Source organism: Acidiphilium sp. MT5 (genome assembly GCF_054767495.1).
This window is the reverse complement of sequence record NZ_BAABMR010000005.1, coordinates 115344-171909: the sequence shown is the minus strand read 5'-3', so window position 1 is coordinate 171909 and position 56566 is coordinate 115344. Positions and strand designations below refer to the sequence as shown.

At 61.4% G+C, this 56566-nt stretch carries 54 protein-coding genes (2 of these 54 only partly in view); 26 read left to right on the top strand and 28 right to left on the bottom strand.

All coding sequences use genetic code 11. The annotated features are described in order from the left end of the window. The 14 genes from ACYUCQ_RS07565 to ACYUCQ_RS07500 all read right to left on the bottom strand — a co-directional run. Positions 1-287: the 5' portion of a F0F1 ATP synthase subunit B family protein gene (locus ACYUCQ_RS07565; protein ID WP_460253908.1), read on the bottom strand. It extends 232 nt beyond the left edge of the window; 287 of the gene's 519 nt are visible here — the first part of the coding sequence; it begins with the start codon at positions 285-287; the stop codon falls past the left edge of the window. 12 nt (positions 288-299) lie between these two features. Then, positions 300-872 (bottom strand): F0F1 ATP synthase subunit B family protein, encoded by a 573-nt coding sequence (locus ACYUCQ_RS07560; protein ID WP_460253907.1) that lies wholly within the window; start codon positions 870-872, stop codon positions 300-302. A gap of 10 nt (positions 873-882) precedes the next feature. Beyond that, positions 883-1110, bottom strand: coding sequence for an ATP synthase subunit C family protein (locus ACYUCQ_RS07555; protein ID WP_460253959.1), 228 nt, complete (start codon positions 1108-1110; stop codon positions 883-885). Positions 1111-1172: 62 nt separating this feature from the next. Further along, the gene (locus ACYUCQ_RS07550; protein WP_460253906.1) at positions 1173-1928 is read right to left on the bottom strand and encodes a F0F1 ATP synthase subunit A; all 756 of its coding nucleotides are present in this window, start codon (positions 1926-1928) and stop codon (positions 1173-1175) included. Between the two features lie 15 nt (positions 1929-1943). Then, positions 1944-2291: an AtpZ/AtpI family protein gene (locus ACYUCQ_RS07545; protein WP_460253905.1), complete on the bottom strand. Its 348-nt coding sequence runs from the start codon at positions 2289-2291 to the stop codon at positions 1944-1946. A gap of 128 nt (positions 2292-2419) precedes the next feature. Continuing rightward, positions 2420-5923: a chromosome segregation SMC family protein gene (locus ACYUCQ_RS07540; RefSeq protein ID WP_460253904.1), complete on the bottom strand. Its 3504-nt coding sequence runs from the start codon at positions 5921-5923 to the stop codon at positions 2420-2422. A gap of 7 nt (positions 5924-5930) precedes the next feature. After that, positions 5931-6566: a thioredoxin domain-containing protein gene (locus ACYUCQ_RS07535; RefSeq protein WP_460253903.1), complete on the bottom strand. Its 636-nt coding sequence runs from the start codon at positions 6564-6566 to the stop codon at positions 5931-5933. Positions 6567-6779: 213 nt separating this feature from the next. Next, positions 6780-6968, bottom strand: coding sequence for a YqaE/Pmp3 family membrane protein (locus ACYUCQ_RS07530; protein WP_460253958.1), 189 nt, complete (start codon positions 6966-6968; stop codon positions 6780-6782). Positions 6969-6994: 26 nt separating this feature from the next. Next, positions 6995-8194 (bottom strand): molybdopterin molybdotransferase MoeA, encoded by a 1200-nt coding sequence (locus ACYUCQ_RS07525; protein ID WP_460253902.1) that lies wholly within the window; start codon positions 8192-8194, stop codon positions 6995-6997. Further along, positions 8191-8691 (bottom strand): cyclic pyranopterin monophosphate synthase MoaC, encoded by a 501-nt coding sequence (gene moaC, locus ACYUCQ_RS07520; protein ID WP_460253901.1) that lies wholly within the window; start codon positions 8689-8691, stop codon positions 8191-8193. The genes ACYUCQ_RS07525 and moaC overlap by 4 nt, the downstream gene beginning before the upstream one ends. Further along, positions 8688-9494, bottom strand: coding sequence for an indole-3-glycerol phosphate synthase TrpC (gene trpC, locus ACYUCQ_RS07515; protein WP_460253900.1), 807 nt, complete (start codon positions 9492-9494; stop codon positions 8688-8690). The genes moaC and trpC overlap by 4 nt, the downstream gene beginning before the upstream one ends. Beyond that, on the bottom strand, positions 9491-11131 hold the full coding sequence (locus tag ACYUCQ_RS07510; RefSeq protein ID WP_460253899.1) for a bifunctional anthranilate synthase component II/anthranilate phosphoribosyltransferase: 1641 nt from the start codon (positions 11129-11131) through the stop codon (positions 9491-9493). Before ACYUCQ_RS07510 ends, trpC begins: the two co-directional genes overlap by 4 nt. Beyond that, positions 11128-12642 carry an anthranilate synthase component I gene (gene trpE / locus ACYUCQ_RS07505; RefSeq protein ID WP_460253898.1) on the bottom strand — a complete coding sequence of 505 codons (1515 nt, stop codon included), beginning with the start codon at positions 12640-12642 and terminating at the stop codon, positions 11128-11130. Before trpE ends, ACYUCQ_RS07510 begins: the two co-directional genes overlap by 4 nt. Before the next feature lie 35 nt (positions 12643-12677). Continuing rightward, the gene (locus ACYUCQ_RS07500) at positions 12678-14564 is read right to left on the bottom strand and encodes a peptidylprolyl isomerase (RefSeq protein WP_460253897.1); all 1887 of its coding nucleotides are present in this window, start codon (positions 14562-14564) and stop codon (positions 12678-12680) included. Positions 14565-14724: 160 nt separating this feature from the next. Between ACYUCQ_RS07500 and tpiA the strand changes: the two genes are divergently transcribed. The 4 genes from tpiA (at position 14725) to kdsA (ending at position 18520) form a co-directional block, all read left to right on the top strand. Continuing rightward, the gene (tpiA, locus tag ACYUCQ_RS07495) at positions 14725-15465 is read left to right on the top strand and encodes a triose-phosphate isomerase (RefSeq protein WP_460253896.1); all 741 of its coding nucleotides are present in this window, start codon (positions 14725-14727) and stop codon (positions 15463-15465) included. An 88-nt stretch (positions 15466-15553) separates the two neighbouring features. Beyond that, positions 15554-15961: a preprotein translocase subunit SecG gene (secG, locus tag ACYUCQ_RS07490; protein WP_460253895.1), complete on the top strand. Its 408-nt coding sequence runs from the start codon at positions 15554-15556 to the stop codon at positions 15959-15961. A gap of 76 nt (positions 15962-16037) precedes the next feature. After that, complete coding sequence (locus tag ACYUCQ_RS07485) at positions 16038-17669, top strand: CTP synthase (RefSeq protein WP_460253894.1); 1632 nt, start codon at positions 16038-16040, stop codon at positions 17667-17669. Then, complete coding sequence (gene kdsA, locus ACYUCQ_RS07480) at positions 17666-18520, top strand: 3-deoxy-8-phosphooctulonate synthase (protein ID WP_460253893.1); 855 nt, start codon at positions 17666-17668, stop codon at positions 18518-18520. Before ACYUCQ_RS07485 ends, kdsA begins: the two co-directional genes overlap by 4 nt. Before the next feature lie 100 nt (positions 18521-18620). Here the strand turns inward: kdsA and ACYUCQ_RS07475 are convergent, their stop codons facing one another. After that, entirely contained in the window at positions 18621-18956 is a 336-nt protein-coding gene (locus ACYUCQ_RS07475) for a hypothetical protein (RefSeq protein WP_460253892.1), read from the bottom strand. Between the two features lie 245 nt (positions 18957-19201). On the opposite strand from ACYUCQ_RS07475, the gene ACYUCQ_RS07470 reads away from it, so the two are divergent. Further along, positions 19202-19894, top strand: coding sequence for a Crp/Fnr family transcriptional regulator (locus ACYUCQ_RS07470; protein WP_460253891.1), 693 nt, complete (start codon positions 19202-19204; stop codon positions 19892-19894). Positions 19895-19914: 20 nt separating this feature from the next. On the opposite strand, the gene ACYUCQ_RS07465 is transcribed toward ACYUCQ_RS07470, so the two are convergent. From ACYUCQ_RS07465 to queC, 4 genes are all read right to left on the bottom strand, one after another. Beyond that, positions 19915-20436, bottom strand: coding sequence for a cupredoxin domain-containing protein (locus ACYUCQ_RS07465; protein WP_460253890.1), 522 nt, complete (start codon positions 20434-20436; stop codon positions 19915-19917). A gap of 29 nt (positions 20437-20465) precedes the next feature. Further along, entirely contained in the window at positions 20466-21260 is a 795-nt protein-coding gene (locus tag ACYUCQ_RS07460; RefSeq protein WP_460253889.1) for an arginyltransferase, read from the bottom strand. A gap of 106 nt (positions 21261-21366) precedes the next feature. Then, positions 21367-22779: an NAD(P)H-dependent flavin oxidoreductase gene (locus ACYUCQ_RS07455; RefSeq protein ID WP_460253888.1), complete on the bottom strand. Its 1413-nt coding sequence runs from the start codon at positions 22777-22779 to the stop codon at positions 21367-21369. A 113-nt stretch (positions 22780-22892) separates the two neighbouring features. Next, positions 22893-23633 (bottom strand): 7-cyano-7-deazaguanine synthase QueC, encoded by a 741-nt coding sequence (queC, locus tag ACYUCQ_RS07450; protein WP_460253887.1) that lies wholly within the window; start codon positions 23631-23633, stop codon positions 22893-22895. An 84-nt stretch (positions 23634-23717) separates the two neighbouring features. Here queC and ACYUCQ_RS07445 point away from each other — a divergent pair, with 84 nt between their 5' ends. From ACYUCQ_RS07445 to ACYUCQ_RS07390, 12 genes are all read left to right on the top strand, one after another. Then, positions 23718-24497: a HesA/MoeB/ThiF family protein gene (locus tag ACYUCQ_RS07445; protein WP_460253886.1), complete on the top strand. Its 780-nt coding sequence runs from the start codon at positions 23718-23720 to the stop codon at positions 24495-24497. Further along, on the top strand, positions 24490-25038 hold the full coding sequence (locus ACYUCQ_RS07440; RefSeq protein WP_460253885.1) for an SH3 domain-containing protein: 549 nt from the start codon (positions 24490-24492) through the stop codon (positions 25036-25038). The genes ACYUCQ_RS07445 and ACYUCQ_RS07440 overlap by 8 nt, the downstream gene beginning before the upstream one ends. Before the next feature lie 107 nt (positions 25039-25145). Continuing rightward, positions 25146-25697: a GcrA family cell cycle regulator gene (locus ACYUCQ_RS07435; RefSeq protein ID WP_460253884.1), complete on the top strand. Its 552-nt coding sequence runs from the start codon at positions 25146-25148 to the stop codon at positions 25695-25697. A gap of 145 nt (positions 25698-25842) precedes the next feature. Beyond that, on the top strand, positions 25843-26520 hold the full coding sequence (locus ACYUCQ_RS07430; RefSeq protein ID WP_460253883.1) for a class I SAM-dependent methyltransferase: 678 nt from the start codon (positions 25843-25845) through the stop codon (positions 26518-26520). 219 nt (positions 26521-26739) lie between these two features. After that, positions 26740-27633, top strand: coding sequence for a cytochrome c oxidase subunit II (gene coxB / locus ACYUCQ_RS07425; protein WP_460253882.1), 894 nt, complete (start codon positions 26740-26742; stop codon positions 27631-27633). Positions 27634-27673: 40 nt separating this feature from the next. Beyond that, positions 27674-29284 (top strand): cytochrome c oxidase subunit I, encoded by a 1611-nt coding sequence (gene ctaD / locus ACYUCQ_RS07420; protein WP_460253881.1) that lies wholly within the window; start codon positions 27674-27676, stop codon positions 29282-29284. A 46-nt stretch (positions 29285-29330) separates the two neighbouring features. After that, entirely contained in the window at positions 29331-30284 is a 954-nt protein-coding gene (gene cyoE, locus ACYUCQ_RS07415; protein WP_460253957.1) for a heme o synthase, read from the top strand. A 1-nt stretch (position 30285) separates the two neighbouring features. Continuing rightward, positions 30286-30456: a hypothetical protein gene (locus ACYUCQ_RS07410; RefSeq protein ID WP_460253880.1), complete on the top strand. Its 171-nt coding sequence runs from the start codon at positions 30286-30288 to the stop codon at positions 30454-30456. 39 nt (positions 30457-30495) lie between these two features. Next, entirely contained in the window at positions 30496-31347 is an 852-nt protein-coding gene (locus ACYUCQ_RS07405) for a cytochrome c oxidase subunit 3 (RefSeq protein ID WP_460253879.1), read from the top strand. A 3-nt stretch (positions 31348-31350) separates the two neighbouring features. Then, a complete protein-coding gene (locus ACYUCQ_RS07400) occupies positions 31351-32067 on the top strand; it encodes an SURF1 family protein (protein ID WP_460253878.1) in 717 nt (238 codons plus the stop codon). Then, complete coding sequence (locus tag ACYUCQ_RS07395) at positions 32064-33569, top strand: carboxypeptidase M32 (protein WP_460253877.1); 1506 nt, start codon at positions 32064-32066, stop codon at positions 33567-33569. Before ACYUCQ_RS07400 ends, ACYUCQ_RS07395 begins: the two co-directional genes overlap by 4 nt. Before the next feature lie 6 nt (positions 33570-33575). After that, entirely contained in the window at positions 33576-34475 is a 900-nt protein-coding gene (locus ACYUCQ_RS07390) for a LysR family transcriptional regulator (protein ID WP_460253876.1), read from the top strand. 31 nt (positions 34476-34506) lie between these two features. On the opposite strand, the gene ACYUCQ_RS07385 is transcribed toward ACYUCQ_RS07390, so the two are convergent. Further along, the gene (locus tag ACYUCQ_RS07385; RefSeq protein WP_460253875.1) at positions 34507-35163 is read right to left on the bottom strand and encodes an ATP-dependent Clp protease proteolytic subunit; all 657 of its coding nucleotides are present in this window, start codon (positions 35161-35163) and stop codon (positions 34507-34509) included. A gap of 273 nt (positions 35164-35436) precedes the next feature. On the opposite strand from ACYUCQ_RS07385, the gene ACYUCQ_RS07380 reads away from it, so the two are divergent. The 8 genes from ACYUCQ_RS07380 (at position 35437) to ACYUCQ_RS07345 (ending at position 43287) form a co-directional block, all read left to right on the top strand. Next, entirely contained in the window at positions 35437-36576 is a 1140-nt protein-coding gene (locus ACYUCQ_RS07380) for a Re/Si-specific NAD(P)(+) transhydrogenase subunit alpha (protein ID WP_460253956.1), read from the top strand. A gap of 12 nt (positions 36577-36588) precedes the next feature. Beyond that, positions 36589-36984 carry an NAD(P) transhydrogenase subunit alpha part 2 gene (locus ACYUCQ_RS07375; protein ID WP_460253874.1) on the top strand — a complete coding sequence of 132 codons (396 nt, stop codon included), beginning with the start codon at positions 36589-36591 and terminating at the stop codon, positions 36982-36984. A gap of 15 nt (positions 36985-36999) precedes the next feature. Then, positions 37000-38415, top strand: coding sequence for an NAD(P)(+) transhydrogenase (Re/Si-specific) subunit beta (locus ACYUCQ_RS07370; RefSeq protein ID WP_460253873.1), 1416 nt, complete (start codon positions 37000-37002; stop codon positions 38413-38415). A gap of 25 nt (positions 38416-38440) precedes the next feature. Next, positions 38441-39106, top strand: a complete 666-nt coding sequence (locus tag ACYUCQ_RS07365; protein ID WP_460253872.1) for a cupin domain-containing protein — start codon at positions 38441-38443, stop codon at positions 39104-39106. 7 nt (positions 39107-39113) lie between these two features. Further along, entirely contained in the window at positions 39114-40187 is a 1074-nt protein-coding gene (locus tag ACYUCQ_RS07360; protein ID WP_460253871.1) for a flavin monoamine oxidase family protein, read from the top strand. A 79-nt stretch (positions 40188-40266) separates the two neighbouring features. Beyond that, positions 40267-41115, top strand: coding sequence for an N-acetylmuramoyl-L-alanine amidase family protein (locus ACYUCQ_RS07355; RefSeq protein WP_460253870.1), 849 nt, complete (start codon positions 40267-40269; stop codon positions 41113-41115). 9 nt (positions 41116-41124) lie between these two features. After that, positions 41125-41373 (top strand): hypothetical protein, encoded by a 249-nt coding sequence (locus ACYUCQ_RS07350; protein WP_460253869.1) that lies wholly within the window; start codon positions 41125-41127, stop codon positions 41371-41373. A 3-nt stretch (positions 41374-41376) separates the two neighbouring features. Then, complete coding sequence (locus ACYUCQ_RS07345) at positions 41377-43287, top strand: peptidoglycan D,D-transpeptidase FtsI family protein (protein ID WP_460253868.1); 1911 nt, start codon at positions 41377-41379, stop codon at positions 43285-43287. A 1-nt stretch (position 43288) separates the two neighbouring features. On the opposite strand, the gene hpnE is transcribed toward ACYUCQ_RS07345, so the two are convergent. The 8 genes from hpnE to tsaE form a co-directional block, all read right to left on the bottom strand. Next, positions 43289-44542, bottom strand: coding sequence for a hydroxysqualene dehydroxylase HpnE (gene hpnE, locus ACYUCQ_RS07340; RefSeq protein ID WP_460253867.1), 1254 nt, complete (start codon positions 44540-44542; stop codon positions 43289-43291). Continuing rightward, a complete protein-coding gene (hpnD, locus tag ACYUCQ_RS07335) occupies positions 44539-45417 on the bottom strand; it encodes a presqualene diphosphate synthase HpnD (RefSeq protein WP_460253866.1) in 879 nt (292 codons plus the stop codon). Before hpnD ends, hpnE begins: the two co-directional genes overlap by 4 nt. Next, positions 45414-46256: a squalene synthase HpnC gene (gene hpnC, locus ACYUCQ_RS07330; RefSeq protein ID WP_460253865.1), complete on the bottom strand. Its 843-nt coding sequence runs from the start codon at positions 46254-46256 to the stop codon at positions 45414-45416. The genes hpnD and hpnC overlap by 4 nt, the downstream gene beginning before the upstream one ends. Beyond that, positions 46256-47395, bottom strand: coding sequence for a glycosyltransferase (locus tag ACYUCQ_RS07325; RefSeq protein WP_460253864.1), 1140 nt, complete (start codon positions 47393-47395; stop codon positions 46256-46258). Before ACYUCQ_RS07325 ends, hpnC begins: the two co-directional genes overlap by 1 nt. A gap of 6 nt (positions 47396-47401) precedes the next feature. Next, positions 47402-48448 (bottom strand): hopanoid-associated sugar epimerase, encoded by a 1047-nt coding sequence (hpnA, locus tag ACYUCQ_RS07320; protein WP_460253863.1) that lies wholly within the window; start codon positions 48446-48448, stop codon positions 47402-47404. Between the two features lie 88 nt (positions 48449-48536). Continuing rightward, positions 48537-52028, bottom strand: coding sequence for a double-strand break repair helicase AddA (gene addA / locus ACYUCQ_RS07315; RefSeq protein ID WP_460253862.1), 3492 nt, complete (start codon positions 52026-52028; stop codon positions 48537-48539). Beyond that, positions 52025-55048, bottom strand: a complete 3024-nt coding sequence (addB, locus tag ACYUCQ_RS07310; protein ID WP_460253861.1) for a double-strand break repair protein AddB — start codon at positions 55046-55048, stop codon at positions 52025-52027. Before addB ends, addA begins: the two co-directional genes overlap by 4 nt. Beyond that, positions 55045-55515 carry a tRNA (adenosine(37)-N6)-threonylcarbamoyltransferase complex ATPase subunit type 1 TsaE gene (tsaE, locus tag ACYUCQ_RS07305; protein WP_460253860.1) on the bottom strand — a complete coding sequence of 157 codons (471 nt, stop codon included), beginning with the start codon at positions 55513-55515 and terminating at the stop codon, positions 55045-55047. Before tsaE ends, addB begins: the two co-directional genes overlap by 4 nt. Before the next feature lie 116 nt (positions 55516-55631). Here tsaE and ACYUCQ_RS07300 point away from each other — a divergent pair, with 116 nt between their 5' ends. Next, positions 55632-56566, top strand: partial view of an NAD(P)/FAD-dependent oxidoreductase gene (locus ACYUCQ_RS07300; protein WP_460253859.1) — the 5' portion only. Its footprint extends 79 nt past the window's final position; only the first 935 of its 1014 coding nucleotides appear in the window; the start codon lies at positions 55632-55634; its stop codon lies beyond the right edge, outside the window.

The following is a 56566-nucleotide window of genomic DNA, read 5'->3' as shown; positions in this document are numbered from 1 at the left end:
GCGGCCATATGTTCGGCCTCATGCGCAGCGGCAGCTATCATGGCCTGCGCACGAGCCTCGGCCTCGGCGCGGCGGCGCTCTGCGTCCTTCAGCATCGCCTCCGCCTCGGTGCGCAAATTGGCCGCCTCCTGCAACGCAGCCGCGATCGCAGCGCTACGTTGATCGAGCATGCTGACAATGGCACCGATAATTTTGCGCCCGAAAACGACCGCGAAAATGACCACCGCGACGGTGACCCAGAACGCGCCCTTTTCCCAAAAAACGCCGTGAAAATCAGCATATTCCATTGCGCCGTCCCTTTATCCCTGCGCCTGCGCGAGTGCGCGACCCAGCAATGCGCGATCCGCAGGCGCACCGGTCAGCCGTTGCACCAGCGCGTTGGCAACATCCTCGGCAACAGAGGGTAAGCTTGCCATCGCTGCCGCCCGCGATTGCTCGATGGCGGCTTCCGATTGCGCGATTTGAGCCATTAATCGTGCATTCTGCGCGTCGGCATGCGCCCGCGCCTCGGCTTTCGCCTTGGCGACGGCCTCGGCAATTGTTGCTTGGCTCGCATCGCGCGCGGCCTTGATCGCCCGGTTCAACGCTTCCACGGCTTGTTCAGCAGCGTCACGCGCTTGCTTCGCCACCGCCAAATCCGTCTCGATTCGCTTGGCCCGATCTTCCAGAACTTGACCAACGCGCGGCAACGCCCAGCGTGACAAGGCCAAATAGAGGATGACCAAAATCACCGCCATCCACACCAACTGCGAGGTGGTGAGTGGATTGGCGAAATCGAGCTGCGGCATTTTATTGGCCGCGTAGCCGCGCACCGGCAAAGTCAGGAGCAAAAGCCCCAGCGTTGTCGGGCTGGAAAGGAGGCGCACTTTCATCCGCAACGACTTAGGCGAACAAGATCAAGAACGCGATGATCAGTGCGAACAACGCAATCGCCTCGGTCAAGGCAAAGCCCAGCAACACATCGCGGAACAGCCGATCACGCGCCGCCGGGTTGCGGCCCGAGGCCGAGACGAAGGCACCAAACAAATTGCCAATACCCACGCCCGAACCAGCAACGCCAATGGTCGCAAGGCCAGCACCAATGTCACGCGCAAGCAGGGCAGTATCGATAACCATGGAGAGTTCCTTTCAAGAGAAAACAGAGCAAGATAACGAAAAAACGCGCCAAAACCTCAGTGCAAGTAAATCGCGTCGTGGAGATACAAGCATGTCAGGATCGCAAACACATAGGCCTGCAAGGCTGCCACCAATAATTCCAACCCGGTGATGGCAATATTGAACCCAAGCGGCACAATCGCGGCAACAATCCCGGCCGCGCCGAAGCTGCCGGCCAGCATCAGCATGAACCCGGCAAAAACCTCCCAAATCACATGGCCTGCCGTAATGTTGGCGAATAGTCGGACCGAATGTGAAATCGGGCGAGACAAATACGAGATCACCTCAATCGGGATCAGCAGCGGCAGCAGCCAAACCGGCATGCCAGGCGGCGCGAAAAGTTTGAAAAACTTCAAACCATGATACCAAAAACCGACCGCCGTGGTGAGCACGAACACGAACAGCGCGAGCGAGGCGGTGACCGCAATTTGGCTGGTAAACGCATAGAAATAGGGAAACAACCCCAGCAAATTACCAACCAAAATAAAGGAAAACAGGGTGAACACGAAGGGGAAGAATTTCTTGCCTTCCGGACCTGCCGTGTCGATCACCATGTGATGAACAAATTCATAGGTCATTTCAGCGATGTTCTGCATCCGGCCCGGCACTACCGCCGCTTGCCGCAAAGCCATCGCGAAGGTGAACAGAATCAACAGGACCGCAACCACCATCATTTGGTTCGAATTGGCAAAGCCGGTCATATGTCCCATCGCGCCCATACCCGGCATCAAATGAAACTGCCCTAGCGCGTCAATTTTAGCCAATCCCGCCACCTGCAATCCTTCCCTTTACTCTTTTCCAGACTGATCTTGACGCGACGTTCCCGCCGATCTGATCACATTCACGATCCCTGCCGCCGCGCCAATCGGCACGAAAATAATCATCAGTAACGGCTTGGTTCCGAATAACCGGTCCAGCCCGTAGCCAATTGCCACCGCAATCGCCATAGCCGCAACCATCTCAGACCCCATCCGCATCGCCAAGCTGAACGGATTAGGCCCAGAACTCTGGCCAGACCCTTGATGCCCTTGCGGATCATCATCCTGCTTAACGCCGGCACGAAGCCGCGCAGCCTCTAGTCGCTGGTCAAAGGAATCACCCGCGCGATCATCACGCTTCCGATGGTCCTGATCCATGCGCCCTCAATTGCTGCACAACCGCCGCGGCCGTTTGCTACCGAGCGCTGCGTGCGAAGTCAATGCGCTCACGCACTCGCGATGAAATTATATGCGCCGAAATCAATATGATTCGATCAAAAAGCGCCCTATTCCGCCGCAATCGATGCCCGTGGCGCGTCCGCCAGCTCAATCGCCGCCGTCAGGTCAACCGAGAGCAAACGCGAAATGCCGCGTTCCTGCATCGTCACGCCATAGAGCCGATCCATCCGCGCCATGGTCAAATGATGATGGGTGACCACCAAAAACCGCGTGCCGGTTTCGCGTTCCACATCGCGCAGCAACAAGCAAAACCGTTCGACATTGGCGTCGTCCAACGGCGCGTCCACCTCATCAAGCACCGCAACTGGCGCCGGGTTGCAGCGAAACGCCGCAAAAATCAGCGATAAAGCGGTCAGCGCCTGCTCGCCGCCCGACAGCAACGACAAGGTGGCTGGCCGCTTGCCCGGCGGTTCGGCGAAAATCTCAAGTCCCGCTTCCAGCGCGTCTTCCGAGCCAACCAGCGACAGATGCGCGCGCCCGCCACCAAACATCCGCTGGAACAACGCCTGAAAATGCCGATCGATTTCCACGAATTTTTCGCGGAGGCGCTCGCGCCCTTCGCGGTTCAAATGCCCAATCGAGCCGCGCAGCTTGGCAATAGCCTCAGCGATTTCGCCCCGTTCCCGATCAATCCGGTCAATTTCGGTCTCGATTTCCAAAGCATCTTGCTCGGCACGTAAATTCACCGGCCCCATATCCTCGCGCTCACGGCTCAGCCGCTCAAAACGCCGCCGGGCGCGCTCAGCCGATTCGGGACTCGGGTCGATCACCACCGGCAAAGCAGGGTTAGCCCCAAGCCGACCGATAATCCGCTCCTCAACGCTGCCCCACGCGTGATCCGCTTCGGTGGCACGGGCCAACGCCGCATTCAGCCGCTCGGCACCGGCAGCTTCCGCCGCTGCCGCCGCTGCCGCCTGCGCTTGCCGATCGCGCGCGGTCCGTTCCGCCGCGGCTAGGTCTGACGCAGCCTCTGCATGCGCGGCGCGTGCTTGGGTAAGAGCGGCCTCGGCGTCTGTGCGCGCTTCTGCGCCGGACTGGGCTTGGGCCAAATGATCGCGCTGCTGCATGGCTTCTCGCAGGCGCGCCTGCAAATCAACCATGCGTGCCGCCGCATCGCGGGCGCGCTCGGCCCATTGCGGTGCCTCATTGGCGAGTTGCGCATGACGCAACCGAGCGCGTTCCGCCTCATCACGGGCCTGCGTCAACGCGTTGCGCGCTGATTGTTCTGCAACGCGCGCCGCACTGGCCGCCGCGCGCGCCTGATCAAGGGCCGCACGCAATGGCTCGCTCGCCCCCGTCGCGCTCAGCGCCACTTGGGCCGCCTGCAAGGCTGCCTCAGCTTCGGCGCTCTCTTGGGAAAAACGCTCCCGCGTCTCGCTCAACGGCGCAACGCGGGCCGCCAAACGTTCGGCTTCCGCCTCGATCCGATTGGCCTGGGCGAGTTTGGTGGTGGCATCACTGCGCGCCCGATCAACGCGCTGTTCCGCTTCCCGGCGCGCCATACGGGCAGCGGCTTCCTCATCACGCGCCGTTCGCTCTTGCACGCTGGCGGCCTCGCGCGCGGCCTTGGCCGATTCTGCGGCTTGCGCACACGCAGCATGGTCGCGCTTGAGTTTCGCCAGCCGGTTCCGTTGCGCCAGCCGAGTTGCGACGTCGCTCGGCGCGCCGGCGCGCATCGTGTAGCCATCCCAGCGCCATAAGGCTCCATCGCGCCCCACCAAAATCTCGCCCGGCTGCAGCATTTCTTGGAGCGAAGCGCCGTCAGCCCCCTCGGGGAGCAGCAAAATATGATCGAATGCGCGGGCAAGGGCAGGGGGCGCGGATACATACCGGCTCAGCGTCTCCAGCCCACCCTCACGCGGTTTATGGAGCGGCAAAGCCCGCCAAAAACGCGGCGCCTGCGGATCAAGCCCGGCTGATAATTCTGCGGGCAAGGCTGCGCCCAAAGCCGTCTCCAACCCTTCGGCGACGTTGATTTGGTCGAGCACCGGCGCGCTGTCTCGGCCAAATTTTTGCGCCAACATCGCGACCAACCCATCACGCTCGGCGGTGATGCGCGAGAGTGCGGCCTCGGCCTCGGTCGCGGCGCGGCGCGCCGCATCGAATTGCTGCGAGGCCGCTTCGCGCGCCGCTTCACTGGCCTCGGCGCGTTGGCGCGCTGCGTCCAGCGCTACTTCGGCGGCTTCCCGCGTCGCCTCGGCAGCAACCGCGTGATCGCGTGCCGCTTGCAATTGTTCAGCCGGGATCAGCGTGGCGAGCGCTTGTTCATGCGCCCGGACCGCGTCACGGGCGCGGCTGGCAGCGCGGTTCGCCCGCTCCTGTGCGGCATTGAACGCAAGCTGTGCGGCATCCGCCGCCGCCTTATGCCCGGCCAGATTGGCCGCCGCCGCCTCGACGCTCGATTCCGCATCCGACAACGCGGGCAGTGACGCCGCCAACGCCGCCTCAGCCGCGGCAATCGCCGCCGGCGCGTCGTGCAAACGCTGATCCAACAGCGCGATCTCACTGCGCAACCGCTGGATCGCGGCATCAGCATCCTGACCAATCCGCTGGGCGTGCTCCAAATCGCGCTCGATTTGGGTCATCCGCTGGCCGATCTCAGCCTGGGCCGCCGCCGCCGCCCGCATGCTTGCCTCGGCCTGCTCGGCGCCAATCCGTGCCCGTTCGAGGGCGGTTCGATGTTCGGCTTCACGCGTGCGGAGCGGGGCTAGTGCCGCATCGGCACCCTCCGCCGCCTGCGCCGCTTCGCGCGCCTGCTGGCGCAACGCGGCGTCATCGGTCCGGGCCTGCTGCACCGCCTCATGCGCCTTGGCACGGTTGGCTTCCGCCAAAGCCCGTTCAATGGCGGTGGATTCCAGTTCGGCATCGCGAATGGCGCCCGATAGGATGCGATAGCGCGCCGCCTGCCGTGCCTGCTTGCGCAGCGCCTCCAGCCGAATTTCCGATTCGCCGCGTAACTCCTCGGCCCGCGCCAAATTTTGCTCGGCGGCGCGTAGTTTCAGCTCCGCCTCGTGCCGGCGTGCATGCAAACCGGCGACGCCAGCCGCCTCTTCCAAAATCCCGCGCCGATCCTCAGGTCGGGCCTCAATCAACGCGCTCACCCGGCTCTGACTGATAATGCCGGCACTGCGCGCCCCGGACCCTAAATCGGCGAACATCGTCGCCACGTCGCGCGCCCGCAATTCCCGCCCGTTCAGCCGGTATGTGCTGCCCGATCCACGCTCGATCCGCCGGGAGACCTCGATCGAATCCGCATCCTGAAACGGCGCCGGTGCGGTGCCCGCCGCATCGGCCAAACCGAGTGTCACCTCCGCGAGATTACGCGCCGGGCGTGTGGCCGTGCCCGCGAAAATCACGTCATCCATCTCGCCGCCCCGCAGCGATTTCGCACTCGCCTCGCCCATCGCCCAGCGTAACGCATCCACGATATTGGATTTACCGCAGCCATTCGGCCCGATAATCCCGGTCAGACCGGGCAGAATCTCCAGCATCGCCGGTTCGGCGAAACTTTTGAAACCAGCGATCCGCAGATGCGATAGGCGCGCGGTCAATGCAGCCCTATGCCTCCCCGATCAGTGAAGAAAATTGTTGAAAATCAACGGCGCCCGTATGTTTTTTGCCTTTTTGGGGAAAGTTTTTGCCCCTGAATATGAAAGTGGGTGTTCCATCAACCTTATAGACTTTTTCAGCATGCTTGCGTTCACCAATGATGAATTTCTGCAACGGCACACTAGACACCGCCGCGTTGAAGCTGGCCCGATCCATGCCGGCGAGGGCCGCGAATTTGAACAAGGCGTCCTGATACTCCGGCAGTGTCTTCAGTTTGGGATCATAGGCCCACTCATATTGGTGGGAAAACAACATATCATTGAACGCCACATAGCGGCTCTCTGGGAGCGACCGGGCCACGGCAGCGGCCATAACCGATACACTATCGAGCGGAAAATCTCTAAAAACATAATATAATTTTCCAGTTTTTACATAAGCGGCAATGATTTTCGGGAGAGCATGAGTGGCAAATTCCGCGCAATGCGGGCAACCCATCGAAAAATATTCAATGATTTTCAATTTGGCATGCGGATTACCGATGGCTCGGATACCGAACGGGTTAATCGTGTCGGCGGCGCGGCCAAGTGTTGGCGCGAGTGCAGCAGCACCGACTAGAGCTAGTGTGTTACGGCGCGAAATCAGCATGTGGACCCCTATATATTGTGATATCGTTACACCATACGGTGACGGGACCGCAATCGGCGATCCCGTCTTACGCCGATTATAGCCGCCGATTGTGACGACGGCGAGGCATCACCTCGTCACCCTTGCGCGATAATGCTTGGGCAGCGTGTCGTGATTGGTCAGTTTCTAAGGTGGATGGGCCATGAGTTCTCGCGCCGGAACGCCAGCGAGGCGTTACTGGCCGAGGGCGCGGCTGATTTTTTGGTCGGTTTTGTATTGGCTGAGTGCGTAGACCGACCAGATGGCGGCGGGGATCCAGCCGATCAGGGTGATTTGCAGGATCAGGCAGATGATCCCGGCGATTGGGCGGCCAATGGTGAAAAATTGCAGCCAGGGGAGCAGCAGGGCGAGGAGCAGGCGCATGGCGATCAAGTTCCGATTAAGAGGCGTTATAGGCCATTATGGCGCAAATTGATGATATCGACCAGAGCCCCGGCCTCGCTCGCGGGGGCGTGGGGCGCGCGGAGCAAAAGGGCGTCGGCATTGGTGAGGCGGCGCAGCATGGCGGAATCTTGGGCGGCGAATGGGGTGACTTGCCAGGTCCCATCTGCGTCGCGGGCGAGGGTGGCGCGCAGATGATCGGCACGGCGGTCATTGGCGGGGAGCGAAACGGTGCAGCGAGCCGGTTCGCGCACGGGCGGATCACCGGGTAGGCCGGAGAGATATTGGATGGCGGGGCCTGCGAACAGCAGGGCGCAAACCAGGGCGGAGACCGGGTTGCCGGGCAGCCCGAGCACGGGCAGGGTGCCGAGCTGGCCGAACATCAAGGGTTTGCCGGGGCGCATCGCAATGGTCCAGAAATTTTGCACCAGCCCTTCATCGGCCAGGGCATCGCGCACCAGGTCATGGGCGCCGACGCTGGCACCGCCGGTGGTGAGCAGGAGGTCCGCATGGCCAGCGCTGGCGGCGGCTTGCGCGATGGCTTCGCGGTTATCGGCAGCGATCGGCAGGATCAGCGGTGTGGCACCATGGTTGTGGATGAAGGCAGCGAGGGCATGGGCGTTGGAGCTGATGATGCCGCCGGGTGGGATTGGGGTGCCGGGGAGTGCAATTTCATCGCCGGTGGCGAGGATGGCGATGATGGGCTTGCGATGCACGCTGAGCCAAGGGTGATTGGCAGCGGCGGCGAGGCCGATGGCGCGCGGGGTGAGGCGGATGCCGGGTGCCAGCAAATCATCATCCAGGGCAAAATCCTGGCCCTGGCGGCGGATATTCTGACCCGGTTTGGCATCCGCGTGAAAGCGGACTTGATTGCCGGTGATCTCGGCATTTTCCTGGATGATCACACAATCAGCCCCTGCGGGCAGGACGCTACCGGTATAGAGCCTGATCGTCTCGCCGGGCCGGAGCGCGCCTGCGAACGGGTGGCCCGCTGGCGCCTCGCCAATGATTTCGAGCGTTTTGCCGGCATCGGCGGCGCGGAGCGCGAACCCATCCATCGCGGAGAGATCATGCGGTGGTTGGTTAAGACGGGCGCGGATTGGCGCGGCGAGCACCCGGCCTGACGCCGCACTGAGCGGCACGATTTCGGGATGGGTGGGTCGCAGCGCAGCGAGGGTGCGCGCGCGGGCTTCCTCAATGGAGATCATGGCGCGGAAAACTCGCCGGATTTGCCGCCGGATTTATGGGTCACGCGCAGATCATCGATCCGCATCGCGCGATCCACCGCCTTGACCATGTCATAGAGGGTGAGGGCGGCAACCGAGGCGGCGGTGAGGGCTTCCATCTCTACGCCCGTTGGGCCGGTGGTGCGGACCATGGCCGCGATCTGCACCCCCGGCAGCGCAGGATCGGGCATCAGATCGATGGTGACGGCGGAAAGGGCGAGCGGGTGGCAAAGCGGGATCAAGTCGGCGGTGCGTTTGGCCGCCATGATCCCGGCGATGCGGGCCGTGGCCAGCACATCGCCTTTTTTCGCGGTGCCGGCCAGAATCAGCGCCAGCGTGCCGGGTTGCATGATGATGCGGCAGGCGGCACGCGCCTCGCGCATGGTTGCGGGTTTCGCGCCGACATCGACCATGCGGGCGGCACCCGTTTCATCGATATGGGTCAGGTTTGGATGGGTGAGGCTGGGTGTTTCGCTCATGGAGCGAGGCCAAGCAGGGCTTGCGTCGCTTCCTTGATATCAGGCTGGCGCATCAGGCTTTCGCCGACCAGCACTCCTTGGACACCGGCGGCTTGCAGCCGTTGGATATCGGCATAGGAGCGGATACCGCTTTCGCCCACCACAAAGCGTTCGGGCGGAATTTGCGGGGCCAGGCGTTCGGACAGTCCGATATCGGTGACCATAGTTTTCAGATCGCGATTATTAATCCCGATTAATCGCGCTTGCAGGCCCAATGCGCGGTCAAGCTCGGATTGGTCGTGGATTTCGACCAGCACATTCATATCAAGCCCGGTCGCGAGTTCCTCGAAGCGGCGGGCCTCGTCATCGGTCAGGGCGGCCATGATCAGCAGGATGCAGTCAGCGCCGATGGCGCGACTTTCGTAGATTTGCCACTCGGTGAGGATAAAATCCTTGCGCAAAATTGGCAGATCGACTGCATCGCGCGCATCTTGCAGATGGGTGTTGGTACCTTGGAAATAACTGGTGTCGGTTAGCACCGAGAGGCAGGCCGCGCCGGCGTCGCGATACGCGCGGGCAATGGCGGCAGGATCGAAATCAGCGCGGATCAGCCCCGCCGAGGGTGAGGCTTTTTTGATTTCGGCGATCAGGCCGGTGCGTCCCGCCGCTGCGGCATCCATCAAGGCGCGGGCGAAGCCGCGCGGGCGCGGGGCATCGGCAACGCGGGCTTTCAGCTCCTCAAGCGGTTGGCTCGCGCTGCGCTGGGCGATTTCGGCGCGGGTATTGGCGCAGATGCGGGCGAGGATGTCGGTCGATGCGCTCATCGGGCGGGTTCCGAAAAATTGGGTTTGGTCAGCGCGCCGGCACTGGCGCGGCGCAGCCGATCAAGGGCGGCGCGGGCGGCACCTTGATCGATGCTGCTCGCGGCCATACGCGCGGCATCGCGAAAATCCTCGGTGCGCCCAGCAACGATCAGCGCTGCAGCGGCGTTGAGGATCACGGCGTCGCGATAGGCGCTGTGTTCACCATCGAGCAACGCGCTGAGTTTGCCGGCGTTATGGGTGGCATCGCCGCCGATCAGCGCGGTGAGCGGGGCGCGGGTGAGACCAGCTTGCTCGGGGGTGATGGTGAAGCTGGTAATGGCGCCGTTATCGAGGGCGGTGATCTCGCTCGGCCCGGCCAAAGTGAGTTCGTCCAGCCCTTGGCCATGCACGATCATGGCACGCAGCGTGCCGGTTTGGGCAAGGGTTTCGGCCATCGGGCGGGCCCAGCTCGGATCGTAAACGCCAATCAGCTGTCGGCGCACCGAGGCTGGATTGGCGAGCGGGCCGAGCAGATTGAAAATCGTGCGGGTGCCCAGCGCGATGCGGGCGGCGGCGGCGTGGCGCAACCCGGCATGATGGCGCGGCGCGTAGAGAAAAACGCAGCCTGCCTCGGCGAGAATCGCCGAGAGGCGTTCAAACGGGGGTTCAGCCACAACGCCTAAGGCGGTGAGCACATCCGCTGCACCAGCGCGCGAGGACAAAGCCCGATTGCCATGTTTGGCAACCGGCACATCAAGGCCCGCCAGCACGAAGGTGACGGCGGTGGAGATGTTGAGAGTGCCAACCCCATCGCCGCCAGTGCCACAAACATCGATGGCATCGGGCGGCGCCGCGATCGCGCGCATGCGTTCGCGCATGGCCCGCACCGCGCCGGTAAGTTCGGCGGTGGTTTCGCCGCGCACGCGCATCGCGAGCAGCATGCCGGCAATTTGTGCATCGTTGGATTTACCATCGATGATCGCGCCGAACGCCGCTTCGGCGAGTTCTTCACTCAGCTTGTCGCCGCGCGCCAGGCGATCCAGCACTGGCTTCAAATCGGCCAAGATTTCGATATTGCCCTGATTGCGGCCCCGCACGAGGGCCAGGAAGTTGCGCAGCAGCGTGTGGCCATGGGCGGTAGCGATGCTTTCGGGGTGAAATTGCACACCGAAAATCGGCAAATCGCGATGGCGCAGCCCCATGATCAGGCCGTCTTCGGTGAAGGCGGTGGGGATCAGCGCGGCAGGTAGGGTCTCGCGCTCAACGATCAGTGAATGATAGCGGGTCGCCTCGAACCCATCCGGCACGCCGGCGAACAGATCGCTGCCTTGATGGCGGATGGCCGCCATTTTGCCGTGCATCGGTTGCGGCGCGCGGATCACCTTGCCGCCGAACGCCTGGCCGATCGCTTGATGACCCAGACAGACACCAAGGATCGGGATTTTGCCGGCGGCAGCGCCGATCAGGTCAAGGCAAATACCGGCCTCATTGGGCGTGCAGGGGCCAGGCGAGAGCACAATGGCTTCCGGGCGGAGCGCAAGGACTTCTTCAGGCGTGATTTTATCATTGCGCCGAACCAGGCAATCAACACCGAGATCGCCGAAAAAATGCACGAGATTGAAGGTAAAACTGTCATAATTATCAATAATCAGGATCATGGCGTGCTCCGGTTCGCGCTGACATATTGGGCCACGTCTTCAGCGGCACGAAACAAAGCGCGGGCTTTTTGCAGGCTTTCGGCATATTCGGCGTCAGGGTCAGAATCGGCAACGATGCCGACGCCCGATTGCACATAGAGCGTTTGATCTTTGATCAGGGCGGTGCGCAAGGCAATGCACGTATCCATTGTGCCGTTGGCGGCGAAATAGCCGATGCAGCCGCCATATAAGCCCCGGCGCGAAGGTTCAAATTCCTCGATGATCTCCATGGCCCGAACTTTGGGCGCGCCGGAGAGCGTGCCGGCGGGAAAACCCGCGATTAGCGCATCGAGCGCGTCGGCATCGTCGCGGATTTTGCCCTCGACGGTCGAGGAAATATGCATCACATGGGAAAACCGCTCAATCGCGAAGCTCTCCGTCACGGTGACCGAGCCGATTTTAGCAACCCGGCCAACATCGTTGCGCGCGAGATCAAGCAACATCAAATGCTCGGCGCGCTCTTTGGGGTCTTCGAGCAACTCCGTTTCCAAGGCTTCGTCTTCGGCGCGGTCAGCACCGCGTTTGCGGGTGCCCGCGAGCGGGCGGATGGTGATGGTGCCATCGCGCAACCGCACCAGGATTTCCGGACTGGAGCCAACCGCTTGATAATGGCCGAAATCAAGGAAAAACAGAAAGGGCGCCGGGTTGATCCGCCGCAAACTGCGGTAAAAAGCAAAGGGTGGCGCGGTATAGTCCAGGGCGAAACGCTGGCTGGCCACCACCTGAAAAATATCGCCCGCCGCGATATAGTCACGCCCGCGCTGCACCATCGATTTAAATTCTTGCTCGGTCATGTTCGAGCGTGGCGGGCCTGCGGCTTCTGTCGAGCCGAGCAAATGCGGGGTTGGTTGATCAAGCGCCGCTTGGGCAGCGTCGATCCGGGCGAGGGCTGACTGATAGGCGTGTTGGGCGGATAGGCCGGGGCGCTGCCAAGCGGGTGCGGCGAGCGTGATCTCATCCTTCACCGAATCGAAAATCGCAAACAGCCCCGGGCGCATCAGCACCGCATCGGGAATGCCCAGCGTATCGGGGTTGGTGGCCGGAAGCTCTTCCATCAGCCGGACCATGTCATAGCCCAGATACCCGACCAGCCCGCCGGTCATTGGCGGAAGATGTTCAGGCAAGGTCAGCCGGGTTTCCGCGATCAGAGCGCGCAGACTGGTGAACGCATCGCGCGGGTCAGCCACGAACGCGCCGGGATCGCTCGCCGCATCGCGATTGATGCTGACCGCTCCTGCCTCGCAGCGCCAGACCAAGTCGGGTGCGAAGGCGATGACCGAGTAGCGTCCGCGCACCGCACCGCCTTCGACGCTTTCAAGCAGGAGCGAAAAGGGTTTGCCGTGAGCGAGGCGCAGAAACGCCGCGACCGGGGTGATCAGATCGGCAGCCAGAACCCGCCAGACCAACGCGCCAGGGCCGGCGGTGTAGGTCGTGACGAAGGCGCTTTGTTGATCGGCGGTGGCGGCGTCCATTGTGGCTCCGGAGGGTGTTGCATCGGGTAACGGGGTTAAGAGCTGATCTGATGAACGATTTTATCGTTGATTTTGACGTGATCGCGTTGGCGCAGGCCGGTGGCAAAGCTCTGTAGAATGGCCGTTTGCATGCTGTTATCAAGCACTTTGGCGAGTTGGGTGTGTAAATTTTTGGCGGCTTGCCCGGTAGGCGGCGTGATCGCCGTGACCGTGGCGACCACAAAGCCAATGCGGGTCTCGATCATGGTTGGCTGGCCTTGCTTGAGCGCAAACAAAATCGGCAATAGGCGCTTGGGCAGAGGTTTGGGCAGTTTGCTGCGACCAAACGGCCCTACCACCGTCATCGGCAAGCCCGCCGCACTGGCGGCTTGGGCGAGCGTTTGACCAGATTTAACTGCCGTGACCAATTGGGTCGCCGCGATATTTTGCGCATGCTCAAGCTGATGCGCGGTCCAGTCGGCAAGCACAGTGGCCTTTACGCTGTCATAGGGCTTGAGCTGCGGCGGCGTGATTTTATTCACGCTGAGAATGAAATCATTATCGCCGGGCGTTTTATGGAACGACGGAGCCGCCCCTTGCGGGGTGGTGAAGGCGGCGTTGATCACGGCCTGGCGTAAGGGGGGCGGACCGGGGATGTTGACCGGGCTGCCATCCGGCTGCCGGCCTTGGGCATCAAGCGTGAGTGTCGTCAGGGTCAGGTGCAGATCAGCCGGCATTTTATCGAGCGGGGTGTTGCCAGCCAGTGCGTCTTGCAATTTCGGCATGATCGCGTCGATCTTCGCGCGGGCGGCGCGCAATTGCAGCGCGGCTTTGATCTGATCCGCAACCTGGGCGAGCGGGATGGCACCGGCTTGCGTCGCCTTGGTGACTTTAAAGATATAGGTGCCAATCGCGCCTTTGATCGGGCCGGTGACAATATCGGGGCTGGCCGCGAAAACCGCTTTGGACAAACGCCCGGAGGGCAGGGAGTCAGGCTGTGCATCTTTAAACGTGACGGCGGTTGCTGTGGCCGCGTTTGCGGCTGCTTTCATTGCAGCCCAGTTTTTGCCACCGCGCCAAGCGCTGGCAAGGGCCTTGGCGCTCTCTGCCGATTCGGCGGTGATGATCTCGACGGTACGCTTGGCTGGCGTCTGATAGCGGGCAATGTCGGATTGATATTGAGCAGCAATCGCGGATTGGCTGATCGTGAGGGTCGGCGCCAGCAGGCTCGGGGCCAGCACGGCGACCTGAATGGTGCGCTGTTCGGGCGTCGAAAAACGGTCCGGATGGTTGCGCCAGAATCGGCGTAGCACCGCCAATGAAGGGGGGTTTGGCGCGGTTGCGGCGGCAAAGGGCAGCTCGACATAAGCCGCACTGCGCGATTGACCGAGGAAATTCGAGAGTTGATTGACCAGCGGCTGGGGCGCAACCGCACCGGCAGCAACCGCTTGCACCACTTGATCGGCATCGATGCTGCTGGCGAGCTCGGTCATGAATTGATCGGGCGTGATATGGTTTTGCGCGAGCACCTGATTGAAGGTGGTTTTGCTGAATTTGCCATCGGTGCCTTGGAAGGCGGCGATGGCAAAAATCTCTTTGCGCAGCGCATTCGGCGCGGCGGCAACCCCGAGGCGATTGACTTCGCGCGCCATGGTGGCGCGGTCAATCGCTTGGCCCACCGCTTGACCGGCAAAAATCCGCCGCAGCGTCGCTGACGGCGCTTTGCCACCCGATTGGGCGGCGTAGCGGTTGATGGCGTTCTGATAGGCGGTCTGTATGGGCGCGAGCGGCACGGCATTGCCCGCGACGGTTGCGACTGCCGTGCTGGAGCCAATCAAGGTCACTACATTGGCGATTCCCCAGAACACGAACACGATGATGAGGATTCCGAAGAAAATCCGGACAATCCAGTTATCGAGCAATTGGCGTATCGTGGAGAGCATGCGTTGTTCCTGATCGACTGAAGGCGCTCCGTTTACCACGAGCGCGCCCGATTGCCAGCCTCCGGTCCGATTGCCAGCCTTCGGTCCGATTGCCAGCCTCCCGATTGCCAGTTTGGGGGATGAGTGGTTTATCGGTGGGATCATCGCAGCGGGAGCAAAAATGCGTCAGTTGATTGCGGGCAATTGGAAAATGAATGGCACGTTCGGCGCGTTGGCGGCGTATGCGGGCGGGTTGAAGGCGGGCCTCGCTCGCTTGGGTGCGGTTGATTTGCTGGTCTGCCCGCCCGATCCGCTGGTGCGCCCACTGATCGAAATGCTGGGGAGCGAAAGGGTCGCGGTGGGGGCACAGAATTGTGGCGAGAAGCGCGCAGGTGCCCATACCGGCGATGTTTCGGCTGATTTATTGGCGGAATTGGGTGCAAGCCACGTGATTTTGGGCCATTCCGAGCGGCGCCTTGATCATCATGAAACCAACGCACAGGTGCGCGCCAAGGCCGATGCGGCGATTGGCGCGGGGCTGACCCCGATCATCTGCGTCGGCGAATCGAGCGCGGAGCGCAGCCAGGGCGAGGCGGTAACCGTGGTGCGCGCGCAATTGGCCGGCAGTGTGCCGGAGGGCTTCGCCGGGGTGATTGCCTATGAACCAATCTGGGCGATCGGCACGGGGATAGTGCCAACCGACGACGAAATTGTGCAAATTCACGAGGCGATCCGGACGGCGCTGGTGCGCCAATTGGGTGATGCGGGTGCGGGGATGCGCATTCTCTATGGCGGATCGGTCAAGCCGGATAATGCGCAGGCAATTCTGGCGCTGCCGGAAGTCGGCGGGGCGTTGGTGGGTGGCGCCAGCTTGAAGGCCGAGGATTTTCTGGCCATTGCGGCGGCGGCGGCAGGGGGGTAAGAGCGGCGTGCGTTGATCAAACTAGGCCGCACGGCGTAAGCCGAATTGGCCGTTTTGATGCGCGCGCCCTGTCATTCGGAAGGCTGCGATGATTACTGTTTTGCTTGTGCTGCAAGTGTTTGTCACCTTGGCGTTGATCGGCGTGGTGCTGATCCAGCGCAGCGAGGGTGGCGGATTGGGGTTGGGGACCAGCCAGGGCATGGGCAGTTTCATGACCGGGCGCGGCACCGCGACATTATTGACGCGCACCACGGCGGTTTTGGCGGCCTTGTTTTTCATTCTCTCGATCGCGCTCGCCATGCTCTATAAGCATAGCGGTGGCAGCGGCGCCGAATCGATACTCGATCATCCGCCAGCGGCGCAGGCACCGCTCACCTTGCCAGGGGCTAAACCGGTGATCCCCGCAGCACCCGCACCGAGCGGCATGGCCGTGCCGTTGCCAACCGCCCCCGCCGCGCCGAAAGCGCCCGCTGCCCCCGCGACGAAATCGCCGTAATCGGAGCAAAAATGATGGTCTGGGGATGCCGGGGGTTCTGGCCTGAACGGGTCGTGCTGTGCTACGCCAATCGTCCATGACGCGGTTTGTATTTATCACCGGCGGCGTGGTCTCTTCGCTCGGTAAAGGCATTGCTTCGGCGTCGCTTGGCGCCTTGTTGCAAGCACGGGGTTATCGGGTTCGGCTGCGAAAGCTTGATCCGTATTTGAATGTCGATCCGGGAACGATGAGCCCGTATCAGCATGGCGAAGTGTTCGTCACCGATGATGGCGCCGAGACCGATCTCGACCTTGGCCATTATGAGCGGTTCACCGGCGTGCACGCGACGAAATCCGACAATGCAACGACGGGGCGAATTTATTCCGAAGTGATCGCGCGCGAGCGGCGCGGCGATTATTTGGGCGCGACGGTGCAGGTGATCCCGCATATTACCGACGCGATCAAACAGGTGGTTGTGCGCGATACTGAGGGGTTGGATTTCGTGCTGGTCGAGATTGGTGGCACGGTCGGTGACATTGAGAGTTTGCCGTTCCTCGAAGCGATCCGGCAATTGGGCAATGAGTTGGGACCGGACGCCGCGATGTTTGTCCACCTAACGTTGGTGCCCTATATTCCGAGTGCCGGCGAGCTGAAAACCAAACCGACGCAGCATTCGGTCAAGGAATTATTGAATGTCGGCATCCAGCCGCAAATGCTGATTTGCCGCTGCGACCGACCGATCCCGGATGGCGAGCGGCGCAAAATTGCGTTGTTTTGCAATGTGCGCCCCGAAGCGGTGGTGCCGGCCTTGGACGTCTCCACGATTTATCAGGTGCCGATTTCCTATCACGAAGCGGGCATGGATCGCGAAGTATTACGGCATTTCTCTTTGCCGCATGATCAGATGCCCGATTTGAGCCGGTGGCGGCAAATTGTCGATGTGGTGCGCGCGCCGGAAGGCGAAGTGAAAATCGCCGTGGTCGGCAAATACACCAATCTGCTCGATAGCTATAAATCGCTGGCGGAAGCCCTGGCGCATGGCGGGATCGCGAATCGCGTGAAAGTGGTGCTCGAATGGGTCGATTCGGAAGTGTTCGAACAACCCGGCGCGGTGGCGCGGCTTGATGGCGTGCATGGTATTCTGGTGCCCGGCGGCTTTGGCGAGCGTGGCACCGAGGGAAAAATCGAGGCGGTGCGGTTTGCCCGTGAGCGCAGCGTGCCGTTTTTAGGGATTTGCTTTGGCATGCAGATGGCGGTGATCGAGGCGGCACGCAATCTGGCCGGGTTGACCGCCGCATCCTCCACCGAATTTGGCCCGTGCGAGACGCCGGTGGTTGGCTTGCTGACCGAGTGGGCGCGCGGCAACGAGATTGAACGGCGGGCCGCCCAAGGCGATTTGGGCGGCACGATGCGATTAGGCGCTTACGCGGCGAGCCTCGCTGAAGATAGTCTGGTCTCCGCCGTTTATGGCGGCGCGGTCAGCGTCGAAGAGCGGCACCGGCATCGATACGAGGTCAATATTCATTTCCGGGCAGCGCTGGAGGCGGCGGGCTTGCGGTTTTCCGGCCTCTCGCCAGACGGGATTTTACCCGAAGTTGTTGAATATCCCGATCATCCCTGGTTCATCGGGGTGCAATACCACCCCGAACTCAAATCCAAACCGTTTGAGCCGCATCCACTATTTGCCGGGTTTATCGAGGCGGCAGTGAAGCAGGCGCGGTTGGTATGAGTCAGGAAGCAGCGGCAATTTCAGCCGTGGTACCGCGCATTGTTTCAATTGGCACGCTGCTGGTGGCCAATGATCGGCCCTTCACCCTGATTGCCGGCCCGTGCCAGATTGAAAGTGCGGCGCATGCGATGGAAATCGCCTCCGCCTTGGTGGCGATGACCACGACCCTCGGTATCGGGCTGATTTTCAAATCGAGCTATGATAAAGCGAACCGGACGTCGGTATCCGCGGGGCGCGGCCTTGGTCTGACGGCGGGGCTACAGGTTCTCGCCGATATTCGTGCCAAATTCGATGTCCCGGTGCTGACCGACGTGCATGATGTGGCGCAAGTCGCCCCGGTCGCCGAGGCGGTTGATGTGCTGCAAATTCCGGCCTTTCTGTCGCGCCAGACCGATTTATTGCTCGCGGCCGGCGCAAGCGGGCGGGCGGTGAATGTGAAAAAGGGCCAGTTTCTGGCGCCCTGGGATATGCGCCAGGTAGCGGCGAAGTTGGCCAGCACCGGCAATCAGCGGATTCTGCTCACCGAACGCGGGGCGAGCTTCGGCTATAATACGTTGGTGAGCGATTTTCGCGCCCTGCCGATTATGGCGCAGACCGGCTATCCGGTGGTGTTCGATGCGACCCATTCCGTGCAGCAGCCCGGCGGGCAGGGCCACGCCTCCGGCGGGCAGCGCGAATTCGTGCCGGCCTTGGCACGGGCGGCGCTCGCGGTTGGGTGTGCCGGCTTGTTCATCGAATGCCATGACGATCCGGATCACGCCCCTTCGGATGGGCCAAACATGATCGCGCTGCGCGATATGCCTGCTTTATTGGCGCAGCTGCAGCGATATGACGCGTTGACAAAAATTTGATCGGATCATTTCCAACCTAGTCGTGTCTTTATAAAGATTATAAGCGCACGCGGCTCATAATTTGCAAAAATTCACATACACTTGCGTAGATTGGCGATATTCATTCGATATTGGCCGTGGCGCCTGAAGCCTGATCTGGGGATCTGATCGGGCGATCCATAATTTGCCCGCGCAATCGGCCCGCGCTGAGATTTTTGGCGGACGGCGTTGTAGTGTGATGCAGGTCACAGATTTGGCGCCCTTCATGCCCTAATTCTTGGTCACCGAGTGAAACACCAAAACGGTTGAACGGAGGGCGATGATGAAAAATTCTTCTGAAGATCAGGCGTTTCAGAAGAGCATGATCAAGCCCTACTGGACGCTCGCCGAGCTTTGGCCGTTTTTGTTGGCTGTGCTGCTCATTATTGGGTTTTGCCTCTCTGGAGGTGCTCTGCACGGATAATCAGGGTTAAGTCGCGTCAAAGGCTTGGGCGGGTCGATGACGTGACGACGATATTTAACCGGGCCAAGCACTGTTTGGTCAGGGCTCCCGCGATAATAGGACTGAGAATTCGACTCAACGTGTTCTCAAGCGCTGTGATTTTAGAGGCTCGAAAGCCGGTTCGCATTGCGGACCGGTTTTTTTTTGATCATACACTCAAATGGTTCGCCAAATGGGGGGTGCATGATGAGAATCAGCAAATGAGCACAACGGTGCGCGACGCACGGCAGTTTTTGGCCCGAACCGATTTGTTTAGTTCTTTCAGTGACCATGATTTCGATGTGTTGCTGTCCTGCGCGCGCGAGCGGGCAATGCGCCGTGATGAGGTTTTGTTCCAGCGCGGTGATCCGGGCGTCTCGATGATGGTGATCTTGGCGGGCGAAGTGCGGATCATACTACCTGGCGAGCAGCGCGATGATCAGGTTTTGAATCGGTTATCGGCAGGGGCGGTGTTTGGCGAGATCGCGTTGTTCGACGGCAAGCCGCGCAGTGCCGACGCTGTTGCTGCGACCAATGGACGGCTGCTGGTCATTGAGCGATCGGCGATGCTGCAGGTTCTGGAGCGGGACGGTGAATTTGCCCGCCGGGTGATCGAGATTATTTGTCTACGGCTGCGTGCAACTTTATCCCAATTGGATGCTTTGTTGTTTCAGGACGTGCAGAGCCGAATTCTCGGTCATTTGGCACAGCTGGTCGAGCAGCGCGGGATCGATCGGGTCGATATCACCCAGAACGAGCTAGCCCGCGTGGTCGGCGCCGCGCGCGAGACGGTGAACCGTAAGCTCCAGGAGATCGAGGCCGCCGGCCTGATCACGCTCGCGCCGGGGCGGATTTTAATCCGCGACTCGGCCCGCTTGCGCGGGCTGGTGCTGGGCCGTTTTGCCCTGCGCTAAGTCGGCGGGCGGTATCTCGCTCAGCCGCCGAAATAGCCGGGCAGAATTTTGGTATGCGTGCTTGCCGGGTTCTCGGCCAGCAATCTTGGATCGGTGGTCACGATAATCCGTCCGGCCATTGGATCACCAAAGCCATGCACACCCGGTCGCACTTTGGCAACGAAGCGATTGCCCGGCTCTTTGGCGATGATGGCATGCACCGAGCAATAATAATCATGGACGCCCTGATGCTTGAAGCTGATGCTGTAGGTCGCGACCTTGTGGCCAGGCCCTTTGGTGCCTGCAACAGCGCCGTCAAACCGTTTGCTGGTGGCACCCGTCACCGGATTATAGCCAATGATCGTATGGCCACCGGTATCCTCATTCACGAAAATCACCGTCTGGCCGGGGGCTGCGAACACGGTGCGCTCCAAAAACATGTTGGCGCCGTTCATATGGACATAGATCGGCTTGCCGGCAGCTTGGACCGACATGGCAGCCGGCTGGATAGCGGCGCTGCGCTGTGCAGCGGGGCGATGTAAAGCGGGTGGCGTATGCAGCATTGGAAACTCCTGCTGATGCGGCTGATGGATCAGCCGGTGGACATCGGGGCGCTGGGCACCACGATGGGTTGATGGGGAATGCTGACGGCAGGGAATTGTGATTGGGATGCGAGGTCGATCCAGCTATTGCCGATCAGCACTTCGGACTGGCTGAACCGCGCCTTATACGCCATTTTCGGGCTCTCAGGCACCCAATAGCCCAGATAAACATACGGTAGCTTTAATTCCTGCGCGCGGGTGACCAACCAAAGAATGGCCTGTGTGCCCAGTGAGCGGCGCGGCAATTCCGGGGCGTAAAACGAATAAACGGCGGAGAGGCCATCGGTCAGCCGATCGGTCAGGCAACCGCCGATCAACCGGTCTTCCTTGTCGCGAAACTCAACCAACCATGTTTCAATCGGCGTGTCTTCGACCATGGCGCGGTAATCATAGAAACTCATCGACGCCATATCGCCATCGCCGTGGCGGGTGCGCTGATAGCGCTGGAACAGCAAAAATTGCTCACCCGTCGCGCGGGGCGGCATCTCATAGGCGTGCAGATCAGCATTGGCAGCAGCGATGCGGCGCTGGGTGCGGCTCGGCACGAACTCAGCGGCGCGAATCCGTATCGGAATGCAGGAACGACAACCCGGGCAAACCGGCGCGTAAGCGATGTTGTGACTGCGCCGAAAGCCGCCTCGTGAGAGCCGATCATGCAGCGTATCGGCGTTAAGCCCGGCCAGATCCGTGACCACCTTGCGCTCAGTTCGGCCCTCGACATAGGGGCAGGGCAGGGAGGCCGTGGTATAAAAAAACTGCGGCGCCTGACGTGATCGGTAGGTCATGCGGCGGCCTGACGTGATCGATCGGTCATGCGCGGCGCAGGCTTCACCACGATGACCGATAAAGTCGCGCAACCGCGCTTTGGGTCCGGCAAGACCAAGTGATCATTCAACGTCCCGTCATAATCCGTTCAACCAATTCCTTCACCGAAGGAATGAAGCCATTAGAATAGAACGGATCGCGCGCGAAGCGGTAGCCATTATGGCCGCTAAACATCAAATTGTGATCGACCGAGGCCGGATCATCATGATCGTGAATAATGTCCTGCAGGGTCTTTTGGATGCAAAAGCTGCGCGGGTCAGCCTTTTTGCCATTGTCGTAATCCGGGCCTTCTTGCGACCAGTTGGAGAACCGGCAATGCGAGAGACAGCCCATGCAATTCACCTGGTCGTGCCGGATCGCTTCGGAGGCTTCCGGCGTCACAAACACCATGGTTTGATCCGGGGTGCGTAACGCTTCTGAATAACCCTGCGCCATCCATGCCTGGGCGCGGTTGAGATCGCCCGGCGTCACGTAAATGATGCGCTGGCGTGGCCCAATCGGCAATTCGGCGGTGTGCTCGCCGACCGCCTCGGTGGTGTAGGGAATTTGGCGTTCTGAGCGCGCGCGCAAATCACCGATGAAATCATTATTCACCGCACTCGAATAAAATCCGGTCGGTGAGAAGCGATTAAGGAAAATATCGCCCTCTTGCAGCGTCAGCAGACGCTGTTTCCATGCATCGCTAATCGGGCTTTCCTGGGTGAGCAGCGGGCGGGTGCCAAATTGAAAAGCGATCGGGCCGAGTTCGGGATTATCGATCCAATCTTCCCATTCTTCGAGCCACCACACGCCACCGGCCATAATAATCGGCGTTTCGCCGAGGCCGAATTCGCGCATCTGCTTGCGCAATGCAATGACCCGCGGCAGCGGGCTTTCCGGCTTGGTCGGGTCTTCGCCATTCGACAGGCCATTATGGCCACCAGCCAGCCACGGGTCTTCATACACCACGCCGCCGAGCAGATCTGAAACCCGATGATAAGCCCGGCGCCAGAGCGCGTTGAAGGCGCGAGCCGAGGAAATGATCGGGTAATAATGCACGTTGAATTTGGCGGCGATTTCTGAGAGGCGATACGGCATGCCAGCCCCACAGGTGATGCCGTTGATCAGGCCTTTAGCGCCTTCGAGAATGCCGGTGATCACCCGCTCCGCGCCGCCCATTTCCCACAGGATATTGGCATTGATCCGGCCCTGGCCGTTCGAGGATTCATAAGCGCGTCGGGCCTGCGTAATACCGCCTTGAATGGCGTAAGCGATAAGTTCTTCGTGGCGATCGCGTCGGGTGCGGCCATGATAAATTTGCGGGATCGGCTGGCCGCTGGCATCATAGCTATCGGCATTGACCGCACTGATCGTGCCAACCCCACCGGCAGCGGCCCAATGGCCGGCCGACAGTCCATTTGAAACCGCAACGCCTTTGCCACCCTCCACCAGGGGCAGGACATCGACGCCGCCCATGCGGATGGAGTTAATCGCCTTCATAATTCGCTAGACCCATTCCCTCAACGCGTCATTAACCCAAAAGCGGGCAAACAGCCGACGCATGCCGCTGCGACACAAACCCACTGAACGATACCACAGGCCTGATCCAATATCTATCGGCTCGCTCCGTCATTCGGCAAGTGCCGGTAGCGCATCCACCCTGATTTGCGCAATGCGCAGGCCGGACAATCATCGCAGCCATAGCCCCATTCATGCAGATGGCGTCGATCACCCCGGTAGCAACTATGCGAGAGCACGCGAATAGCCTCAACCAAGCCCGCCCCGCCCAGGCGCTCGGCCAAGCGCCAAGTGGCCGCTTTGTCGAGATACATCAAGGGGGTGTCGATCAGGATTGGCCGATCAAGCCCCAGGGTCAGCGCCGATTGCATCGCGGCCATCGTGCTCGCGCGGCAATCGGGGTACCCTGAATAATCGGTCTCGCACATCCCGCCGACCACCGCCTGCAAATCGCGCCGATAGGCGAGGGCTGCCGCGTAGGTGAGAAACAACAGGTTGCGGCCAGGCACAAAGGTGCTGGGCAGGCCCGACGCGGTGAAGGTAATTTCCATCGCGCTGGTCATCGCGGTTGCGCCGAGTGCGGTCAGCGCCGGTTCGATATTCAGCATATGATCGGGGCCGAGCCGGTCGCCGAACGGCGAGGCGGCGGCAATGGCACTGCGCAGCGGTTCGCGACACTCAATTTCGATTGCGTGGCGCTGCCCATAGAAAAATCCAATTGTTTCAACGCGCTGATACCGCGCCAGCGCGTCAGCGAGGCAGGTAGCGCTGTCCTGGCCGCCGGAGAATAGCACAAGGGCGGCATGGGCTGGGCTTGACGGTTGGGGCGCGGGCATGTCGTGACCCTGCCCGGTGTTGGCGCTTCGATCAAGGGCCGGGTTGCTCTTGATAAACCGCGCTGAGGGTGCGATTCCCAACCGATGATCTTAGATTTCTCTGAAGCCGAGATTACCCGCTATTCACGCCATATCTTGTTGAAGGAAGTGGGCGGCATCGGGCAGGCACGGCTGCGGGCGGCTTCGGTGCTCATTATCGGGGCTGGCGGGTTAGGCTCGCCGGCGGCGCTGTATCTGGCGGCGGCGGGCATCGGGCGGATCGGGTTGATCGATCACGACCAGGTCGAGCTATCGAATTTGCAGCGTCAGATTGCCCATAGCGAGGCGCGGATTGGTATGGCGAAAACGGCGTCAGCGGCGGTGGCGATGGCCGCGGTCAATAGACTGGTGACAATTGAGGCCCACCCGGCGCGGATCGATGCCAGCAATGTTAATCAATTCGTGGCCGGTTATGATCTGGTGCTGGATGGCACCGATAATTTTGAGACGCGATTTTTGGTCGCAGATGCCTGCGTGCGCGCCAAGCGAACCTTAATCTCGGCGGCGGTGTTGCGCTTCGAGGGGCAATTATCAACCTTCAAGCCGCATGAAGGGGCGCATTGCCCCTGCTATCGTTGTTTATATCCCGAACCACCGCCGGCGGGGCTGGTGCCGCGCTGCTCGGAGGCCGGGGTGCTCGGGCCGGTGACCGGGGTGATGGGCGTATTGCAAGCGACCGAGGCGATGAAGGAAATTCTGGGCATTGGCACCTCGCTCGCCGGCGTTTTGCTGCTGTGGGACGCGCTGGATATGCAGTTTCGGCGTATTGGCATCTCGCGAAATCCTGATTGCGCCGTGTGTGGCGGGGAGCGACTCGATGATTAAGTCCATCAACAAGCCAAAATCGGTCAAACGTGCGCTCGGATTGGCCCTGCTCCCGCTGTTTTTGGCTGGCTGGCACGCACCCCAAGTGGGGGCTGGCCCTGGCCCTGCCGTGGGTAAATCAACCGGCTGGCCGGTGCCGCGCTTTGAAAGCTTGGCAACCGACAAAGCCTATGTGCGCGCGGGGCCCGGTTTCCGCTACCCGATTTTGTGGGATTATCATTGGCGCGATATGCCCGTTGAGGTGATCGGTGAGTTCAATGTGTGGCGCAAAGTGCTGCTCCCCGATGGCGCGACGGGCTGGATCCATGAGGCGCTGCTCCATGGCACGCGTGGCTTCATCGTGATTGGCGGGCGCCATACGGTGCGCGCACAACCCACGGCGGATGGTGAGCCGGTCGCGTACGTGGATAAGGGCGTGGTCGGGGTGATCCGTCGCTGCGATGCCGGATCGGCTTGGTGCCGGGTGCTGGTCGATCATCGCACCGGATGGCTGCGGCGGCGCGATTTTTGGGGCGATTTTGCCAATGAAGCGATTAAGTGACCCGTCGCGGTAGTTTTCCACAGAAATCTTCGCTGCGCCGCCCAACTATATATTGAGGATAGCTGGCCTCTGCTATACCGTATTTGGTATATCAATGGAGGCTGAGCATGGAATGGTCTGAGGATCTGGTCACCCGGTTGCGGGCATTATGGGCCGAGGGGCTGACCACTGCCGAAATCGGCCGTCGTCTGGGCATATCGAAAAATGCAGTGGTGGGAAAGGCGCATCGTTTGGATTTGCAGGGCCGTCCCTCGCCCATTCGTCGCGATGGCGCTCAGTCGGGTCCGCGCCGTGCAGCAGCCCCGCGCCGGGTGCATGGGCCAACATTGCCGCCATTGACCCCGGTGGCGCCGATCACCACGCGCCCGGTGGCCGAGCACGAACCAGCCATCGAGTCGGCGCTGGTGGAGACTGATGACGATCAGGTCGTTCCAGAAAAGACACCAACCCCGGTGCGCCGGGTGACCATGGCCCCCGCTTTGGTCTCGCGCGCTGCGTCAACCCCGCGCGTCGCGGCCTGCTGTTGGCCCATTGGTGAGCCGGGCACGGCATCTTTCCGATTCTGTGATGACGCGGCGATGACGGGAAAGCCCTATTGCGCCACCCACGCGGAAATCGCCTATGTCCGGGTGCGCGATCGCCGAAGCGACGCAGCCTAATCATTAGACTTGCGCTGATCGGCCCTGTCTTGCACACAGGGGATCAATGAGGCGGTCAATGCAACGATGTCTGATCAATCGGGATGATCGGACTAAGCGGCCGTTGTTCTAGAGGCGCAGCGCGGATGCGCCGATTAGGGGATGAATGGGCGAGAGCATAGGGGCGCGGGATCGGCAATTACCGCGCCACGCGATGGATGCCGATGATGTGAGGCAGGCCTATCGGCGGTGGGCTGGCATATACGATGCCGCGTTTGGTGCTGTGTCGCGGCGCGCACGGGCGGCTGCGGTGGCTGCGGTGAATGCCGCACCGGGCGCGCATGTGCTTGAGGTGGGGGTTGGCACCGGGCTCGCTTTGCCACTCTATCGGCGTGACAAACGTATTATCGGCATTGATTTATCAACCGAGATGCTGGAACGTGCCCGGATGCGCGTGCAGCGCGAGCGGCTCGATCATGTGGCCGCCTTGTTGGAATTGGACGCCCAGGATACCGGGTTTGAAACAGGCCAGTTTGACGTCGCGGTGGCGATGTTCGTGGCCTCGGTGGTGCCGGATCCGCGCGCATTGGCCCGCGAATTGCGCCGCGTGGTGCGCCCGGACGGGCTGATTTTGTTCGTCAATCACTTTGCGATCGATCATGGGCTGCGCGGATGGATCGAGCGGCTGATGACTCCCGCCTCGCGTAGTCTGGGCTGGCATCCCGATTTTACCCTTGACCGGCTGTTTCCGGTAGAGGATGCGGGGACTGCGCGGCTCGAAACTTCCGTGACAGAAATGCCACCATTAGGGATTTTTCAACTTGTTTCGTTGATTAATCGCTGAAAGTCTTCTGTTGCCATGGCTGTATCGAGCGCGCTTGAAGTGCAGTGATATATGCCATAATACGTTATACGATAGCGGTTGTTGGTGGTGGTTGGTTCTGGAACAATGCGGGAGCGATGCTGTCTCGGTGATCGTGTCTCGGCAATGGATTGAATATCGAACGAAGGAAACTCGGAATTGTCCCGGCAAATAACGATGCGACCGGCCAAATTGGCCTCGATGACAATGCGGTTGGCTTTGGTGGCTCTGGCGGGGGTGGCTCTGGCGGGCATCGTTGGTGCCACGCTGGTCCACACCGCCCAAGCTTCTGGCTTGCCGACCAATTCGGCAGGCTTGCCGGTCCACGCGCCGCAGCCTTGGGAATGGTGGCTGCAGCCCTCCGCCAGCCCGGTTGAGAAAAGCATCGATTGGATGATGCAATATGTGCTGTGGATGATGTTCGGCGTGGTCGCGCTGGTGGGTCTGCTGATTGCCTACATCGTGTTCCGGTTCAACGCGAAGCGAAACCCGGTGGCATCGACGACGACGCATAACACCTTGATCGAAGTGATCTGGACGCTGGCGCCGGCAATCTTGTTGGTGGCGGTGGTGGTGCCGTCGCTGAACCTGATTTATCAGCAATCGGATTATAAACATCCGTATATGACGGTGCGGGTTACCGGCCATCAGTGGTATTGGGAATATTCCTATAATGGTGCCAAGGGCGTCGATTTCACCTCCTACGCAATCCCGCCGGATAAGTTGAAACCCGGCCAAATCCGGCAATTATCGGTCGATCATCCGCTGGTGGTGCCGGCGGGCAAGAAAATCGTGTTCCAGATCACCAGTGGCGATGTGTTGCATAGTTTCTTCATCCCCTCGCTCGGCGTGCAGCGTTACGCGATCCCTGGGCAAATCTGGCGTCAATGGACAAAAATCGACGCGCCGGGTGTTTATTATGGGGAATGCAACCAGATCTGTGGCATGAACCATGATAATATGCCGATCGAGATCGTGGCGCTGCCGATGAAGCAGTTCCAAGCTTGGCTGGCAAAGGCGAAAACGGATGCGGCGCAAGGCGACGTGCCGAAGGTGCATCCGTATGAAGTTTTAGCCGACAACGCAGTGAAATAATGATTAAATCCGTCTCGCGGGTTTTTTAGGAGAGTAATCGATGTCGTCGTCCGTTCTACCTGGCCATGATGTGCACAGCGCCCATGATCACGGCGCGCACAAGCCGAGTTTCGTGCGCCGTTGGCTGATGAGCACCAACCATAAAGATATTGGCACACTCTATATCACCTGGGCGATTATTGCCGCCCTCGAAGGCGGTGTGCTCTCGATGATCATGCGTGCGCAATTGATGCACCCGAACAACACGATCATCACTAACGGTCAGACCTGGAACGCGATTGTCACCGCGCATGGTCTGCTGATGATCTTCTTTTTCGTGATGCCAGCTTTGATCGGCGGTTTCGGCAACTGGTTCGTGCCGATGATGATCGGCGCGCCGGACATGGCGTTTCCGCGGCTCAATAATATGAGCTTCTGGTTCCTGTTCATGGGCTTTATTTTCGTCAATCTCGGCTTGTTAGTCGGCCATGGATCGGGCGTGGGCTGGACGCTGTATCCGCCGTTGACCGATAGCACCTATCAACCAGGCCCGGCGGTCGATTTCACCCTGTTCTCGCTGCATTTGGCCGGTATTTCCTCGCTGCTCGGCGCGATCAATTTCATCGCGACCATCCTGAACATGCGCGCACCGGGCATGACGATGCATAAAATGCCGTTGTTCGTGTGGTCGATTTTGGTCACGGCGTTCCTGCTGCTGCTCGCCATTCCGGTGCTGGCCGGTGCGATCACCATGTTGATCATGGACCGCAATTTCGGCACGTCGTTCTTCGAGCCGGGTGGCGGCGGCGATCCGGTCTTGTTCCAGCATCTATTCTGGTTCTTCGGCCATCCTGAAGTGTACATCATGATTTTGCCGGCGTTCGGCATTATCAGCCATGTGGTCTCGACCTTCTCGAAAAAGCCGATTTTCGGCTATCTTGGTATGGTCTACGCGATGGTGGCCATCGGCTTCGTCGGCTTCGTGGTTTGGGCGCACCATATGTTCGTCTCGGGCATTTCGGTCGATTCCAAAGTCTATTTCGAAGCGGCGACCTTGGTGATTGCGGTGCCGACTGGCGTGAAAGTGTTCTCCTGGTTGGCAACCATGTGGGGCGGCTCGATTGAGTTGAAGACGCCGATGCTGTGGGCCATCGGGTTCATTTTTATGTTCGTGGTCGGTGGCGCAACCGGTGTGGTGCTCGCGAATGCCGGGCTCGATACTGAATTGCATAATAGCTACTTCATCATCGCGCATTTCCATTATGTGCTGTCGATGGGGTCGGTGTTTGCGATCTTTGCTGGTTTTTACTACTGGATCGGCAAAATGTATGGTCGCCCTTACCCGGAATTCTGGGCCAAGGTGCATTTCTGGAGCTTCTTCATCGGCGTTAATCTGACCTTCTTCCCGCAGCATTTCCTGGGTCTGGCCGGCATGCCACGCCGTTATCCGGACTACCCGACCGCTTTTGCCGGCTGGAACTATGTGTCTTCGGTTGGGGCGATGATTTCTGGCGCGTCCTCGGTCGTGTTCCTTTACATCCTGTTCCGGATTTTTACCTCCAAGCAAGTTTTGGCGGATAATTATTGGGGTCAGGGTGCGACGACTCTCGAATGGACGGTGCCGTCACCCGCGCCGCACCATACGTTTGAAGACGTGCCTGTTATTCGCTGAGTGAAGAGGTTCAGAATGTCGCGTGAGGGCTGTGATGAGTGAAGCAATGCGGCCATCAGCCGTGGATACGGTTGGCGCGCCGTCAGGTGACGCTTTGCTTGATCAAGCCTTGCTCGGCGGCACGGCGCGCGATTGGGTTGCTCTGCTCAAGCCGCGGGTCATGTCCCTCGTCGTGTTCTCTGGCGCTGCCGGCTTGCTGGTCGCGCCGGTCCCGCTGAACCCGATTTTGGCAGTGGCGGTGATTATCAGCATCGCTGCAGGCTCCGGCGCGTCCGGTGCGATCAATATGTGGTATGATCGCGATATCGACCTAATCATGCGCCGGACGGCGCGGCGGCCAATCCCGTCAGGGCGAATTTCGCCTGAAGGGGCCTTGATCTTTGGCGTCGGGCTGGCGCTGCTCAGCGTGCTGATGATGTGGTTCGCCAGCAACCTGCTGGCTGCGGGCATTTTGGCGCTCTCAATCTTGTTTTACGTGTTTATCTACACGATCTGGCTGAAGCGCCGCACGCCGCAAAATATCGTCATCGGTGGGGCTGCTGGTGCTTTCCCGCCGATCATCGGCTGGGCGGCGGCAACCGGGTCGATCTCGGCCTTGCCGCTTTTGATGTTTGCCTTGATCTTTTTCTGGACGCCCCCGCATTTCTGGTCGCTGGCTCTATTTGCTTCGGAAGATTACCAGCGCGCCGGTGTACCGATGATGCCGGTGGCCAAGGGTGCGCGGCGGACTCGGTGGGAAATTCTAGTCTACACCGCCATGCTGCTGCCGATTTCGGTGGCCCCGTGGTATTTAGGATTGGCAGGGCCGCTTTATCTGGTCGCTGCTTTGGGGCTGAGCCTTGCGTTCCTTTGGTATGCGGTGGCGGTACTGCGCGACAAGCAAGATTCGTTCGGTGTCAGCTTGACCCGTGATGCGCCAGCGAAAGCCGCGTTCAAATATTCGCTCATCTATCTGTTCGCTTTGTTGGGCGCGATGGTCATTGACCATTGGATCGGTTGAGATGAACGGCAAGATGGAAACGAGCAAGGATTGGAGTCCGGAAATGCAAGCCGAATTCAGCCGTCGGCGGCGCAGCCGGAATTGGGCTTTGTTGGCGTTTCTGGTTGGTTTGTGCCTGTTGATCTATGCAATTGCGGTGGCAAAACTGTACTACACTGGGCACATGTGGTAATCGTTTCGGATAAATTTTGCTAATTCTGGGGGGCTAGAGATGAGCGGCGACGTACACACAGCAGAAGATCAAGTGGTTGGACATGTTCCGCATCCTTATCACATGGTCGAGCCGAGCCTCTGGCCGCTCTTTGGGGCGATTTCCGCAATTTTGATTGCAACGGGCATTATTTTCGTCGCGCATTATCAAAATTACTGGTTTTTGATCGCCGGTTTCCTCGGTGCTGTCTCGACCATGTATGTCTGGTGGCGCGATGTGGTGCGCGAGGCGCGGACCCCCGATTTGCATAAGCTCGTCACCCAGATTGGCCTGCGCTACGGCATGGCGCTATTTATTTCCTCGGAAGTGATGTTTTTTGTCTCGTTCTTCTGGGCCTATTTCAACTTCTTCTTCTTCCCCTCGCATATGGGCTACATGTTCGCGCCAGTCTGGCCACCGCAGCATGTCACCACCATCGATCCGTTCGCGGTGCCGCTGTTCAACACGATGGTGTTGCTACTCTCCGGCACCACGATCACCTGGGCGCATCACGCCCTGCTCGAGGGCGATCGGCGCGGAATGATCCAAGGTCTCGCGGCAACCGTGTTTCTTGGCTTGTCGTTTCTGTGCGGTCAGGCCTTCGAATATACCCATTCGCCGTTCAATTTTTATCATGGCGGCATTTTCCCCTCGGTGTTCTTCATCGCGACCGGGTTTCATGGGTTCCACGTGATCGTGGGCACCACCTTCCTCATCGTTAATCTCGTGCGCGCCATACAAGGCCAATTCTCGGTCAAACGGCATTTTGGCTTCGAAGCCGCCGCCTGGTATTGGCATTTCGTCGATGTGGTCTGGCTGTTTCTGTTCGTGTGCATCTATTATTTCGGTCGCAGCGCGATCACCGCAGCTTAACGCATGAGCGGGGCCGTCGCGCCGCCGGCGCGATGGCGTCGGCTGATCGGGATGGGGGTGATCAGTGTGGTCGCCTTCGTAGGCTTTATTGCGCTCGGTGTTTGGCAAATTCATCGCTACAAACACAAGGACAAGGTGCAAGCGCAAATTCTGCGCGCGCAATTGCTCCCACCCGTGCCAATGGGGGCGCACCCCTCGCCCTATCAAAAAGTCGCCGCGACCGGGCATTGGATTTTTGGCCACCCCGCTTTGTATGGGGATCAGATCCGTAATTTTCCGCAAGGACCCGAGCAGGGCGCACAATTAATCATGCCGTTTCAGCGCCAAGACGGCTCGATTGTGATGGTCGATCTCGGCTGGATTCCTGGCCGCACGCCGCATGATGTGCCGCTGCCCAACGGGCTCACATCGGTCTCCGGCTATGTGCAAACCCAGGAATTACTGGGCGTCTTTCGTGCTAAAAATGATCCGGCACACCGGATTTTCTACAGCTTGGATGCCCGCACCATCGGCCATGCGCTGGGTCTGCACCGAGTCGCCAAATTCACCCTCATCGCGCTCGGGCCAAAACCGCTTGCCGGTGGGCCGATTCCCGCAAGCTCGCTGCCGCATCCGCCGAATAATTCGAAACAATATTTTCTAACCTGGTTCGGCCTTGCACTGGTGGTGCCGTTCGAGTTTTTCTTCTATGCGCGAAAAATCTTAAGGGAAAACCGATGAACGACATGTCGAATTCTGCTGGCGCCTATCAACGCCTCACAACGCGTTTTGCCCGGATGGCGGTGGTGGAAGAGGCCTTGTCGATGCTGGGGTGGGATGAAGCGGCGGTGATGCCCGATGGCGGTGCCGCCGCGCGGGCGGATCAGTTAGCAATGCTGTCCGGTGTCGCCCATAATATGCTGGTGGAACCGGCCGTGGCCGATGATCTGGCGGCAGCGGAACCCCCACCGGGCGATGCGCTTGCCGCGCGCAATTTGGCGCTGATGCGGCGCGCTCATCGTCAGGCTGTGGCGTTGCCCGGTGATTTGGTGGAAGCCTTGGCGCGGCAATCCTCCTCCTGCGAGAAAATCTGGCGTGCCGCACGCGCGGCGTCGGATTTTTCGATGGTCGCTGGCCCGCTTGGCGAATTATTGGCACTCAGCCGGCAAAAAGCTCAGGCGCTGAGTGCGGCCACCGGCTTATCGCCCTATGACGCGCTGATTGACAGCTATCAGCCCGGTATTCGCGCCGCAGAAATCACCCCGGTTTTCGCGCGCTATGAGCAATTTTTGCGGCAAGCCCTGCCGCAGGCCGAGGCAGTGCAGGCGCGGCGCGAGCAGCGTGGCCCGGGCACTGCGCCGTTCGCGGTGGCGGCGCAGGAGGCGCTGTGTCGCAAATTGGCCGCGCAGGCCGGGCTTGATTTCACCGGGGCGCGGCTTGATCGTTCGATGCACCCGTTTTGCGGCGGCACGCCAACCGATATCCGGATCACCACGCGCTATGACGAGTCGGATTTTTGCTCTGCCCTGATGGGCGTGCTGCATGAAACCGGTCACGCGCTCTATGAGGCTGGTCTGCCACGCGCACAGGCGCGCCAGAAAGTGGGCTACGCCGCCGGTATGGCGGTGCATGAAAGCCAATCATTGATTATCGAGATGCAGGCCGTGCGCTCGGATGCGTTTTTGCGTTATCTCGGCCCGGTTCTGGCGAACGGATTTGGCCAAGATGTCCGCGATTTCAGCCCAGAGCGGCTATCGGCGCGGTTGCGGCGAGTCCAGCGCAGCTTCATCCGGGTCGAGGCTGATGAAATGACCTACCCGGCGCACGTCATTTTGCGGTTCCGGCTAGAATCTGCCTTGATCGCGGGCGATCTGACGGTCGCCGATTTACCCGGCGCCTGGAATGAGGGGATGCGCGATTTGCTCGGCATTGTGCCGCCCGATGATGCCCAAGGCTGTTTGCAGGATATTCATTGGTATGCCGAATTATTCGGCTATTTCCCATCCTACACGCTGGGAGCGATGGCGGCGGCCCAACTAATGGCGGCAGCGCGTCGCGCCACGCCGGGGCTGGATGCCGCGCTGGAGCAGGGTGATTTTTCACCCTTGCTCGGCTGGTTGCGCGCCCACGTGCATCGTCAAGGATCGATGTTCGGCTTCAACGAATTATTGCAACGCGCCACCGGCAAGCCACTCGATCCGGGCGATTTTGAGGCACATCTGACTGCGCGTTATCTAAGTTAGCATCGCATGACTTTCGAGCAACTGCGGATTTTCGTTGCGGTTGCCGAGCGTGAACATATGACGCGCGCGGCGGAGGCGCTGGGCCTGACGCAATCTGTTGCCTCCGCCGCCATCGCGTCATTAGAGCGTGAATTCGGCCTGCGGCTGTTTCACCGGGTTGGGCGGGGCATCGCGCTGACCGAGGCTGGCGCGTTGTTTCTGAGCGAAGCGCGCGCGATATTGGGCCGGGCCGATGCGGCTGGTGTCGCAATGCGTGAGCTGGCCGGGTTGGTGCGCGGGCGGCTCTCGATCATGGCCAGCCAAACCATCGCCAACCATGTCCTGCCGCTTAAACTCGTCGCGTTCCGGCGACATTATCCGGGCGTGCGGCTGGCGGTGTCGATTGGCAATTCCGCTGATGTGGTGCGCGCCATTATCGAGGGGCGGGCCGAGCTCGGCTTTGTCGAAGGCCCCGCCGGCTCGGTCCAGCAAGGCCCGATCATCGCCGAACCGATCGCCAAGGATCGTCTGATGATGGTGGTCGCCGCCGATCACCCATGGGCTGGCCGCGATGATCTCGGACCCGCCGAGCTGGCCGCGGGAAGCTGGGTGCTGCGCGAGGACGGGTCCGGCACGCGAGCCGTGTTCATCGAGGCGATGACCGCGCTCGGCGTGGCCTATGAGGCGTTGGATATCGTGATCGAACTGCCAGCCAACGGCTCAGTATTAACTGCCGTGCAGGGCGGGGCGGGGGCGACGATCCTCTCGGAATTGGTCTGCGCCAACGCCATCGCCGCCGGACGCTTGGCACCGGTGCGAGTCGCACTGCCAGAGCGTTGGTATTTCGCGGTTCAGCACGCCGAGCGGTTTCGCTCGCGTGCCGTCACCGCTTTGCTGGCCGAATTACGCAACACAGAACCCCCCTGAAACGCGAGCTCAGCGTTTCAGGGGGTAGTGTTCACCCAATTTCGGTGGCGCTATGCACGATTTTCGCAACCATGCCGTAAGTGATAGCCTCTTCAGCCCCCATCCAATAATTGCGATCCGTATCCCGCTCGACGCGCGCAAGCTCCTGGCCGGTTTCGCGTGCGATGATGCGATTGATCCGTTCGCGCATCTTGATGATTTCCTTGGCTTCGATATCGATATCGGTCGCCGGGCCGCGCACACCGCCCATCGGCTGATGCAGCAGAAAGCGGGTATTGGGCAGGCAATAACGATGATTTTTGGCACCCGCCAAAAAGATCAACGCGCCCGCACTGGCCACCCAACCCGTGCCAATCATCCGCACCGGCGCCGTGGCGCTGACAAAGCGGATCACGTCATGGATGGTGTCACCGCTCTCAACATGGCCGCCCGGCGAATTGACGAACACATCAATCGGCGCGTCTTCGGCACCGGCGAGTGCCAGCAATTGCGCGGTCACGGCACGAGCAATTTTATCGTTGATTTCACCAAAAATCAGCACTTTGCGCTGTTTGAACAAACGCGCTTCCAAGCCACCGGAGAGGGCTTTTTCGGCGGCGTCCGCAAGCTTCTCCACTTGCTCGGGGGTGGGTTCGGGCGCATCGTCATCATCCTCGGCGACGATGCGGTTGCGGGTGATGTCTGCCATAGTGAAGCTCCTCGATCTCATCATCGTAATGTGGCGGATGCGCCCGCCAATGTCGAGATGGGGTGGGGGGCGAACATGTCACCCCGCGCCGGTCGACCGAGGCAGGCCGATGGCGGGGGCGATGGGGGGGGCGATGGGGGGTTTGGTATGAGTGGGTTGTTGCGCTAGCATGGCATCGGGATTTTGTGATATTGCGCGTTACCGATCAGATGCCATCTATGTGATCGCCATTGATGCGACCGCCAGTGAACAGGAATAAGGGGAGAGATGATTATGCGTCTTGCCGTGGTGAAGGAACGCGCGTCGGGAGAGACCCGCGTAGCGGCGACGCCGGAGACGGTGAAAAAATTGGCAGCCTTGGGGCTGAGTATCGCCGTTGAGGCCGGGGCCGGTGCGCTCGCCTCGATCAGCGATGCGCAATATCGCGATGCTGGCGCCGAAATCGCGCCCGATGCCGCCGCCTGCTTGGCCGGTGCGGGCATCGTGCTGTGCGTACAATCCCCGGCGCCTGAGCAACTCGCGATGGTGCCACGCGGCGCGCTGCTGATCGGCACACTAGGGGCGATGGGCAATGAGGCGATGGTGCAACAATTCGCCAGCGCCGGGATCGATGCCTGTGCGATGGAATTACTGCCGCGCATTACCCGCGCACAATCGATGGACGTGTTGTCCAGCCAAGCCAATCTTGCCGGCTATCGGGCGGTGATCGAGGGTGCGGAAGCGTTCCCGCGTGGTTTCTCGATGATGATGACGGCGGCTGGAACAGTGCCGCCCGCGCGCGTCTTCGTGGTCGGCGCAGGCGTTGCCGGCTTGCAAGCGATTGCCACCGCCCGGCGGCTCGGGGCGATTGTTTCGGCAACCGATGTGCGCCCGGCGGCCAAGGAAGAAATCAAATCGCTCGGCGCCAGCTTTATCGGCGTTGAGGATGAGGAAAGCTCGAAGCAAACCGGCGCCTATGCGCGCGAGATGAGCGCAGAATTCCGCGCCAAGCAAGCGGCCTTGATTGCTGAAACCGTGGCGAAAAATGACATCGTGATTTGCACCGCCCTGGTCATGGGCCGCAAAGCGCCGGTCATCATCACCGCTGAGGCGGTGGCGGCCATGCGCATGGGCAGCGTCGTGGTGGACATCGCCGCCGATGCAGGCGGCAATTGTGCCGCAACCGTGCCGGGTGAACGCATCGTGACGCCAAACGGCGTTACCGTGCTTGGCTATCGCAACTGGCCAGCACGGATCGGCGTCGCGGCCAGTGGCCTTTATGCGCGCAATCTGATGACCTTCGTCACCAGTTTCTGGGACAAGGAAGCCGGTGCGCCGAAGCTGCCGGCGGACGATGACATCGTCAAAGGCGTGCTACTGACTCGTGGCGGCGCCGTTATCCACCCGAATTTTCAGCCCCAAGCGGCTGCATAAAGGAGCGAAATCATGACCCCCGCTGAATTGGCCGGCCAGGCTGCGAGCCTGGCCCATAAAGCTGCGGTGCTGGCGCAGAATGCGGCGGGCTTTGCCGCCGAAGCGGCTGCCCATCACCCGCATCACCCGCCGCTGATTTACCTGTTTGCCATTTTCGTGATGGCGGTGTTCGTTGGCTATTACGTGATCTGGAGCGTCACCCCCGCTCTGCATTCGCCGCTGATGGCGGTGACCAACGCGATTTCCTCGGTGATCATTGTCGGCGCGATGCTGGCGGTGGGCCTGCATGGCGATGCGGCTGCCCATATTTTCGGGTTCCTGGCGGTGACGCTGGTATCGGTCAATATTTTCGGCGGCTTCATGGTCACGCAGCGCATGTTGTCGATGTTCAAAAGAAAAGCGAAGTAAGGGAGCGACCCGATCATGAGTAACGCATCCGATCCGGGCATTACGCTCGCCTATCTGGTAGCCGCGGTATTGTTCATCCTGGCCCTGCGCGGCCTGTCGCACCCAGAATCATCACGCCGTGGCAATATGATGGGCATTGCTGGCATGGTGATCGCCATTCTGGCCACCCTCGATCATCCGGGCATGTTGCTTGGCGGTGCCGGGCTGATTTTCCTGGGTATTGCCATCGGCGGCACGGTGGGTGCCGTTGTTGCCAAGCGGATCCAAATGACCGCCTTGCCGCAATTGGTTGCCGCGTTCCACTCGCTGGTGGGCTTGGCGGCTGTGTTCGTCGCGGCTTCGGCGCTGAATGCGCCGACCAGCTTCGGCATTGGCACACCGGGGCATTTGCGACTGGAGAGCCTGATCGAAATGTCGATTGGCCTTGCCATCGGCGCCATCACCTTTACCGGGTCGATCATCGCCTTTGCCAAGCTGCAAGCCTTGATGAAAGGCACGCCAATCACCTTCCCCGGACAGCATAAGCTCAATCTCGGCCTTGGGATTTTGATTTTTGTCCTGATCATCATGTTCGTGGTGTCGGGCGGCTCGCAGGTGCTGTTCTGGTTGATCGCGCTGGTCGCTCTGGCCCTTGGTTTGCTGCTGATCATCCCGATTGGCGGCGCGGACATGCCGGTCGTGGTGTCGATGCTGAATTCTTACTCCGGTTGGGCGGCTGCCGGCATTGGTTTTACCATCGGCAACGTCGCGCTGATCATCACCGGCGCCTTGGTCGGCTCGTCCGGCGCCATTCTCTCCTACATCATGTGTAAAGGCATGAACCGCTCGATCATCAATGTGTTGCTTGGCGGCTTCGGCACGGATGGGGGTGCTGCGGGTCCGGCGGCAGCGATGGGCGATAAAACGGTGAAATCCGGCTCCGCCGAGGACGCGGCATTCATCATGAGCAACGCCTCGAAAGTCATCATCGTGCCGGGCTACGGCATGGCGGTGGCACAAGCCCAGCATGCGGTGCGCGAAATGGCTGATTTGCTCAAGGAAGAGGGCGTTGACGTCAAATATGCGATCCATCCGGTCGCCGGACGGATGCCGGGGCATATGAACGTGCTGCTCGCCGAAGCCAACGTGCCCTATGACGAAGTGTTCGAGCTTGAGACCATCAATAACGAGTTCTCCACGGCGGATGTGGTCTATGTGATTGGTGCGAACGACGTGACCAACCCGGCGGCGAAAACCAATTCCGCCAGCCCAATCTATGGCATGCCGATTTTGGAAGTCGATAAGGCCAAAACCGTGCTGTTCGTGAAGCGCTCAATGGCCTCAGGCTATGCTGGCGTCGATAACGAGTTGTTTTTCCGTCCCAACACCATGATGCTGTTTGGTGATGCGAAAAAAATGACCGAAGAGATTGCCCAAGCGCTGGGCAGGTAATGTGCTGGTTGAATAGGCGCGTTTGATGTTAATCAATGCGGATCTCAGCATCGCGGCGGTGGTTGAAACCGCCGCGATGCCCTGGGTCGCCTCGCCCATCGCGGGCGTGGAGCGACGCATGCTTGAGCGTGATGGCGAGGAAGTGGCCCGCGCGACCTCGTTGGTGCGCTATGCGCCCGGCTCTTCCTTCTCGCCACACCGCCATGATCAGGGCGAGGAATTTCTGGTGCTGGACGGCGTGTTCTCCGATGAAAGCGGTGATTTTCCGCGCGGCTTTTATGTCCGCAATCCACCCGGATCGCGGCATCGGCCTTCCAGCGCGCCGGGCGCGATCATTTTCGTGAAATTGCGGCAAATGCCCCCGCAGGAAGCCGCCTCCTTGCGCGTTGACACCAACGATCCCGCCTTATGGCAAACCGATCCGTCAGGCCGCGCGCAGGCCTTGCTGTTCGATGCGCCGTGGGAGCGGGTGGAAATGATCCGTCTACCGCCCGGCACGGCGGAGTATGACGCGCTCAACCAAGGCGGTTGCGAGCAATTCGTGGTGACGGGGGCGCTGCGTCTGGATGGGATCACGCGGCCAGCCGGCAGTTGGATGCGGCATCCTGCGGGCGCGAAGGTGCGCGTGGGCAGTGCCGATGGCGCGTTGATCTATCGCAAAACCGGGCATTTGCCAGCCGCGCTCGGCTGATCGGGCGATGCATGATCTCATCATCGTCGGTGGCGGGCTCGCCGGATTGGCGCTGGCCGCACGCTCAGTCCGCGCGGGGGCCAATGTCCTGCTGCTCGAAGCGCGCGACCGGCTGGGTGGTCGCATTCTGGCCCATCAAACGCGCGCCGGCCACTATGATTTAGGACCGGCCTGGATTTGGCCCGGTATGCAACCAAGGCTGCGCGCGCTGGTCACGCAGGCGGGGCTGCATACCTACCCGCAGGATGAGGCGGGCGGGCTGATGTTCGAAGACGCCTCCGGCACCATCCAGCGCTTTGCCCGTGGCTTTGGCCAGGAGCCGCCGAGCCTGCGCCTTGTCGGCGGGATCAGCGCGTTGATCGATGGTCTCAGCGCGGGCCTTGCCGCCGATCAAATCAAATTATCGACGCCGGTAGAGCGCCTGCACCTAGCTTCGGATCACGTGCGCGTGTTCACCGAGCGTGGGGAATTCGCCGCGCGCCATGTCGCGTTGGCGATGCCGCCCCGGCTGGCCGCCGCCTTGACCTTTGAACCTTCTTTGCCGCCCGCCCTGCTGGCTAGCCTGCAATCGGTGCCAACCTGGATGGCCGGGCAAGCTAAGGCGCTCGCGATTTATCGCACCGGCTTCTGGCGCGATGTCGGCTTGTCCGGCTCGGCCATGAGCCAAATCGGGCCGCTCGGCGAAATCCATGATGCCTCGCTGCCCGGCGCCGATGAAGCCGCCTTGTTTGGCTTTTTTGCTTGGTCACCCGCTCAACGCGCCGCCCGGCAGGACATGTTGGCCGACGCGGTTTGCGCCCAGCTTGGCCGCCTGTTCGGGCCATCAGCCGCGCAGCCCGAGGCGCTGGTGATCCGCGATTGGGCGACCGATCATTGGACCTCGACCAACCTGGATCACGCGCCGCTGCGCGAACATCCTTCCTACCGCCCGATCGATTGGCCGCGCCCCTGGGGTGATCGCGTGCTGCTGGCTGGCTCGGAAGCGGCAGCGGATTTTGGCGGCTATTTGGAGGGCGCCTTGGCGGCTGCGGCTTCGGTCGCCGAAAAAATATCAATTAATCGGGAGTTTTCATTATTTTAACGTGTTTTATTAAGAAATTGCTGGCAAAGCACGTTTTAAGACGCTGATGCTCTAGCGCGATCTTTTCCAGGGGCGTGACATGGTATTTTCACGGCGGTTTCTGTTGGATGCGGGGGTTAAGGCAACGATCAGCCTGCCGCTTTGGATGCAAACAGCTTTGGCGGCAGCGCCCTGGCCGGGCCGGGAGAAGGCGGCACGGCTGCATAATGCTTCCTATCGGCAGGGCCAGCAAAACCGGCTCGTGGTGATCGATCCTGGCCATGGCGGTCGTGATCCGGGCTGTATCGGCAAAGGCAGGCTGTTTGAAAAAGACATTGCCCTGTCAGCCGCATGGGATTTACGGCGCACGTTAGAACGCGGTGGTTATCACGTCATGATGACGCGCGAGCGTGATTTTTTTGTCCCGCTGCAAGGCCGGGTCGATTTTGCCGAAAAACATCACGCTGCTGTATTTCTCTCGATCCATGCGAATTCGGTTGCCCCCAACACCGTGGTGCGCGGCGCCAGTGTTTATACCTTCGCCGAACACGCATCGGATCCGCTGGCCCAGAAAATCGCCAGTCTGGAAAATAGTGTCGAGCGCCTATCCAACCCCACCTTCAAGGGCGTGTCACCGCAGGTGGGCGAAATTCTGTTCAGCTTGATGTCGCATAGCACCAAGGTTGAATCATTGCTGCTCCAAAAACACGCCGTTGGTGCGTTAGCGCGTTCGGTCGATATGCTGCAAAACCCCGCCCGCCACGCCACATTCGCCGTGCTGCAATCATCCGCGATTCCCAGCATCTTGGTCGAGACGGCGTTCTTGTCGAACCCCGAAGATGAAGCGGCGTTGCGCACCAACGCGTTTCGCGAGCGCATCGCCCAGTCAATGAAAAATGCTGTGGACGCCTGGTTTATTGCCAAACAACATGCGGTCGCTAATTTGTGAGGCGCGGCTATGATCGGGCGGCGGCGCGTCGCGTTAGGGCTGGGTGGCTTTGTCTGGATGGCACCCACCCGCGCACTCTGGGCTGATCATCGCGCCTCGCCGCAAGAGGCTGGCTATGTCGGACACCCAGGGCCGGGCGGGATCGAATGCGCCGCCTGCGAATTTTTCCAGCCAGGGCGCGACGGTCCCGCACAGTGCCAATTGGTGCGCGGCAATATTCGCGCCGATGGAAGCTGTGATTTTTTTGCGAGGCGCTAAACCATGACCAATGGTCAATCGGCCTGGCACCGTGGTTTTGTCAGTTGGCTCGGGGTCGCTACAGTGGCCTTTGTCGCGTTATTTGTTTTGCTAACGCTGAAACTCATCGATGCGACATTGTGGCAACCGATCAAACCGAGCGAGGCGGTGCTCGCCGCCTGGCGGCCCGATGACCGGGTCAAGCGCGAGGAGCCGGATCGCGCGCCGATCATTGATCGTCATGGCCGAATTTTGGCGGTGTCGTTGCCCGGTGCCGCCCTGTTCGCCGATCCGCAGCAAATCAGCCATCCCGATCATGACGCCATTTTGATCCGCCACGTACTGCCATTTTTATCGCGCCAAATGCTCGTCCATCGGTTGGCGCTGCGCCCTTACGGCTTTGTCTATCTGGACCGGCATCTCACCGCCACCCAAGAATTGGCGATCAATCGGCTGGGCATACCCGGCCTCTATTTCCAGCCGATCTGGGAACGGCATTATCCGCAGGGCAATATCGCCGCGCATATTCTCGGTGGCGTCACGCCCGATCAACGCGGCATTGCCGGCATCGAAGCCTATTTCGATCATCGGCTCGTGGCACAGCCCAATAAACCGTTGCGATTATCGATTGATTTGCGGATCCAGGCGATTGTCCATCACGAAGTGGCACGCGCCATGCGCGATTATCACGCACGCGGTGCCTGCGGCATCGTCGAGAACATGCATGGCCGCGTGGTGGCCATGGTCAGCCTGCCCGATTACAATGCCAATCAATTCCATCAAGCGCCAAGTGACACGCTGTTTGATCGCTGCATTTCCGGCGATTACGAGCCAGGCAGCGTGATGAAATTAATGACCCTGCCTGCCGCTTTGCAATCAAGGCTGGTGCAGTATTGGGACCGTTTCAACACCACCCACCCGCTGGTCGTTGATGGCTTCGCCGTCACCGATTATGAGCCGGTGCATCATTGGCTGGCGATGCCGGCGATTTTAGCCATGTCCTCGAATATCGGCGCTTCACGGATTGCGACCATTATGGGGCCAAAAATCCAGCGCGCTTGGCTACGGAAAATGGGTTTCTTTCAGCCATCGCCGGTGCAAATGCCCGGCGTCCAGCCGCCAATCTGGCATCCCAAAGCGACCTGGAAATTGCTCACCACCATGACCGTTAGTTTCGGTAACGGCATTGCGATGGCACCACTCACCATGGCCAACGCCGTGGTCGCCGATGTAAATGGCGGCATCCTGTACCGCCCCACCTTGCTCGCGCGGCACCAAGGCGCCCCGCCGCGCCGGGGTGTGCGGGTGATGCGGCGATCCGTATCGGTCATTATGCGCAAATTGATGCGCGGCGTAGTGCTCTCAGGCACTGGCATTTATGCCCGCGTGCCGGGCTATCTGGTCGGCGGCAAAACCGGCACCGCGCAGGTCGTCGGTACCAATGGCCGCTACCGCAATCATTTGAACAATGCCTCGTTCATGGCGATTTTTCCGGCAAATCGGCCACGCTTTGTGGTGTATGTGGTGGTGATCCATCCGCACCCAACCAAAAAAATGGCACATTTTTCTTATGGGTTTACCACCGGCGGCTATGTCGCAGCCCCCGCCGTGGGTCGCATCATCGCACGGATCGGGCCGATGGTGGGTGTGCGCCCGCTCGCGGGGGCAACCCTCAAACAGGTCAGCGCGCGCTGGCAAATTCCTCTCAAACCCAGCGTGCCACCGGGGCAGATCGCCCTCGGGCCGAACAATCCGCTACCACGCGGCGCTAACCGCTACGCCTATATTTTGGCGCACCAAAAACTCCCGCCCCCAAACACGCGCTTAGCGAACGCAGCCCTCCGCCGCGTGCAAATGGCGATCCCCAATCAAGCCTTGCCGCGCGATCAAAACGAGCGCGATGTGCGGCTCGATAACGGCACCCGCGCCGAATAAATCACACCACCCGGCGCGCCGCCGCCTCGCCCGAGCGGATTGCCCCTTCAATCGTCGCAGGCAGTCCCGTTGCGGTATAATCGCCAGCCAAGCCAAGATTATGGATCATCGCACCATTGATCACCGGTGTTGTCGCCGGTCGGCGGTTCAATTGCGCCGGCGTCGCTGCAAACGTCGCCCGCTTTTCCTTAACCACCCGATAGGCAGGCATGGTGCGCGGCAACCCAAAGGCGCGCCGCAAATCTGACCATACTTCGAGCGCTAACGCATCGGCATCACGATCAACCTTATCATTCGCCGCGCTGATCGTGATGGATACCACATCGTTTTTTTCAAACACCCATTCGGCAGCCCCGCCCAACAACCCATAAAATCCGGATGGCCCTGGCGGGATGCCTGCCCGAAAATGCACGTTCAAAATCGCCTCATGCTGATCCGGCACAATCAACCCGGGCAGTAATTCCGCGGCAATCCAGGGCGGTGTGGCGAGTATCACCTGATCGCCGGCGCGCACCGGCTCATCGGTTGCCGAGCCGGTTAACCGGGTGATCGTGTTATTCTCGACGCCCAGCGCCTGGATACGCGCCCCAAAGCGCAATTCAGCGCCGCGCCCGCGCAAAAAAGCCAAGGCAGGATCAACCAGACTTTCTGACAGACCAAGCTTCGGATAGCGCGGTCTCGCCGCCGCCCCGCCGCGCCCAATCGTTTCGCGCAACACCGCACCCAGCAGCGCCGCCGAGCCCTCAGCCGGCTTGGTATTCAACGCCGCAATGGCCAGTGGCTCAATCAACCGCTCATAGAGCGGATCAAGATCGCCCATCAGCGCCTGCACCAAATCATCCGGCCCCGCCCGATCCAGCCGACGCAGCGCGAGATAATCACGCGCCCGCGAATCCGGCACCCGTGCGGCGCGCCGAAAAATCCATACCGGAAGCCGGCTGTTATTCAGCCGTAAATTCCACGCAGCGCCGGATACAAGGTCAATAAACGGAAAAATCGCCCGGCTTGGGCCGGTGAGTGTATCGCTCGCACCAATCCGCGCCAAATACGCCATGGCCGCATGATTGCCGGTTGCCAGCAAATGATTGCCATTATCAATCCGGCAATCGAGTGTCGCATCATGATAAGAGCGGCAGCGCCCGCCCGCGAACCGCGCAGCCTCATACAGCACAACCCGCTCGCCGCGCCCAGCCAACGCTGTGGCGGCGGCCAGCCCGGCCATGCCCGCGCCAATAACATGGATGCGGCGGCTCATAGCGGCTCAGCCCGCCGGTCGGCCAGCAGCCATAGCTGTGCGGCCAGACCCAATTTGCGCCATAGCGGCAGGCTTGGCCGCGCCGTGGGAGCGCTAAAGCCGCGCGCGCGCATAATATCGAGCAAGGGCCGATACGAAGCCGCCATCAGCCGCGCCGGGCGCATGGCGCGTTCATCGCACATCTCCATCGCCTGCGCCGCCTGATCGAAATGCTGGGCCGCGCGATCGCCCAGAGTGCCGAGCACCAGCGGCAAGTGAGGATGCGCCAAGGCGGCGTGCGGCTCTAACGGCACTTGATGGGCGTTGAGCAATTCACGTGGCAAATAGAGGCGGTGGCGCTGCGCATCTTCGCCAAGATCGCGCAAAATATTGGTCAATTGCAGCGCCCGGCCAAGATGATGCGCAACACGGCGCCCGGCCTCGGTTGGTTCGCCAAAAATGCGGATCGATAAACGACCCACGGCAGAGGCCACACGATCGCAATATAAATCAAGCGTCGCCTCGTCCGGCGCCATGATCGGCGCGGCAATATCCATCGCCATACCATCGATGATCGCGATAAAATCGTCCTGCGCCAACCCATGCCGCGCAATCGCCGTTCGCAGCACGCGGGTGGTCGGTTCCTCCGCCGCGCCCTGATAGAGTGCCGCGATCCGCTGGCGCCACTGATCAAGCCCCGCGATGCGCGCCTCGGCGGGCAGGCCATCATCATCGGCGATATCATCAACAACCCGGCAAAACGCATAAACCCCATACATCGCCACTCGCCTTGGTGCCGAAAGCACCGTCATGCCGCGATAAAACGAGGTGCCCGCCGCACGGGTCAATGCGGTCACAGCCGCAATATCCTCAGGCTGATACGACGCCGCACTCATACGAGCTGCGCCACGCCAACAATCAGTGCCGCCACAAAATCAGATTTGCGCAATTTCACCCGCCCCGCCAACGGGTCGCCACGGCGCAAATGCCGATGCAATCGCTGGGCTAAATGGGTAATCATCCCCGTCTCCAAGCGCATCCGGCGCGAACGCAACTGATGCGGCAGTTCGGTCGCAGCCTGGTTCAACGCGGCGGTTTGATCCAGCATCGCATCAAACACGCGGCGCAATTCCGGCGATGTTTTGGGTGCCGTCAGCGCCTCGACGTCGATCCCCGCGTCCGTGAGCATGTCTGTCGGCAAATAGCATCGTTGCAGATTGCGCCAATCATCCGCGCAATCTTGCAAATGGTTCAGCACCTGCAACGCCGCGCAAAGCGCGTCTGATGCCGGCCAACTCGCCCGATCTTCGCGGTGCAAATCGAGCACGAAACGGCCAACGGGTGCTGCGGAAAACCGGCAATATTCCATCAACTCCGCCCAGCTCGCATAGCGCGCCTTGGTGGCATCCTGGCGAAACGCAATCAGCAATTCGCGCGCATGGGTCGCTGGCATGCACATTTCCGTCAAGCTCTGACGCAGGCGGCTGGCACTCGGCGAGCCAGATGCCACCGCACCGCTCAGCACCATATCCATCCGGTCAAGGCGGCTGATTTTTTGCTCAGGCGTAAGTGAGGGGTTATCGGCAATATCATCGGCATTACGGGCAAAGCTGTAATAGGCATGAACATGCGGGCGCAATTTTGGATGGATCAACACACCCACAGGGAAATTCTCATCGCCCCGATCCTTGCCAGACCATAATTCAACGTTATCCGACGGCATCGTCGTGCTCATCAAGCGGCTCCGTAATCGCGGCGTTTCCATTGCGCGCCGGCGCCGCGCCAATAGCGGCGGGCCGAGGCTATCGTGGCTTCCAAATACAGCACGGCAATCAGCGGCAGCGCGAGCGCCCATAACCGGCTGACCCGATAGCGGCGCAAGGTCGGCAGATAGGACCAAATCGCAAGGCCACTGGCCACCAGCCCCGCAACAAACCCAAGCCCATGACCGGCTAACACCGCGAGCGGCGGCACCAACCAAACCAGGCCCAGCCCCAAAACCGTCAACGCGAGCAATAGCGATGAATGGCGCAATTGGGTAAAGGCCGACCGGGCGATCATCGCGCGAATATCGGCAAGCTGCGGATAAAGCCGGATCGATTGGGCAAGGCCGGAATGGCCGAGGAAAATCGCCCCGCCCGGCTTCACCGCCCGCGCCAGCGTTACATCATCGATCAACGCGCCGCGCATTGCTCTGATCCCGCCGATGCGCGTGAGCGCCGTCCGGCGGATCAGCACCGTGCCCCCCGCTGCCGCTGCCACGGCGGAAAGCGGGTTATTCACTTGCGCAAACGGGTACAGCATCTGAAAAAAATACACGAAAGCCGGGATCAGCAACCGCTCGGCAAGGCTCGTGCAATTCAGCCGCACCATTTCCGAAACCATATCCAGCCGATAATGTCCCAGCGGCGCGTGCAGCCGCGCCACCAACGTCGCGAGATGGCGCGGATCATGGGTGATGTCCGCATCGGTGAATAAAATCAGCGGCGCGCTGCTTTGCGCCACACCTTGCTCAAGGGCAAATAATTTCCCCGCCCAACCGGCAGGCTTTTCCGCCCCTTCAACCAGCAAAAACCGTGGATCATGCAGCGCCATCAGCCGGGCGCGCGCTTTGGTGTCATCGGCACTCCGATCATCAACCAAAATCACCCGGTATGACCCCGGATAGTCCTGCGCCAAGAGCGACGCAATCACCGGCGCAATTGTCTCGGCCTCATCGCGGGCCGGCACGATAATATCAACCGGCGGTGCCTCAACCGGCCATGCCGGCAGCAATTCCGGCGTGCTATGCCAGAACGGCGCGCCGCGTTCACCATGCCCAAAGACCAGATAGAGCCAAATGATCGCGGCCAGAATGGCAAGAGAGGAGAGCATATCCGGTCACGCCGCCTGCGGGTGAAACGCGATGTCGGCCAGCAGCCCGCGCTTGCAAAAATCAACCAGCGCATCCTCGAACGCGCGCTGCGCCGGGCGCGGCGCATAGCCCAGCTCACGAACCGCCTTCGCCGAGCTATACCACATCAAATGCCGTGCCATCGCCAACATATCGCGCGTCATCATCGGCGGATGGCCGGTCAGCCGCGCCCATCCCTCCATCGCGCTCGCAATCGGCACTAACGGGGCAATCGGCAGCTTGATGCGCGGCGGTGACCGGCCCGCAAGCTTGGCAATCATCCTGCCAATCTCTGAAAGCATCAGATTTTCACCCCCCAGAATATACGATTCTCCGGCGCGCCCGCGCTGCTCGGCGAGCAAATGGCCCGCCGCCACATCATCGACATGCACGATATTCATGCCCGTCTCCACATAGGCGGGCATCAGCCCCCGCGCCGCATCAAGCACCATGCGGCCCGTCGGCGTCGGTTTAATATCACCCGGCCCCACCGGCGCTGAGGGGTTTACAATGACAATATCCAACCCAGTCTGAGCCAGCGCGCGAACCGCAATTTCCGCGTCATATTTTGAGCGTTTATACGGGCCAATATGATCTTCTGGCCGGTTCGCTGTGCCCTCATCTGCCGGTTCGCGCCCCTGTGCCAGCCCCAACGCCGCCACGCTGCTGGTATAAACCATGCGTTTCACCCCCGCCGCATGAGCGGCTCTGAGGAGTGCCACACTGCCATCGATATTGGTGCGGCGCATCACCTCAATATCGGGCACCCACAGCCGGTAATCAGCAGCGACGTGAAACAGTCGGCTGCATCCCGCCACCGCCGCCGCGAGCGAGGCCGGATCGGTCAAATCCGCAATCACCCGTTCGCCCGGCACGTCGCGCAGATTACTTAAATCGCTCTGCGGCCGATGGATCAGGCGAATCCGCCGCCCCGCGCGCACCAAAGCACGCGCCACGGCAGCGCCAACAAAACCGGTAGCACCGGTGACCAAGGTAAGGCCGGGATCAGAGGATGCGGGATCAAGATCAGTCATGGGGACCAGCGAAATAGAGATAAATTCGCAATCTGCAAAATCGGCGCGCAAAATCGCCCGGCGCACCCGCGCTCCAGCGAAGGCGGCGTCATCCGTGCTGCCCTCCCAGCGAAATCGGCATCACCGTGCCGGTGCTGGTCCAAACCAAAATCGCGGTCACGGGAAGGTGCGGATGGATCGCCCGTAGCACCTCGGCATACGCGCTGAGCTGCGCACGATAGGGCAGGGGCACGGCGCTTTCCTCCGTCGGCGGGGCGCGGTCGGTCTTGTAATCGGCGAATAAAATCCGCTCATCAGTAATCATCAGCCGGTCGATCATCCCGCCAATTTCGGTGCGCCCAACAATTCCGGCAATCGGTGCTTCGGCGCGGGAGCCTGCGGCGAATAGCGGCGCCATCGCCGGATGATCGAGAATCCGCATCACATCGGCGAGCACACGCGATTGATCGGCCTGATCCAGCCCATGACCAGGCTGCGCCAGATAGCGGCGCGCCGCCTCGGTGCGGCCTTCGGCGGGCAGATCCGGCAAATATTGCAACAGCGCATGCACCAGTCGCCCACGGGCCAGGGCATAATCGCGCGCACGCAGCCGGCCAGGGCGGCGCGGTGAGGCCGCCGCCAGGCCGGTGTCAGCGCCTTCGGCGCTCCGGCTGGGCACCAGCCGATCAATCGGGTCGGATGGCGGTGGCGGCGGCGTGGCGTGCCAATTCTGTGCAGCCCCCACCCAATCGGGCAATGTCGCGTGGTGCGCGACGCCGCTGGGTGCCGGGCGATCGGGTGGCGCGGTTTGCGCACAGCGCAGCGTCAATGCCTCGCTCGCCCATGGCAGCATCACGGGCGCCGGCATCACGGGCGAGGGCATCACGGGCGCGGGCAGGGCGGTCTCGCCAAGGCGGGCGAAGGCGCGCTGCACCGATTGATACCAGCAATCGGCAGGCGGTGCTTGTTTCGGCGCGGCACCGCACACAATCAAATGATCCTCAGCACGGGTGAGCGCGACATAGAGCAAGCGATTATACTCCTCCACCATTGCAATCTTGGTGGTCTCCACGGCGGTGATCACGGCACGACTGCGCTGATCGGCACGCGGGCTGAAAATCGGCACATCGAGCGCGGATTGCGGCGCGCGCAGCCAATGCAGCGTGTCGCGGCTTTTCGGCACGCTGGTGGTATCCGGCAGGATCACCACCGGCGCTTGCAGCCCTTTGGCGCCATGCACCGTCATCAGCCGCACCGAATTGCCCGCCGCCTCGGCTTCGCGCTTGATTTCGGCGGCGGAGGCGTCGAGTTCCGCCAAAAACGCCTGCAAGCTCGGCGGATTGCTGCGAGAAAAATCAATCGCCGCGGCGAGCAATTCATCAATCGGCTCCGCCGCCTCCGGGCCGAGCCGCGCGAGCAGCCGGGCGCGGCCACCCAGCGGCCCCAAAATTTCCGCCAGAAGCTGATAGGGCGACACGAAATCCACCCGCTTTTGCAAGCGCGCAAACAAATCCTCCGCCGCCCGATACGCAGCATTATCCCCCGCCCGCTGCGCCAGCGCCTCGCGTAACCGCCCCGTCCGCCCGATCGCAAGCTGCATCAAGTCCTGATCGGTAAGTCCGCCGAGCGGGCTGGTCAAAAATGTCGCAAACGAAACGTCATCATCGGGCAGCAACAAGGCCTGCATCAGCGCGATCAAATCCGCGACCGCCCGCGTCTCGGTCAGCACCATCCGGTCCAGCCCCGCAACCGGCACGCCATGATCCTTCAGCGCGCGGGTCAGCGCCGGGCCAAACTCATTGCGCGAACGCACCAGGATCAAAATATCACCGGCCTGCAGCGACCGCCCGCGTGACGGCAGGTCCATCACCCCAATTTGGGCGGCAATCCAAGCGGCAATACCCGCCGCCAACCGCCGCCGCGCCGAGCTTTGGCTGAAATAACGATCCGCTACTTGCCACGCCGCCAAATCCGGCTCCGGTTCGGCGGGCACCAGCGGCCAGAGCGTGGCCGACCCAGCCTGGCCAACCCGGCTAATGCCATGGGTCAGCGCCTCACCCGGCGCCACCACGCCCCGGCGTGCCTGATCATCGGCAAATACCTGATCAACCAAGGCCAGGATCGGTGCGGTCGAGCGAAACGAGGTATCCAGCGTGCCATCATGCCAGCGTGCCTGCGCCTCGGTCACCCGGCGGCCAATCTGGCGGCGCCATTGATCGAACACCTCAAGATTAGCGCCTTGGAATGAATAGATTGACTGCTTGCGATCACCCACCGCGAAAATCGAGCGCGCCAGCCGCTCATCGGCGCGGGTGCCAAGCCCTGAAAAAAATTCAGCGGCGATCTGATTAATCACCTGCCATTGCGCAGGCGCAATATCCTGCACCTCATCCAGCAAAATATGATCCAGCCCGCCATCAAGCTTATAAAGCACCCAGGCCGCGCCAGGATCGCGCAAAAGCTGCGCCGCCCGCGCGATCAAATCAGCATAATCAAAGCGTGATTCCTGATTTTTCGTCCCCATATCGGCATCACGGATCGGCAACAACAAATCGATCACCGCGCCCGATAAATCGGCCAAGAGTAGCGCCGCGCAGCGATCATGATAACGCCCAATCCGCGCCTGCTCAGTCTCGATAATCCCCGCCAAATCAGGGTCCGACGCATTGAGCGCCCGGCTGATAAAAGCCGATAATGCGCGCTTCTCGCCCTTGGCGGTAAGAAACAAATCACACCATGTTGCCCAATCAGCGGCGCGCTGCGCCAAGGGCTTGGCCAGACAATCGAGCGCCAGCAGAGCGCGTTCCTGCGCCTTGGGTGAGGATGCCTCCGCAATGCGCTGCAAGGCCGCCCGCAACGCCGGATTTTCGGTGCCCGCAATCGCATCGCGCAGCAGCGTCGGCGCATCCTCATCCGGCGCGTTCAGTGCCGCACGCTGCTCCGCCTTGATCGCGGGCGCCGCATCATGCTTGGCCAGTAGCTGTGCCAGTTGCGTGCGCTGATCGGTGAGCAATTGATCGATTAGCGCGCCGAATTGGGTTTCGGATATCTCCCCCGCGAGCCGCAGCAGCGCCTCGGTTGGCTCGCTCGCCTTATCGCCCAGCACCGCCTCGCGCGCGGCCCGGCGGCGCAGGCTGGTTTGCGCATCATCCGCCACGCTGAAATGCGGCGTAATCCCGGCTTCGAGCGGAAAGCGGCGCAGCAAAGACTGGCAAAAAGCATGGATCGTATCGATGCGCATGCCACCGGGCAGATCAAGCACCTGACCAAACAAGCCCCGCGCCCGCGCCCGGTTCGCCGGGCTCATGGCGACATCGAGTTTGCCGAGTTCGCCATCAAGCTGGTCATCATCCAGGGTCGCCCATAGCCCGAGCCGATCGCGCAGCCGGATCGCCATTTCAGCCGCCGCCGCGCGGGTGAACGTCAGGCATAAAATCCGCGCCGGATTAGCACCCTCCAGCATCAAGCGCAGCAGCCGATCCGTCAGCAGCTTGGTTTTCCCCGATCCCGCCGAGGCCGCCACGAACGCGGACATTGCGGGGTTCGACGCCGCGCGCTGCGCCGCCTCCGCTTGAGCGATAGCGTCGATGGCGTGGCTCATTCGCTCTCATCCCATTCAGCCCGCCGCGAAATCCCGGCATAAGGCTGATCGAACGGGCTGCGTCCCGGATGCGGTCGATCGCGATACGGCGTGGCTGGATCAGCGAAATGCTGAAGAATCACCGGAATTTCGCGCCGCGCCTGATCGATAATCGCGCGTAACTGCTCTGGATCATTGGCAAACAGGCTGCGCGTCGCCCCCTCAGTCGCACCGCCCGAGAGTTTCCAATAGGCCAGCTCGCACACATCGCGCGCGAATGACGCGCCAAAGCCACCGGTCTGCGCAATCACCGCTTCCAGCGGCAATTGCGGCGCGCTGCCCGACAGCACTTCTTTGTCCGCAGGCGGTGTGCCGGTTTTGAAATCGATCAGCGTCACCCCCGCGCGGCGCCGCTCAATCCGATCCGCCCGGCCCCGCACCACAAACCCATCGATCACCCATTCCCCTGGCTGCTCGGTGGCAACCAAATCCGCCGCCCCATGGCTCACCAGCCGGCCGCGCTCCAAATCAACAATCCAATCGGCAATCCGCCGCAAACGCACCCGCCAAAACGCTTCCAACCCGCCCCGTAAACGCTGAGCGCGGAGCTGCTGCTCAAATGCCGTGAATAACAGCGTCGCCGCCTCCGGCGCGCCCGCCCAACCTGGCTGATCGCCAACCGCCCGCAGCCCTTCATGAACCAATGTGCCAAACAACGCCGCATCGGTCTCGGCATCCAGCGCGCCGAGTGGCTCTAGCCGCAGCACGCGTTTGGCATAGATCGCATAGGGATCGGCCAGCAAGGTGGTGATTTCGGAAATCGAATAGCGCCGGGGCCGGTAGGACGAAGCGGGCCGTGGCTCCGGTCGTGGCCGAATGATCCGCGTCACCGGCTGATCAAGCTGCACCGACCATAAAGCAGCCGGATGCCCCGGCAATGATTGCCCCGCCCCACGCAGCACCGTTTCGATCCGCGCCAGAAACCGCGATGGCACGGCAGGGGCGCGCCCACGCCGCGCGGGGGCCGAGAGAATGACCGTGCGGCAACTCGCCATCAGGCTGGTGACATCATGCGCCGTCTCGCCAATCAAACGAGCCCCGTCCGGCAAGCCAACCGCCCGGCGCATCGGGCGCGAAAGCCACGGCCCCGGATCAGGCTCGGCCGGAAACACGCCCTCAACCATGCCGCCAAGGATCAGCGTATCCACGGTTTGCAACCGCGCTTCGAGCAAGCCCCAAATCGCCACCCTTGGATTGGCGTCTTGCGTGCGCGGGCGGCGCAGCCTGGCATCGCCCAGCACCGCGTCGAGCAGACCCGGCAGCTCGCTGGGGCTGATATCAGGCAAGCCCTGCATCGCCTCAAATTGCTGCGCGAGCCATTCTGACAAAGCCGCCCCCGCAGGCCCAGCCCACAGCCGGTCGGCCCCTGCCTGCCCATCGCACCCCGCCAAAACCTCAGCCGCCTCGATCAGCGCATCCAACAGTTCCGCGGGGCTGATCGCCTGCCGCGCCGACGCGTCGAGCAGCGGGCGCAAACAATTCTGCAACGCCGCGACGAACGCCGCCAAATCGGGGCTGGTCTGCTCAGCCGCGAAGCGCAGCGCCGCAAAACCAGGGCCGGGCAGACGCGCACGCAGCATCACATCGAGCGCCCGGCCCCAATGCCGGGCCTGCCCGCGCGCCAACCCTGCGCCGGTCAGCGGATGCTGCAACAGCGCCAGCAGCGGAACGGCGGCGTAGTCGGCCTGCTGTGCCGCGGCAAGCAAGCGCAACAGCACCGCAGGCGGTGTGTCGGCCAACATCTCGCCCGCACTATCCTCAGCGCGAATCCCAAGCCGCGCCAATTCGGCGGTGACCCGCAGCGCCAATCCCCGATCCGGCGTGACCAACGCCGCATCACGGGCGGGATCATCCAGCGCATCGCGCAAAGCGAGCGCAATGGCGCGCGCCTCATCCTGCTCATCGGCGGGGCTAAGCCTAAACAGCGCGCCCAGATCAGCCGGCTGGCGCTGCTGCCACGCCGCCAGCGCCGACGGCGGCAAAAACGCCCGCCGCAGCAACGCCGCCCGCCCTAGCAGCGCAGCCCGGCCTCGCAACGCAACCTGATCCGCGTCGGGTGGGTCGGGCGGGCTCCAGAGCCGGATTTCCGCCCGATCCGCGCCCATCGCGTTGATCAATCGGCGCAACCCGGCTTGCGGATGCGCCGGTGTATCATCCAGCGCCGCCCAGCCCTCATCCGACAAATCTGGATCAAACCCCGCCAGCACCACGCAGCCCTGCGCAAGGTTCGCGACCACCCGCGCCAATCGTGCGATTGCGGGGGTGGCAACCGCTAGCCCCGCCAGCCAAATCGGCTGCACGGGCGGGTTGTGCCGCCAAAATTCTGCCTGCGCATCCAAGCTGAGCCGATGTCGGCGCGCCGGATCAACCGCCCCGCGTTCGGCCAGAATCGCCGGCCAATGCCGTGTCACCAAAGCCAAAAAATCGAGCGTGCGTTGCCAATGCTCGGCAAGATCAGGTGCAACAATGCCGGGCAACGTGGCCGCAAGATCAATCTCGGCCTGCTCCGCATCATCGATCAGCCGCGCCAACTCATCGGCCAGGGCCAGCGCATCGGCCAGCCGGGTCGGCGCGCCATCCTGCCCGCGCAATCGCAAAATCAGCCGCGCCAGAATGCTCCGCCGCTGCTCCGCCGGGATCGCAGGTGGCAATTCCTCGCCGGCGAGCAAACCCAGCGCCGCCTCGTCAGCACCCCCAACTGCGATAATCCGGGGTAAAATCAGCGGCTTGCCATGCGCCGCCAAAAACGCCGCCGCCGTCGCGCGCGCAGCCCGGCGCGTCGGCAGGATCAACATCCCATCGGCAGCATCGCGCCCCGCCGCCCGCGCCTGATCCAGCCAGGCGCAGGCCAGAGCGGGCAGAAACGGCGTGCCAATCGGTATCGCCGCAATGCGCGGGACGCTGATCCCCGCGTCGCTCATTCCCGTGTCGCTCATTCCCGTGTCGCTCATCCCCGTGTCGCTCATCCCGGTATCGTTCATCGGTCCGAAAACATCCGCTTGGGCAGCAAGCGATCAAGCAACGATGCCGGCCCGCTCGCCAGCGCTGTCCGTTCATCGGCACCCAGCCAGGCCAGCGCGATGCTCAGCGCCATCGCCGGCGCCGCCGCGCCAAGCCGGTCCGGCCACTCAATCAGGAAAATCGCCCTCTCAGAAAAATCGAGCCCCAGCTCAATCAAATCCGCATCGCCATTCAACCGCCATAAATCCGCATGGGTAATTGGCGGATCAGTCGGATAGGTCTGCACCAAAGTAAAACTCGGGCTCGGCACATCAAGCGTCGGGTCCGCCGCCATGGCGCGAATGAACGCACGGGCAAAGCAGGATTTTCCAGCCCCCAACGGGCCGGCGAGCAGAATAATATCACCAGGGCGGCTGGCGGCGGCGACGCTGCGGGCGAACGACTCCGTCGCGTCTTGGTCAGCAAGGGTCAGAACGCGTTGCTCCATACCCCTCGGTTACCCGATCATCGCCATTTCGGCGAGAGCCGTGATCTTTCGACATCAAGCCATTGACGATTGCCGTCGGATGCTTACCGGTATCAGCGCAAGAGCGAGGTGATGCAATGAGCGAACGAATCGAAGCCGATGTCGCGATCATCGGTGCGGGACCAGCCGGGCTATTCGCGGTTTTCGAGTGCGGCATGCTGAAAATGTCCTGCGTGCTGATCGATGCGCTGGGCGAAGTCGGCGGCCAATGCGCCGCCCTCTATCCCGAAAAACCAATTTACGACATCCCCGCCTATCCCGCGATCGACGCCTCGGTGCTGATCGAGCGGCTGGAGGCGCAAATCGCCCCGTTCAAGCCCGAGCGCGTGCTCGGCCAGCGGGTGGAGCGCCTATCCGGCCAGCCCGGCGCCTTCACGCTGGGCACCGATGGCGGCGCCGAGATTCACGTCAAAGCCGTGGTCATCGCCGCCGGGGCCGGGGCGTTCGGCCCCAATAGGCCGCCCTTAGACGGTCTGGCCGCGTTCGAAGCGAGCGGTGCGGTGAAATATTACGTGCGCAAGCGCGAAGCCCTGCGTGGCAAGCGGGTGGTGATCGCCGGCGGCGGTGATTCGGCGGTCGATTGGGCCTTGGCACTCAAAGACGTCGCCGCCTCGGTCGCCGTGGTGCATCGCCGCGCCAAATTCCGCGCCGCCCCGGAAATGGCCGCTCAGCTCGACGCGCATGCCGCCAGCGGTGCCATCGAGCTGGTCACGCCCTACCAGCTGCACGCGCTGCACGGGGCCAACGGGCTGTTGAGCGGCGTCGAAGTGGCCGATCTGGAAGGCGGCAAACGCCTGCTACAAGCCGATATTTTGCTCCCGTTTTTCGGCCTGTCGAACGATCTGGGGCCAATCAGCACCTGGGGCGTGGATTTGGCGTTGCACCGGATCACCGTCAATCCGGCAAGCTGCGAAACCAGCCTGCGCGGCGTGTTCGCCATCGGCGACGTCGCGACCTATCCCGGCAAATTAAAGCTGATTTTGCAAGGATTTTCCGAAGCCGCGATGGCCGC

What these genes read in the sequence shown, in the direction of transcription:
- hpnD (WP_460253866.1), bottom strand. Translation starts at nt 45,417, where the DNA reads ATGAGTGCGGCGTCGTATCAGCCTGAGGATATTGCGGCTGTGACCGCA.
- ACYUCQ_RS07385 (WP_460253875.1), bottom strand. Translation starts at nt 35,163, where the DNA reads ATGGCAGACATCACCCGCAACCGCATCGTCGCCGAGGATGATGACGAT.
- hpnE (WP_460253867.1), bottom strand. Translation starts at nt 44,542, where the DNA reads ATGAGCCGCCGCATCCATGTTATTGGCGCGGGCATGGCCGGGCTGGCC.
- ACYUCQ_RS07485 (WP_460253894.1), top strand. Translation starts at nt 16,038, where the DNA reads ATGACGCGGTTTGTATTTATCACCGGCGGCGTGGTCTCTTCGCTCGGT.
- ACYUCQ_RS07405 (WP_460253879.1), top strand. Translation starts at nt 30,496, where the DNA reads ATGAGCGGCGACGTACACACAGCAGAAGATCAAGTGGTTGGACATGTT.
- ACYUCQ_RS07470 (WP_460253891.1), top strand. Translation starts at nt 19,202, where the DNA reads ATGAGCACAACGGTGCGCGACGCACGGCAGTTTTTGGCCCGAACCGAT.
- tpiA (WP_460253896.1), top strand. Translation starts at nt 14,725, where the DNA reads ATGCGTCAGTTGATTGCGGGCAATTGGAAAATGAATGGCACGTTCGGC.
- ACYUCQ_RS07440 (WP_460253885.1), top strand. Translation starts at nt 24,490, where the DNA reads ATGATTAAGTCCATCAACAAGCCAAAATCGGTCAAACGTGCGCTCGGA.
- ACYUCQ_RS07460 (WP_460253889.1), bottom strand. Translation starts at nt 21,260, where the DNA reads ATGACCTACCGATCACGTCAGGCGCCGCAGTTTTTTTATACCACGGCC.
- ACYUCQ_RS07410 (WP_460253880.1), top strand. Translation starts at nt 30,286, where the DNA reads ATGAACGGCAAGATGGAAACGAGCAAGGATTGGAGTCCGGAAATGCAA.
- ACYUCQ_RS07325 (WP_460253864.1), bottom strand. Translation starts at nt 47,395, where the DNA reads ATGCTCTCCTCTCTTGCCATTCTGGCCGCGATCATTTGGCTCTATCTG.
- ACYUCQ_RS07510 (WP_460253899.1), bottom strand. Translation starts at nt 11,131, where the DNA reads ATGATCCTGATTATTGATAATTATGACAGTTTTACCTTCAATCTCGTG.
- ACYUCQ_RS07395 (WP_460253877.1), top strand. Translation starts at nt 32,064, where the DNA reads ATGAACGACATGTCGAATTCTGCTGGCGCCTATCAACGCCTCACAACG.
- ACYUCQ_RS07430 (WP_460253883.1), top strand. Translation starts at nt 25,843, where the DNA reads ATGGGCGAGAGCATAGGGGCGCGGGATCGGCAATTACCGCGCCACGCG.
- ACYUCQ_RS07435 (WP_460253884.1), top strand. Translation starts at nt 25,146, where the DNA reads ATGGAATGGTCTGAGGATCTGGTCACCCGGTTGCGGGCATTATGGGCC.
- ACYUCQ_RS07390 (WP_460253876.1), top strand. Translation starts at nt 33,576, where the DNA reads ATGACTTTCGAGCAACTGCGGATTTTCGTTGCGGTTGCCGAGCGTGAA.
- addB (WP_460253861.1), bottom strand. Translation starts at nt 55,048, where the DNA reads ATGAACGATACCGGGATGAGCGACACGGGGATGAGCGACACGGGAATG.
- cyoE (WP_460253957.1), top strand. Translation starts at nt 29,331, where the DNA reads ATGCGGCCATCAGCCGTGGATACGGTTGGCGCGCCGTCAGGTGACGCT.
- trpC (WP_460253900.1), bottom strand. Translation starts at nt 9,494, where the DNA reads ATGAGCGCATCGACCGACATCCTCGCCCGCATCTGCGCCAATACCCGC.
- coxB (WP_460253882.1), top strand. Translation starts at nt 26,740, where the DNA reads ATGACAATGCGGTTGGCTTTGGTGGCTCTGGCGGGGGTGGCTCTGGCG.
- ACYUCQ_RS07365 (WP_460253872.1), top strand. Translation starts at nt 38,441, where the DNA reads ATGTTAATCAATGCGGATCTCAGCATCGCGGCGGTGGTTGAAACCGCC.
- ACYUCQ_RS07530 (WP_460253958.1), bottom strand. Translation starts at nt 6,968, where the DNA reads ATGCGCCTGCTCCTCGCCCTGCTGCTCCCCTGGCTGCAATTTTTCACC.
- ACYUCQ_RS07400 (WP_460253878.1), top strand. Translation starts at nt 31,351, where the DNA reads ATGAGCGGGGCCGTCGCGCCGCCGGCGCGATGGCGTCGGCTGATCGGG.
- ACYUCQ_RS07535 (WP_460253903.1), bottom strand. Translation starts at nt 6,566, where the DNA reads ATGCTGATTTCGCGCCGTAACACACTAGCTCTAGTCGGTGCTGCTGCA.
- ACYUCQ_RS07360 (WP_460253871.1), top strand. Translation starts at nt 39,114, where the DNA reads ATGCATGATCTCATCATCGTCGGTGGCGGGCTCGCCGGATTGGCGCTG.
- queC (WP_460253887.1), bottom strand. Translation starts at nt 23,633, where the DNA reads ATGCCCGCGCCCCAACCGTCAAGCCCAGCCCATGCCGCCCTTGTGCTA.
- ACYUCQ_RS07465 (WP_460253890.1), bottom strand. Translation starts at nt 20,436, where the DNA reads ATGCTGCATACGCCACCCGCTTTACATCGCCCCGCTGCACAGCGCAGC.
- ACYUCQ_RS07380 (WP_460253956.1), top strand. Translation starts at nt 35,437, where the DNA reads ATGCGTCTTGCCGTGGTGAAGGAACGCGCGTCGGGAGAGACCCGCGTA.
- ACYUCQ_RS07525 (WP_460253902.1), bottom strand. Translation starts at nt 8,194, where the DNA reads ATGATCTCCATTGAGGAAGCCCGCGCGCGCACCCTCGCTGCGCTGCGA.
- ctaD (WP_460253881.1), top strand. Translation starts at nt 27,674, where the DNA reads ATGTCGTCGTCCGTTCTACCTGGCCATGATGTGCACAGCGCCCATGAT.
- tsaE (WP_460253860.1), bottom strand. Translation starts at nt 55,515, where the DNA reads ATGGAGCAACGCGTTCTGACCCTTGCTGACCAAGACGCGACGGAGTCG.
- ACYUCQ_RS07560 (WP_460253907.1), bottom strand. Translation starts at nt 872, where the DNA reads ATGAAAGTGCGCCTCCTTTCCAGCCCGACAACGCTGGGGCTTTTGCTC.
- ACYUCQ_RS07345 (WP_460253868.1), top strand. Translation starts at nt 41,377, where the DNA reads ATGACCAATGGTCAATCGGCCTGGCACCGTGGTTTTGTCAGTTGGCTC.
- hpnA (WP_460253863.1), bottom strand. Translation starts at nt 48,448, where the DNA reads ATGACTGATCTTGATCCCGCATCCTCTGATCCCGGCCTTACCTTGGTC.
- trpE (WP_460253898.1), bottom strand. Translation starts at nt 12,642, where the DNA reads ATGGACGCCGCCACCGCCGATCAACAAAGCGCCTTCGTCACGACCTAC.
- ACYUCQ_RS07375 (WP_460253874.1), top strand. Translation starts at nt 36,589, where the DNA reads ATGACCCCCGCTGAATTGGCCGGCCAGGCTGCGAGCCTGGCCCATAAA.
- ACYUCQ_RS07455 (WP_460253888.1), bottom strand. Translation starts at nt 22,779, where the DNA reads ATGAAGGCGATTAACTCCATCCGCATGGGCGGCGTCGATGTCCTGCCC.
- ACYUCQ_RS07370 (WP_460253873.1), top strand. Translation starts at nt 37,000, where the DNA reads ATGAGTAACGCATCCGATCCGGGCATTACGCTCGCCTATCTGGTAGCC.
- ACYUCQ_RS07355 (WP_460253870.1), top strand. Translation starts at nt 40,267, where the DNA reads ATGGTATTTTCACGGCGGTTTCTGTTGGATGCGGGGGTTAAGGCAACG.
- secG (WP_460253895.1), top strand. Translation starts at nt 15,554, where the DNA reads ATGATTACTGTTTTGCTTGTGCTGCAAGTGTTTGTCACCTTGGCGTTG.
- ACYUCQ_RS07350 (WP_460253869.1), top strand. Translation starts at nt 41,125, where the DNA reads ATGATCGGGCGGCGGCGCGTCGCGTTAGGGCTGGGTGGCTTTGTCTGG.
- ACYUCQ_RS07445 (WP_460253886.1), top strand. Translation starts at nt 23,718, where the DNA reads ATGATCTTAGATTTCTCTGAAGCCGAGATTACCCGCTATTCACGCCAT.
- ACYUCQ_RS07500 (WP_460253897.1), bottom strand. Translation starts at nt 14,564, where the DNA reads ATGCTCTCCACGATACGCCAATTGCTCGATAACTGGATTGTCCGGATT.
- moaC (WP_460253901.1), bottom strand. Translation starts at nt 8,691, where the DNA reads ATGAGCGAAACACCCAGCCTCACCCATCCAAACCTGACCCATATCGAT.
- kdsA (WP_460253893.1), top strand. Translation starts at nt 17,666, where the DNA reads ATGAGTCAGGAAGCAGCGGCAATTTCAGCCGTGGTACCGCGCATTGTT.
- hpnC (WP_460253865.1), bottom strand. Translation starts at nt 46,256, where the DNA reads ATGAGCACGACGATGCCGTCGGATAACGTTGAATTATGGTCTGGCAAG.
- addA (WP_460253862.1), bottom strand. Translation starts at nt 52,028, where the DNA reads ATGAGCCACGCCATCGACGCTATCGCTCAAGCGGAGGCGGCGCAGCGC.
- ACYUCQ_RS07545 (WP_460253905.1), bottom strand. Translation starts at nt 2,291, where the DNA reads ATGGATCAGGACCATCGGAAGCGTGATGATCGCGCGGGTGATTCCTTT.